Below are 56,986 nucleotides of genomic sequence, written 5' to 3' on the forward strand. Positions count from 1 at the left end.
GGGCAACGCTGTCGGTGATCTTGCGGGTCACGAACTCTTTGCCGCGCAGCGGCGACTCATGGTTGAAGAGGATGCCGCTGGTGCCGAAGATGTCGTACGACTCGCGGTAGTTGATGGTCATCCAGTGCGCGTACAACTTGGCGACACCGTAAGGGCTGCGCGGGTAGAACGGAGTCGACTCGACCTGCGGTGTTTCCTGCACCTTGCCGAACATCTCCGAAGTGGATGCCTGATAGAAGCGAATCTTGGGATTGACGATGCGAATCGCCTCTAGCATGTTCACCGCACCCAGGCCGGTGATTTCTGCGGTGGTCAGCGGTTGCCCGAAGGACACGCCCACGAAGCTCTGTGCCGCAAGGTTGTATACCTCGTCCGGCTCTGCCATCTGCAGCAGTCTGATGCTGGCGCTCAGATCGGTGAGGTCATGCTCGACGAGTTCGAGGCTGGGATGCTCGGCGATGCCCAGCTCTTCGATACGCCAGAAATTCACCGAGCTGGTACGGCGATAAGTGCCGAAAACCCTGTAGCCTTTATCGATAAGAAAGGCAGCCAGATAGGCACCATCTTGCCCAGTGATACCGGTTATAACCGCGGTTCTACTATGCATGCTCATTCCGTTGTTTTCCGCTCGAGGGCACGCGCTTCTTCATTGTTCTGCGCAAGCCATTGGTTGACATTTTCGATGCTGCTCTCGCTCAAGCCACCAGCCCAGCGATTGAGAGACAACAGACCATTGATGAAGTCGTACTGCGACTTTAGAAGGTCCCGACGTGCCTTGTATTCGTTCTGCACGCTGGTGAGCACATCGACGGCATTGACCACACCGAAGCTGAATCCTTTTTCGGCTGCAATGCTCGATTGTTCAGCAGATTCAAGTGCATTGCGCGAGGCTTTGACCTTCTCGACACTTGCCTGAATGCTCAGGTAGGCGCTGGTGGTTTCCTTGAGTACTTGCCTGCGCACCCCTTCGAGTTGCTGTTCGGCGGTAATCTGATCGTTATAGAGCGCGCGCACTCTGGCCGAGGTCGAACCGCCGCTGTAAAGAGGGATCTGTACGCCCAGTGTGGCGACATAGGTGTCGGTTCGAGGCGCGAGGGTGTTGTCATAACCTACATCGCTTCGCTGAGCGCTCAGGCCCAGGCTCAGGCTTGGATAATGGCCACCGCGAGCTTCACGCAACGCAGCGTTGGCAGCTGAAACACCGCTTTGCTGTGCCTGCAGAGCCGGGCTTGCATTCAACGCGCGCTCTGCCCAGGACTCCAGAGAGCCTGACGGCACTTGCAACTCGACATCTTCCCGAATGCGGCTCAGCCGCTCGTTCACGGGGCGTCCTACCAGTTCGGCGAGCGCTTCGCGGCTCAGACGCACCTGGTTACGTGCCTCGACTTCCTGTGCGGCCAGAGCATCGACACGAGCCTTGAGGTCCAGCACGTCGGTGACCATTGCCATCTGGCGCGCATAGAGTGCGTTGACTCGATCAAGGTTCTTCTGGGTCGCTCGGCGCTCAGCCATGATCAGTTCAAGTTCGTCGTCGGACGCCAGGGCAACGAAATAGCGCTGGGCCAGTTCGATAGTTGCCTCTGCCTGCGCATCGGTAGACTCGAATTCGCTCTGTTTGGCGAGGTCCTTGAATTTCTGGTAACGCTCCCAGGCTTCCTTGTTGTAGAGGTGCTGGCTGAGACTCAGGGCGTAGCGATCATTGTTGTACTGCTCGCGAGTTCGCTCGTCATCGCGGCTGGTACGGTTGAAGCTACTGTTGGCGCTCACTTGGGGCAGCAAGGCACCGAATGCTTCGCGCTCGCGCTCGCGCCCTGCCTGGGCACGGGCGAAGGCCATGAGTACGCGCGGGTCCTCCAGCCGAGACTCGCGATACAGTTGCGCCAGGTCGGCGCTGTAGTTATTGGCGCTTACACCGCTGGGGGCGGTTTCGGGCTCGGCGGCGTAAGCTGTGATGCTGGTACCCAGTACCAGCAAGAGAAACAGGCGGTACATCATCAATCCTCGATCAGCGAACGCGCTACCGCATTGGTGATCGGTTGCATGATGTATTGGAGAAGGGTCCGATCGCCCGTATTGATGAGAACCTCGGCAGGCATCCCAGGCTGCAGTTTCAGCGAGCCCAGCGTCCGCGTCCCGTTCTCGGTCAGGCTTACTCGGGCGAGGTAATACGGCATGCCTGTCTGTTCGTTGATCAGCCGGTCGCCAGAGACATGGTTGACCGTACCTTCCATAACCGGAGTCGCACTGCCGAATGCACTGAACCTGATATCTGCAGTTTTGCCAGGCGACACACGGTCGATGTCGACCGGCGAGACCTGTGCTTCCACGACCAGATCGGAAACCGACGGCACGATATCCAGCAGAGGCGTTGCCGGGCTGACCACGCCCCCGATGGTGTGCACCTTCATACCGATGATCATGCCGTCATCAGGGGCGCGGATCACGATCCGTCTCAGTCTTTCCTCAAGGGCCGACATGCGCTCCTGAAGGTCGAACACGCGCGTCTGGACTTCAGCCAACTGGCCGACGACCTCGGAACTGAAATCCTTGTTCAATTGTAAGATCTGCAGCTCCGTCTCGCTGATCTGCAATTTTGTCTTGGTAATTTGCGAGCCGTGATCGGCTATCTCGGCGCGTTCCATGTCGAGCCTGCGCTGCTGATCGAGCAGGCGCTGCTTGTCGACGAAACCTTCTGACAGCAGCTCGGTGAGCTCGCCAATTTCACCCTGATAGGATTTCTCAAGATTTCGTTTGGTCGAGATCATGGACTGCAGGCCGCGAATCTGCTCGTGCAATTGGCCTATGCGCTTCTCCAGCACGGAAACTTCGCCAAGGCGTGAGCCACGGCGCGCATTGAATACCTGGGTCTCGCCCTCACGAGCCTCGCGGGCACGCTCGCTGTCGATTTCCAGCATATTGCTGAAGTCGATTTCCGGCAGTTCGTCGCGCTCGGCACGCAAGCGTGCTTCCATCGCCTGGGCTGCAATCAGTTGACTGCTGATCATTCCGTACTCGGCACGCACTTGCGTGTCATCGAGTACGATCAGCGGGTCTCCGGCCTTCACGACATCACCATCTCGCGCATGCAGCTCCTTGACGATGCCGCCCTCGAGATGTTGAACGGTTTTGCGGTAGGTCTGCACGGTAACGACACCGGGTGCTAGCGCAGCACTACCGAGGGGGGCAAAGACTGCCCAGGTGCCGAACAGGCCAAACGCTACGAACACGATTAGCATGCCTATGGTGCGAGGCTTGCGGTCGGAGGTAGGCAGGTCGGAAAAACTGCTATCGAGGGTTGGCGTGGTACTCATGTCTACCTCGATTCAGCGGTTGATTGCAGCAGGCTTGGCAGCCTGGGCATTTTGTTGCTTGTTCAATTCGGCTACTACCAGCTCGCGCGGGCCATAGAGCGCTATGGCACCGTCACGCAGCACCAGCAGACGTTCCAGTTGGTCCAGGATGCTGGTTCGATGAGTGATCACGAAGACAGTGGCGCCACGCGCTTTGAGTATCTTGAGGGCCGCAGCGAGCGCGCGCTCGCCTACCTCGTCAAGGTTGGAGTTGGGCTCGTCCAGCACGATCAGTCGAGGATCGCCGTAAAGAGCGCGGGCCAGGCCGATGCGCTGCCGCTGCCCGCCAGAGAGGTTGACCCCGTCGGCACCAATTACCGTGTCGTAGCCGTCCGGCAGTTGCAGGATCATTTCATGAACGCCCGCGATGCGCGCTGCCTCTACAACCTTGCCTGCATCGAGATCACCGAATCTCGCGATGTTGTCGCCGATGGAGCCTTCGAACAGCTCGATATCCTGCGGCAGGTAGCCGACATGCGGACCTAGTTCGCGCTTGTCCCAGGCATTGACGTCGGCACCGTCAAGCCGCACTACGCCGTGCTGAGGCGCCCATACGCCGAGAAGGGCGCGAGCCAGCGTGGACTTGCCGGAGGCGCTAGGGCCGATTACGCCCACGATCGAACCAGCCGCGGCAGCAAAGCTCACGTTGCGGATGATTGGGGCCTTGCTTCCCGGGGCACTGATGATGAGGTTTTCAACGCGTACCTCACCTTTTGGCGCAGGCAGGCTCATGCGTTCAGGCTCGGCCAGTTGCTCGTCCAGAATGTCGTTGAGGCGGGCGTATTGCGAGCGGGCACTGGTGAAGCCCTTCCAACTGCCAATGATCATGTCGATGGGGGCGAGGGCACGCCCGAGCAGGATCGACCCTGCGATCATCAGCCCTGGATTCAATTCGTGCTTGACCGCCAGGTAGGCGCCAAGCCCCAGCACCAGAGACTGAACGAACGTGCGGAACGTCTTGGATATGGAGCTGACGGTGCCACCGCTGTCGCTGGCCAGGGACTGGAGCAGCAAAACCTTCTTTTGACGCTGTGCCCATTTGGCCATGAGGGTTTCGAGCATCCCCATGGACTCGATCACTTCGGCGTTGCGAAGATTCTTGGTGGTGTAGAGGCTGGCAGCAATATTCTGCTTGTTGGCCTCGGCCAGCGCCTTGCCGGTCAGTTTTTCGTTCGCAACGGCCAACAGGAGCAAGATGATCGCACTGGCGATGGCCAGCCAGCCGAACCAGGGATGGAAGAGGAACATTACGCCAATGTATATCGGCAGCCATGGGGCATCGAAGAACGCGAACAAGCCATTGCTGGTAAGAAACTGCCGCAGCCCGGTGAGGTCATTGAGAGGCTGAGCAGACGCGTCCATGCCACCGCTGTCCAGGGCGCGTTTGAAGCTTGCGCGATAAACCTGGCGGCTGAGCATGACATCAAGCTTGGTGCTGACGCGTACCATCACTCGTGAACGCGCCCATTCGAGTGACCCCATGGTCATCATCAGTACAGCCATGATGAGGGTGAGCATGACCAGCGTGGAAATGCTCCCACTGGTCACTACTCGGCCATAGACCTGAAGCATGTAGAACGAGGGCACAAGCATCAAGGCATTGACGAAGAAACTGAAAACGCCAACGGAGATAAAGCTGCCCTTGCACGCCTTGAGAGCAACCTTGAGGCTGTTTTCTTTAACCTGTTGCATCGTATCAATACTGCCGAGACTTAAAAGCGGCGGATTCTAGCACTAATGCGCAGGCGCAGGGAGACCGTTGGCCCTCAGTGGTCAGGCTCCCCGTTGAGCCACGTCAATAGCCTCGTTATAGACAGCGAGGGTGTTTCGCCACATGCGGTCGGCGGTGAACAATTGCTCGAAACGCAAGCGAGCCTCAGCACCGAAACGCATGCATTCTACCCTGTCAGTCCAGAGGCGCTGCATTGCTGCTCGAAGGGCCTGCGGCGACGCGGGAGGGACGACCAGTCCGGTGACTTCGTGATGATTGACATAGGTGGTTCCGCTGCCAATTTCACAACTGATCATCGGCTTGCCCAGCATGGAAGCTTCCAGCAGCGAAATGCCGAATGCTTCTGATCGAAGGTGGGATGGGAATACCAGTGCGAGGGAGAGCTGTAGCAGGCAAACCTTGTCCTCATCATCAAGGCGGCCTAGAAAAACGACGTTCTGCAGCTGCAGGCGAGCAGCCTGCTCTTTCAGTGCGCTTTCTTCAGGGCCGTTACCTATGACAACTAACGGGAAGTTGGTGCCTTGCAGCGCATCCAGCAGGCTTGAAAGCCCTTTGTAGTAGCGCAAAACGCCGACAAACAGAAAAAAAGCCTCTCCAACGCGCTTTCGCCAGTAATCCAGACGTTCGGTTGACGCTTGCGGGTAAGCGTTTGCATCCAGCCCATAAGGAACGACCACCGTCTTGTCAGAGAAGTGGCGCAGAACTTCACTGCTTTGCTGGTAATTGGGGGACGCAACCATGATGCGCTGTACGCTGCCTAGAAAACGATTCATCAGCGGGCGATACAGCTTGAGTAAGGATTGTTGACGAACGATGTCCGAATGGTAGCTGACCACGCTGGGGCGGCCATGTCGCGTACAGAAATGTACGAGATCCATCATTGGCCAGGGAAAATGAAAATGGATGACATCCGACTCGCGGGCCATGGCACTGAAGCGCTTGAAAACGTCCAATGAGAAGCCGGTGGAGGCGATCTGGATATTTTGTCTGGCCCGTGTGACCTGATGATGTTCGACGTTGATTGTCTCTGGGGTCGGCTCGGGACTCAGTGTCAGAACTTGCGCTTGGACGTCATTGGCTCGAGCCTGCTCGCACAACTGAAAAATGACCTGTTCGATCCCGCCAGTGGTGTCTGGAAGGTAGGTTTTGAAAAAATGTAGAACGCGCATCGAACGGCCGGGCAAATAACCAAGGGGCGCGCAGTTTCCAGCAAAGGCATCGCAACTTCAATGATGCCCATTGAACAGCATGGTCAGTGTTCTGCTGATTTCGGCAAGCCCAACGCAATAATTGTTGCGCATGAGCAACATAGCTTGCCGCAGACTAGACTTATGCCGCTTGCGGCGCGCTTGACCCTCGTCAGTGACGCCCCGTAGCCTTGCCGATTACCGCCTATTCAAGGATCGACATCCATCATGTTGCGCAGACTTTCCCTGGCAATCGCCGTGGCCGCCGCTTCGGTGGGCCTGGTTCAGGCCGCAGAGGCCCCGCTGTCGAGCAAGACCGACCTGGTCACCGTTTATCAGGAAGCGGCGAACAACAATGCCGATATCGCCGCCGCGCGCGCCGACTATCAGGCCCGCCGGGAAGTCGTGCCGCAGGCACGTGCCGGCTTGTTGCCCAACCTGTCTGCCGGCGCCAACTACGGTGACACGCGCACCGAAGTCGATTCGCCCAACGCTACCCTCTCGCGTAGCGGCCTGGTCTACCAGGCCAACCTCAGCCAGCCGCTTTTTCGCGCCGACCGCTGGTTCCAGCTGCAGGCGGCCGAGGCCACCAGCGAGCAGGCTGCGCTGGAGCTGTCGGCCACCGAGCAGAACCTGATCCTGCAGAGTGCAGAGACTTACTTCGAGGTGCTGCGCGCTCAGGACACCCTGGCCTCGACCAGGGCCGAGGAGGCCGCGTTCAAACGCCAGCTGGACCAGGCCAATGAGCGTTTCGATGTCGGCCTGTCCGACAAAACCGATGTGCTCGAGGCGCAGGCCGGTTTCGACACTGCCCGTGCCAATCGCCTGCTCGCCGACCGCGCGGTGGATGATGCCTTCGAAGCCCTGGTGACGCTGACCAATCGTGATTACGCGGCGGTCGAAGGGATCGTCCACACCCTGCCGGTGCTGGCACCTACGCCGAACGATGCCAAGTCCTGGGTCGATACTGCCGCCGCGCAGAACCTCAACCTGCAGGCCAGTCTGTATGCCGTGACGGCCGCGGAAGAAAACCTGCGCCAGCGCAAGGCCGGCCATGCGCCGACCCTGGACGCGGTAGCCAGCTACCAGAAAGGCGACAATGACAGTTTGGGCTTCAGCAACTCCGGTTCGCCGCTGTCGCCAGGCTATAGTGGCGACGTCTCGCAGCGCTCCATCGGCCTGCAATTGAACATCCCGATCTACAGTGGCGGCCTGACCAGCTCGCAGGTGCGCGAGGCCTACCAGCGCCTCGGCCAGACCGAGCAACTGCGCGAAAGCCTGCGCCGCCAGGTGGTGCAGAACACCCGCAATCTGTTCCGCGCGGTGAATACCGATGTGGAAACCGTGCAGGCGCGTCGCCAGTCGATCATCTCCAACCAGAGTGCGCTGGAGGCCACCGAGATCGGCTATCAGGTCGGCACTCGCAACATCGTCGACGTGCTCGATGCTCAGCGCCAGCTATACAGTGCGGTGCGCAACTACAACAACGCGCGTTACGACTACATCCTCAACAACCTGCGCCTCAAGCAGGCGGCCGGCACCCTCAGCCCAGCCGACCTGGAGGCGCTGGGCAGCTTCCTCAAGCCGGACTACAACCCGGACAAGGATTTCCTGCCGCCGGACCTGGCCTCTGCCGCCGAGGAGCGTCTGCAAGGCAATCCGGATTTTTGAGCCATTTGCTGGGACGAAAAAGCCCGACGCGAGTCGGGCTTTTGCTTTTAAGCGCGGTGGCGTATCTGACAGAGCGTAGGGTGGGCCGGGCGCGATCCGCTTCAGCCTACCAACTGCGGCCAGTCTTGATGTGGTGGGCTGAAACCCACCCTACCGATTGACAGCCGTAACCCGGATTGCATTCGGCTACAGAAGACGTTGCAACCCATCCAGTAGTCGCTCCAGCGCGCCCTGGTTGGCCTTGAGCACGTTCAGGCCGGCCTGGCTCATACGCTGCATCTCGCCAGGCTCGCCCAGCAGCGTCACGATCCTGCCTGCCAGTTGCTCGGCGTTTTCCACCTCGCTCAGGGCGCCGGCTTCACGCAGCTGCGCGGCGATTTCCAGAAAGTTGAACAGATGCGGGCCGCTCAGCACGGGTTTGCCCAGGGCCGCCGGCTCCAGCAGGTTGTGGCCGCCGTTGGCCACCAGGCTGCCGCCGACAAAGGCGATGTCCGCCAGGGCATAGAGAAACAGCAGCTCGCCCATGGTGTCGCCCAGCAGCACCTGATCGCCAGGCTGGACCGCTTCGCCGGTGGAGCGACGGCGAGTCGTCATGCCCTGGCCCAGGCACAAATCATGAACGGCATTGAAGCGCTCCGGGTGACGTGGCACCAGGATCAGCAGTGCGTCCGGTTGGGCCTTCAACAACTGACGGTGGGCGGCGAGGATGATCTCGTCCTCACCTGCGTGGGTGCTGGCAGCGATCCACACCGGGCGCTGCTCGGCCTGCCACTGGCGGCGCAGTTCAGCCGCCCGCTGTGGTAGTTCGGCATCGATCTTCAAGTCGAACTTGATCGAGCCGGTCACTTCCACGCAGCCAGGGCGAGCACCCAGGGCGAGAAAGCGCTGCGCCTCGGTCCGAGTCTGCACGGCGATCAGCGACAGCTCGGCGAGCATCGGCGCGGTGAGTTTGGCAAAGCGGGCATAGCCGCGTGCCGAGCGCTCGGACAGGCGTGCATTGGCCAGCGTTACCGGAATGCCGCGGCTGGCGCACTGGTGGATATGGTTCGGCCACAGCTCGGTTTCCATCACCACGGCCAGGCGTGGTTGTACGCGGTCGAGAAAACGTGCGGCGGCCCAGGGCAGGTCGTAGGGCAGGTAGCAGTGCTGCACACTTTCACCGAACAGCGCCTGGATGCGTTCGGAGCCGGTCGGCGTCATGCAGGTCACTGTGACCGGCAGCTCGGGGTAGCGCGCCTGCAGTGCGCGGATCATTGGCGCGGCGGCGATGCTTTCGCCCACCGATACCGCGTGCACCCAAATGCCGCCTGGTTTCATTGCCGGCAGGCCGAGGGAGAAGCGTTCGTTGATACGCCGAGCGTAGGCCGGTGCCTTGCGTGCGCGCAGCGCGAGGCGCAGGGCGATCAGGGGCAGGGCCAGGTGCAGCAGCAGGGTGTAGAGGAGTCTGTTCATGGGGGCGCAGCTTAGCGTCGCCGGCGATGCGCTGGAAGGGCAGTCATGCCTGCGGACGCAACAGTTCGCGTGCCAGGCAATCGGCCAGCCAGTTGGCCGCGGGGCCGAGCGCGCCGTCGCGGCGGGTGACCAGCTCCACCACCAGCGGCAGTGGCGCCCAGTCGCTGCGCAGTTCTTGCAGGTGGCCCTGGTACGTCGGATATTGCGCTACATGGCGCGGCAGCCAGGCCCAGCCAACGCCGCGAATCACCAGCTCGGCCATGACGTAGAAGCTGTCGGCGCGCCATACCAACGGGCTGATCTGCTCGCCACCGGGGTAGTGGCTGTCCTGCGGCGTCATCAGCAATTGGCGGTATTCGGCGAGGTCGCGGCGTTCCACACTGGCGAGTCCAGCCAGCGGATGGTTCGGGCTGCACACCGTGACCATCTCGATGGTGCCCAGACGCTGGCTCTCCAGCTCCCGTGGCATCTGTTCGTGGTGAAACAGCAGGCCCAGATCCGCCTGGTGTTGCAGTAGCTTGCGCGCCACGTCGCCCTGCGCGCCGCTGGAAAGCTGGACCTCCAGCAAGGGGAAGGCTGCGGCGAGCGCCTCCAGGCTCGCCAGCACCGGCTGGTAGGGCATGGCCTCGTCCTGCGCCAGGCGTAGACGCGCCTCTTCGCCTCGGGCCAGGCCCAGCGCACGGCCGTCGAGCCGTTCGCATTGCTGCAGCACGCTGCGCGCCTGTTCCAACAGGGCCTTGCCGGCTTCGGTCAATTGCGGCTGGCGCCCGCTGCTGCGCTCGAAGAGGGTAACGCCGAGATCGCTTTCCAGCAGGGCGATGGCGGTGCTGACCGCAGACTGCGCACGCCCGGTTTCACGAGCCACGGCAGAAAAGGAGCGGCATTCGGCGGTGCGTACGAACAGGTGCAGCTGATCGAGATTCCAGTTCATGGCGACCTATCTCAAAAACAGATAGGCAATGACTTTATCCCATCATCGAAGAATCTAGAATGGCGACCATTGTTCAGGAGCCGCCATCATGCCCGGATACCTCTATCTCGCCATCGCCATCGCGGCCGAGGTGGTCGCCACCACCTCGATGAAGGCGATCGATGGTTTCAACAAACCCTTGCCGCTGCTGCTGGTGGTTGGCGGGTACGGCATCGCGTTCTGGATGCTGACGCTGGTGGTGCGCACCATTCCGGTGGGCATCGCCTACGCCATCTGGGCGGGCTTGGGCATCGTCTTGGTCAGCGTCGCCGCGATGTTCATTTACCAGCAGAAGCTCGACCTGCCAGCCGTGTTGGGCATGGGGCTGATCGTCAGCGGTGTTCTGGTGATCCAGCTGTTCTCGCAATCGACCGGGCATTGATGGCCGTGGGGCAGGAGGCTGACGCGTTATACTGCGCGCCTGTTTTTCGCCGAGGCCCGTTCATGTCCCAGTCTCTCAGCACCGATGTCCTGATTGTCGGCGGTGGTATCGCCGGCCTCTGGCTCAACGCTCGCCTGCGTCAGCAGGGCTTTGCCAGTATTTTGGTGGAGCGCGGCAGCCTGGGCGGCGGGCAGAGCCTGAAATCGCAAGGCATCATCCATGGCGGTGCCAAGTATGCCCTGCATGGCGCGCTGACCGGTGCCTCCGAGGCCATCGCCGACATGCCGCGACGTTGGCGCGAGGCGCTGGCCGGCACGGGCGAGCTGGATCTGTCCGGCGTGCGTGTTCTCTCCGATGCCCATTACCTGTGGTCGCCAGGCACTCTGGCTGGCAACCTCACCAGTTTCTTCGCCAGCAAGGCGGTGCGCGGCCGGGTCGATCAGGTCAAGGGCGAGCAATTGCCGCCGGCGCTTCAGCATCCGAAGTTCAAGGGCAAGGTCTATCGTCTGGCCGAGCTGGTGCTCGACGTGCCGAGCCTGATCGCCCGTCTGGCCGAACTGGCTGGCGACGGACTGCTGGCTGCCGAGCGTATCGAGCCGCTGCAGGAAAATGGCGAACTGTGCGGGCTGATCGTCGATGGCCGCGAGATTCGCGCACAGCGCGTGGTGCTCAGTGCCGGCGCCGGTAACGCCGAGCTGCTCGCGGCTTTGGGTATCGAGCAGCCGGCGCAGCAGTTGCGTCCCTTGCATATGGTGCTGGCCAAGGGGCCGGCGCTGAAACCGCTGTACGCTCACTGCCTCGGCGGCGGGCCCAAGCCGCGGGTGACCGTGACCACCCATCCGGCGGCAGATGGCCAGTGGGTCTGGTATCTGGGCGGCGATCTGGCCGAAGCCGATGGCGTCGCCCGCGACGAGGCGGCGCAGATCCAGTCCGCGCAAAAGGAAATGGCAGCGTTGCTACCGTGGGTCGACCAGAGCCAGACGCGCTGGGCCACGCTGCGTGTGGATCGCGCCGAACCCGCGCAGTCGGGCCTGGTGCGCCCGGACAACGCCTTTCTCGCCGAACAGCAGCGCCTGTTGGTAGGTTGGCCAACCAAGCTGGCGCTGGCGCCGGACTTCGCCGATCGCGTGCTGGCCACGCTGCAGCGCGAGCATGTGCAGCCGGCGGCTCATGCACCACTGCCCGAACTGCCACGCCCATCGCTGGGCCAGCCGGTATGGGAGGCGCTGCTGCCATGAGCACGTTGCACGATCTGCATCGCCCGCTGGGCTCCACCGGATTGCGGGTTTCGCCGCTGGGCCTGGGCACGGTCAAGCTCGGCCGCGACCAGGGTGTGAAGTACCCCAACGGCTTCACCATTCCCGACGACGCCCAGGCCCGTGCCCTGCTGAATCAGGCGCGCGAGCTGGGCATCAATCTGATCGATACCGCGCCGGCCTATGGCGTCAGCGAACAGCGCCTTGGCCCGCTGCTGCGTGGCCAGCGCGATGAATGGGTGATCGTCAGCAAGACGGGCGAAGAGTTCGAGCAAGGCCAGTCGCACTTCGATTTCTCCCCGGCGCACACCCGTCTTTCGGTCGAGCGCAGCCTCAAGCGTCTGCACACCGACCGCATCGATCTGCTGCTGGTGCATTCCGACGGCAATGACCTGAGGGTGCTGCAAGATACCGGCGTCTACGAGACGCTGGCCGAGCTCAAGCGCGAAGGCAAGATTCTCGCCTACGGCATTTCCGGCAAGACCGTCGAAGGCGGGTTGCTGGCGCTGGAGCAGGGCGACTGTGCCATGGTCACCTACAACCTCGGCGAGCAGGGCGAAAAACCGGTTTTGGACTACGCTGCCAGTCACGCCAAGGGCATTCTGATCAAGAAGGCGCTGGCCAGCGGCCACGCCTGCCTGGCCGACGGTGTCGACCCGGTGCGCGCCAGCTTCGAGCTGATCTTCGCGCACCCGGGCGTCAGCAGCGCCATCGTCGGCACCATCACGCCTGCCCACCTGGCGGCCAATGTGGCGACCGTGGCGGATGTCCTGCAGGGCCTTGGCTGAGGCTGCGGTCACGTCCTCTTACAGCCTTGGGTTGTGTTGGGTGGCCGGCTTGGGGCAGCCTTGAACGGTTTTCGCTCAACCTGACCTCGCGTGAGCGCCGGCCGCCGAGCCGGTTCACGCCCAGACGGAACAAGGAGTCGAGATGGCGCGTACGCTGATCCGCAAGGACCCGAGTAACTTCAAGACCCTGCCGCTGTTCGTCGAAGCCAGCCCGGACGGGCTGAGCTACCGGAGCCTGGGACAGCCGCTGAACTTCCAGCAGATGCTCGAACGGCGCAGGCCGCTCGAAGTGGCCGACAGCTCGCGCTTTTCCGTGGAACTGGCCAACCTCGGCGTGTCGGTGCGCCTGACCCTGCGCCTGCAGGGACGTGATTACTGGTTGCTGGTGCGCCAGCGCCGCCCTGATCGCGGCGATACCGTACTCAAACTGATTTCCGGCTACGTGCCGGCGCATGAACTCAATCTACCGCTGCTCACCGCCATTCAGGAGGTGGCCGAGGAATGTCTGCTGGAAAGCGCCGATGGCTGGCTGGCCGGGCGCTTCGGCGATACCTGGCTGCCGACGCCCTATCAGGGTGCCCTGCGTTACCGGCAAGCCAGCCATTTTCGCCTCAGCCCGCTGTCCGGCGCGGCGCGCCCGGTGCAATGCGGCAACCTGACCTTGCTGGAGCGCCCGCGCGCCTACGTGCATGTGCCGACAGCGTCCCTGCAACTGGTCTACGACCTGAGCCTGGAGCTGCCGCGTGATGCCCGACAGTTGAGCCTGTTCCATGTCGATGAGTGCCTGGAGGATGGCCGCCTGGTGGCGCGCCTGGAGCGTCGTCGGCCGGATATCTACCTGCTGGCGCTGCACCGGGGCGCGCCCAGTGGCGGCTTGTTCACCTTGCGTAAGGGGATGCTGCAGGCGGCCAGCACTCGCGGGGTGTGGCTATCGGAAAGCTTCGCCGAGCAGGATGGCTGGCTGGTGCGTGACGAGCGGGTTCGCTGGAAGGACTGGCTGCTGCGTTACGGCGTCAAGATGCCGCAGCGGCGGGCGCTGGCCAGCGCCTAATCGATGAATCCGGGCGTCAATGCGCCCGGCTGTCGTGCATGCGCGTCAGCTGCCGTTCCAGCAGCGCCGGATAAGGGTCGAGCAGGCGCTCCACGCAGCTGGCACCTTCCGGGCTGGCGATCGGGCGGATGCGGGCGCGCTGGCGCGCCAGGGCATCCTGCGCGACGCGTTGCTCCACCAGCAGCAGGTTGCGGCTGTGCTGTGACAATGCGAGCGCGTCCAGGGCGCTGTCGCTGAGCAGCAGTTCGGCCTGGCCCAGTTCTTCCAGGTCACTACCCAGGGTCAAACCCAGTTGCAGTTGCAGGGTGATGCCGCTGTCGGCGACTTCGATCTGCAGGGCGTGGCCCAGGGCGCGCATCAGCTCGCCGCAGCAGATGGCGTGAGTCAGGTAGTCCTCGCCGCACTCGCGCTCGTGGAACAGCATCAGGCTGCTGCCGTCCTTGAGGGTATGCAGCTGCCCCTGATACAGCGCTGCGGCCTGCTCCAGGCAACCCCGGTAACGATCCAGTAGATCCAGCAGGCGCGTGCGCGGCAGGCGGCGCAGTTGCTCCTGAGCCCCCAACTGGATTGCCAGCACGGCGCTGGCCTGCGATTGTCGTGGGGCCTTGACCGCCGGTGCTGGCGCTGCGGATTCGGATTCATCGCGCAGGTCAGCGAAGGGATCGTCGGGCTCTATCGAGTCTGGCCAGGGCTTGAGCTGTTCATCATCGTCTTCATGCAGGTCGGTCTCATCGAACTCATGCTCGGTGCTGCGTTTCTGCGGCACGTCGACGCGTTCGTCATCCTCTTCCGCAAGGTAGTCCTCGACGTCATCGAGCAGCGGCTCGTCATCCAGCTCCGGCTCGGGTTCGGGCTTCTCCGGCACCAGGCGTGCCTGCAGCTGGCGCGCCAGGTCGCCGATCTCGTCGTTGCGCCCTGCGCCGGGTGCAGGATCGTCCGGGTCGCGCAACCACAGGCGCATTTGCAGCAATGGCGTGGAAATATGCCGGCCCAGGCGCATGCTCAGCGACAGCGTCAGCGCCAGCAGGATCAGGCTGAGAATGCCCATGCTCTGCAGGCTGATGGTCATCGGCTGCTGGAACTGGCTCATGTCCAGGCTGATGCGCAGCTGCCCGGCCATCACTTCCTGAAAGGTGATGGAGGTGGAATACAGGCCCTCGGTCTCGCCCAGCACGCTGCGTGTCGGGCGCGGGCCGGCTTCGGCGAGGATGCGACTGTCCACGCTGTAGATGGCGGCATGGGCCACCAGCGGGTTCTTCGCCAGGTTACTGAGCAGGACGTTGAGACTGAGGATGTCGTTGGACACCAGCAGTTCGGTGGCCGAGGCCGCCGTCTGGGTGATCAGCGCCTGGCCCAGCGCATCGGCCTGCTGCTGCATGGCCTGCTTGAACTGCATGCCCATGACCCAGGCATAGATGACCATCGCCAGCGCCACCAGCAACAGGCTGTGGCTGGCGATGCGCAGCACCAGGGGCACCCGCCGCTGACGCAGCGCGTGGAAGATCATGATGAAAAAGTTGTCGGGTTTGACGGGCGCGGGCCGGTTCACAGAGCACGGCTCTTGTCGACTGAAGTTGCCGCGCAGTATAGCGAGCGGCCTGGAGCGGGCAAAGCGCATGGCTGCCCGGATCGACGGGAAACTGGGTAGAATGTGCGCCTTTTCGTCGGTCGGTGGTCAATTCGCCGCCTGCCTGCCTCAATCGTTTGCCCTGGAGAGTGCGTCTTGCGCGAAATCGTCCTGATCAACATCACCGGCGAAGACCGCCCCGGACTCACCGCAGCCATCACCGGTGTGCTGGCCCAGGGCGGGGTGAACATCCTCGATATCGGTCAGGCGGTGATCCACGACACCCTGTCGTTCGGCATCCTCATCGAGATTCCGGATAACGGCCGCTCCCAGTCCGTGCTCAAGGACCTGCTGTTCACCGCCTATGAGCTGGATCAGCAGGTGCGCTTCACCCCGGTTTCCGAAGACGACTACCGGCAGTGGGTTGGCGGCCAGGGCAAGGCCCGCCATATCGTTACCCTGCTGACGCGCAAGGTCAGTGCTGAGCAGTTGCAGCGGGTCAGCGCCATCACCGCCAAGTACGGCCTGAATATCGATCATATCGACCGGCTTTCCGGGCGCATGCCGCTGGACATGCCGGCCGAGCAGGGCAAGGGATGCATCGAATTCTCCGTGCGCGGCGAGCCGGCCGACCCTGTTGCGCTGCGCGCCGAGTTCCTCAGCGTGGCGCAGGAACTCAACGTCGACATCGCCTTCCAACGCGACTCGGTGTTCCGCCGCAATCGCCGTCTGGCGGTGTTCGACATGGACTCGACGCTGATCGAGGCCGAGGTGATCGACGAGCTGGCCAAGGCCGCCGGTGTTGGTGAACAGGTAATCGAAATCACCGAGCGGGCCATGCGCGGCGAGCTGGACTTCCGCGCCAGCTTCAAGGAACGCCTGGGCTTGCTGCAGGGCCTGTCGGAGGATGTGCTGGAAGAGATCGGTGCGTCCCTGCGCCTGACCGAAGGTGCCGAGGTACTGTTTGCCGAGCTCAAGCGCCTGGGCTACAAGACCGCCATCCTTTCCGGTGGCTTCAGCTATTTCGCCAAGCAGCTACAGGCCAAGCTGGGTATCGACTACGTGTTCGCCAACGAACTGCAGATCGAGAACGGCAAGGTCACCGGGGTGGCCGTCGAGCCCATCGTCGATGCGCAGCGCAAGGCCGATCTGCTGCGTGAGCTGGCGCAGAAGGAGGGCCTGCAGCTGGAGCAGACCATCGCGGTCGGCGATGGCGCCAACGACCTGCCGATGCTTGGCCTGGCCGGCCTCGGTGTGGCGTTCCGCGCCAAGCCGCTGGTCAAGCAATCCGCCAAGCAGGCGATTTCCACCCTGGGCTTGGACGGCATTCTCTATCTGCTGGGCTATCGTGATCGCGAGGGGCAGGAATAAGCGTCGCGTTCTTTCGGAAATAAAAAAGCCGCCTGTTCAGGCGGCTTTTTCGTTGTTGCGATCTTATTCGTCGCCGGCCGAGAAGTCGTAGTCCATCGACTGGCTCGGGCCCTGCAGGTAGTAGCCCTGGATGAAGTTGACTCCGGCCTGCCACAGCGTGGCCAGGACGCTGGCGCTTTCGACGAAGGGCACGATGGTCAGCTTGGCCTGGGCATGCAGGCTGCTGAGCAGCGTTTTCAGCGCTTCCTGATTGTCGGCGTTGCTCAGGTCCTGGGTGAACGAGCCGTCGACTTTGACGAAGTCCACCTGCAGGTGCTTGAGCGTGTTGAACGGATTCAGGGCGCAGCCGAACTGGCTCAGGGCGACCTTGCAGTGCAGTTCAGCCAGGCCCTGGGTCAGTACCTTGGCCTGCTTCAGGTAGGTAATGGCATCGGGCTCGCTGAACTGGAATACCAGTGAATCGGACGGCAGGCGCGCGGCCTTGAGCGCCACGCTGAGCCAGGGCAGCAGGGTCTGATCCTGCAGACTGGCGCTGGACAGGTGCACGAACAGGCGGGTGTTGTGGCCTTTGGAGCGATGATCGGCCAGCAGCTTGATCGAGTTGAGGATCACCCAGCGGTCGATCTTCTCGCCCAGCCCGGCATCCTTGGCTGCGGCGAGGAACTGTGCAGGCGGCACTTCCTCACCCTGCGGGCTGAGCAGGCGCAGCAGCACTTCGTAGTGTTCGTGGGCGTCGCCACGCAGGCTGATGATCGGCTGGAACAGCAGGCGGAAGCTGTTGTTCTCCAGCGCCTGCTGCACCATCGCCAGCAGGTTGCCACGGTTGGCGGCGGCGGCCAGCTCGTCGGCCGGGTTGAACAGCTTGATGGCGTTGCCGTCGCTGAGCTCGTCGGCACAGCGGTGCGCGCGATCAATGACTTCCTGCGCCTTGGCGGTTTTCTCGCTGAGCCCCGCCACGCCGATCGACAGAGTGGTCTGCACGGTGCGACCGCTGACATCGAACAGGTGGCCCTCGACCTTCTTCAGCAGGGCCGCCAGGCTGGCCTGGCACTGCTCGGGCGCCTGCCCCGGCAGCAGGACGGCGAACACATCGTCACCGAAACGGGCCAGTTGGGTCTCCGCCGGGAAATGCGCGCGCAGCAGGCCGGCCAGGTCGGTCAGCAGCAGGTCGATACCGGCCAGGCCGATCTCTCCCTGCATGCCGGCGTAGCGGTCGACGCGGATATACGCCAGGGTCGAGGGTTGGCCGGTGCTGACGGCGCGCTCGGCGGCGTTGTCCATCAGCTCGAGGAAGTGGTTGCGGTTGAACAGGCCGGTGACCAGGTCTTGGCTGCTGATTTCGCGCAGTTTTTCTTCCAGCTCGGCATTGGAGGTTTCTGCGCGGATCACCACCTGGATGCACGGCTCGCCATCGTAGCTGGCCGGAGAGAAACTCATCTGCGCGGCGAAGCTGCTGCCGTCGGCGCGCACGCCCTGGCAACTGAGCTCGGCATGACCTTCGGCGTTCTGGTAGTTCTTCAGGAAGTCTTTGAACGAGCCGTGATCCTCGCAGGCGATCAGGTCGATCATCGGCATGCCTTCGAGCTCTTCGCCATCCTCGTAGCGGAACAGCTCAAGGTACGCGCGGTTGGCATAGATATGCATGCCGTCGTGGACGTAGGTGATCGCGTCCACAGAGCTATCAAGCAGCAACTGGCAGCGCTTTTCCGCCTCGCGCAGTGCCACTTCGGCAGCGCGACGGGCGCGACGTTCTTCCAGGTTGGCCAGCTCGCGCTTGGCCACCAGTACCAGGCGCTCGTCCTCGCCTTGCGGGAGGGCGTCCTGCGCACCGAACAGCAGTGCTTCGGTAATGATCTCGGAGTCGTTGTCTTCGACCAGCTGGATGACGGGGATGTCCTTGGCCTGGCGGCGGATGGCGGTGATCGCTTCGCTGGGATCGAGATGCTCGCTGCTCGGCGCGCAGATCAGCAAATCCCAGGTCTGTTGCAGGGTTTCAGCCAGGTCGTCGCTGGAGGTCAGGCGATGCACGCGCGTAGCGTGCCCGGCATTGCGAAACAGACTGACCAGGCGCTCTGCTTCGTTCTGTGAGTCTTCGAGAATCAGCAGGCGGATGGTTTTTTTTTCGATGGCCATAGAGAAGGTCATTACCGCGCCGAACGGGCGCGAAAAGGCGACAAATGGTGAGTCCGCCGGAGCCTACAGCGACTTCCAGAGCGAGTCAAAATCTTCCTCCCCGGCAGGCTTCTGGCTTTGCGAGGCTGTGACCGGTGTCCCGGCTGCGCCTTCTTCAACGCCCACGCGGTGATATTCGAACTGACTGAAGCTGCCGGTGCTGACCTGTCTACGCGTAAGCACCGCGCGGTGCTCTTCGCCGTGGTCGTTGATCAGCACCTTGCTGCCTTCCTGGAACGGCAGGCGCGGCGTGATCAGGCTGGCAGGACGGGAAATCGCGCTGATTTCCGGTAGCAGCAGGGCGCGCAGAAACTGGCTGCTCTGCTCGCCCTTGCGCAGCAGTTGCAGGCCGCAGGGGCGTGCATGCGGCGCGATCAGCTCGATGCCCATCTGCGTGCCGCCGCCGCGCACCTGACGAATCCAGCGCACGATGGCCACGCTCCAACCCTGGCTGGGGCTGTCCTGCACACCCAGCAGCTCGCCGGCCTGCAGTTGGCTGGGAACCTCCTTGGGCCAGGACAGGCAATAGCCGCCAGGACTGTGATTGACGATGGCCAGGGGGAAGGTCGGGTAATTCTCGCCGCTGCTCTCAGGCGGCGCCTGTTCGCCAGGGGTGACCTTGGTGTACTGAATCTCTTCGAAGTGGATCTCGTCAGCGGCGCTGCGCTGGGCATCGAAGGCATTCGACCAGACGTCAGGCTCGCCGGTGGACGGCTTGAACACGGCTGCGCCGATTTCCACAGGGCGCTTGAGCACCTCAGCGAAGGAGCGACGGCCGGAGAGGAAGAAATGCAGCGCGGTCATGCCGATGCACAGGGTCAGGTTGCCCTGACCGGGCGTGCGCTGAAAGGTGCGCTCGGCTATGTCGCCCCAGGCTGCGGCAACGTGTTGCAGCAGGTCGAGGCTGATGCCTTCCGGAATCATCAGGCGCGACTTGCTGCGCTCGCCCTCGGGCAGCTCCAGGTATTCCTTGATCGCGTCGACCAGCGGCTGCGTGTCGATGCCCAGCAGGTTATGCAGTTCGCTGCTCTGATACAGCGACTTGTAGCGCGGCGGGCCATCGACTTGCGGTGCCAGCACGAACAGGCTGTGCGGATGGTCGCCGGGCTGCAGCTTGATCAGCGCGCTCCACGGCTCCAGCGCTTCGGCCAGACGCGCGATGCCGTTCTGGCGCATCTGGTTGGTGCGCGCGCAGCCCAGCAGCAATGCGGTGATGTAGGTCTGCTCGGTGCTTAGGCCCTGGGTGTGGCGAGCCAGCGGGTCACGGATGACCTGACGCTGCAGGCGCTGCTCACAGGCGATCTGATACAGCTGGTGCAGCTCCAGCCAGAGCCCCTCGGGCACCGGGCAGTACAGCTGGCTGGCGCGGACCAGCGGGCTGCAAAGGCTGTGACTGGCGCGTTGCAGGGCGATGGCGAGGAGTTGGTCGCGGTCCTTGCCGCTGCGTGCGATGACGCGGGAGATGATCAGCTTGTAGCCGACCGCCAGGTGGTTCTGCAGCGCCTGGCACAGGTTGGCGACCTTGCGCGGGCGCTCGTCGAGAACGATGGCCTGGTTGAGAAAGTGGCGCTCGAGGTGCAGGCAGACGAAGCTCACTTCAGGGCGTAGCAGCTCCAGCAGTTGCAGGCGGTTTTCCGAGGGGGTGAGGAGTTGGTTGAGTTCCACCAGGCTCTGATACAACTGCCGCGCGGTTTCACCGATGTTCGCCTTGGGCAGGCCTGCGATCCAGCGTTTGAGGTCACGGGGGCTGCCGTCGCAGAAGCTGAGGCTTTGCTTGCTCGGTGTGGGAACGCGCAACAGTTGAAGGTGGGTACTCTGTTTGTCCATCAAACTCGGATACTCCGGCCACGCAATAACGAGCGGCTCTAGTAATAGTCTTTCGAACTCTAGCAGTATCTGCCTGTGCTGGCAGCACGTCCGCCTGGACAGGCTGCCTCGCCAGAGTACGGATCTATGACCGAACGGTCGAGATGCGGGTTCCTTTCCCGGACGCTCAGCCCTGAGCGTTGCCCAGCAACTGGCCCATGCGCACGGCGCTGCCAGCGCAGAGTTCTTCGGCCCACTGCACCTGGTTCGGACCGAACAGGACGATGGCCGTGGAGCCCAGCTTGAAGCGACCCATTTCCGCACCTTTGGCCAGTTCGATCGGCCCGCGCGCTGGCGCGTCGTAACGCGTGCTCTTCAGTTCGCGCTTGGGCGGGGTGACCAGGCCGGCCCATACCGTCTCGATGCTGGCGACGATCATCGCGCCCACCAGTACCACGGCCATCGGCCCGCGCTCGGTGTCGAACAGGCAGACCACGCGCTCGTTGCGGGCGAACAGTTCCGGCACGTTCTCTGCGGTGGTCTGGTTGACCGAGAACAGACGGCCCGGAACGTAGACCATCTCCTTCAGCGTGCCGCCCAGCGGCATATGGACGCGGTGGTAATCCTTCGGCGAGAGGTACACGGTGGCGAACTGGCCACCCATGAACGGCGCCGCGCGCTCGGCATCGCCACCAAGCAATTCGACCGTGCTGAAGCTGTGGCCCTTGGCCTGGAAGATACGCCCGTGCTCGATGGTGCCGAGCTGGCTGATCGCACCGTCGGCCGGGCTGAGAATGGCGCCGGGGGTTTCATCCAGCGGGCGCGCGCCTGCCTTCAGGGCGCGGGTGAAGAAAGCGTTGAAGTGCTCGAAGGCCCGCAGGTCTTCGTTCTGCGCTTCGCTCATGTTGACCTCGTACTGCTTGGCGAACCACGAGATCAGCGGATTCTTGAGCCATCCGATGCGGCACTCGGCAACGCAGCCGATCAGGCGCGACAGCAGGTGATGAGGCAGCAGGTACTGGCTGAGGATAAAGAGACGTTGTTTCATCGTGTTTCCTTGAGGTTCCTGCCTACGCTGTGGCCGGCGCAGGGTGCAATTGAAGGTTTGCGGGCTCAGCGTTCGATGGGCGTATCGGGCAGGTTGCCCCATTCGGACCAGGAGCCAGCGTAGGCTTTCACGCGCGGGTATCCGAGCGCCTTAGCCACCACGTAACTGAAGCCGGAGCGGCGATGAGTCTGGCAGTGAGTGATCACTTCCTTGTCCGGTGTGATGCCCAGGCCCTGCAGAACTTCGGCGATGTCCGTGCGAATGCGCATGCCGCGCTGTGGGTCCATGCCTGCAGTCCATTCGAAATGGGTGGCGCCGGGGATGTGCCCGCCACGTGCCGAACTCAGCTTCTCGCCGCGATATTCGTCCGCGCCGCGCACGTCCCAGATGGCCAGGTCGGCCGAATTCAGGCGTGATTGCAGGTAGTCGCGGGTGGCGGTAGGGACGTCGCTCAGGGTCAGCGTCACTTCGCTGCGGGCCACGGCGGGCACGTCCTGGCTCAGCTCGAGTCCGTCGCCGATCCAGGCCTGCAGGCCGCCGTTGAGGAAGTGGTAATGCTGATGGCCGATCACATCGAGCAGCCAGATGAAGCGGCCGGCCCAGGGGCCGCCCTCGTCGTCGTAGACCACGTAGGTGGCCTCTGCCCGGTGGCCGATATCGGCGAACAGCGCTTCGAGCTGCGCGCGTGCGGGTAGCAGGCCGGGAGCGGGCGGCTGGCCCAACTGCGTACGCTTGGCATCCACCCAGCGCGCGCCCGGAATGTGGCCGGCGGCGTAACGCGCTGCACTGCTGAGGTCGAGCAGGATCAGGTCGGCCGCGTCCAGGCGCTCGGCCAGCTCGGCCGGTTCGATCACCAGAGGTAGATTGTCGAAGGCGGACATCACGGCCTCCTCGTATGAAAAGAGGTCGATTGTAGCGGACTCTTCAGCGTCCGCGTCTGGAAAAGCAGCCCAGCGCGCGCTCGATGCACTGCACGGTCTTGGCGAAGGCTTGCAGGCTGACCTCATTGAGCGGCTGGCCGCCCTGGTCGGCCACGACCAGCATTACCACTCGACCATTGCTGGCGAGAGAGCGCAGCAGCAGATGTTCGCTGGGGAACAGGGCCTTGAGGTTGCCGGGCAGCAGGGCAGAAAACTGCGCGATGTTGCTAGGAGTCATACGCAGCTGGCCCGGCTCGCTGAGCAGGCGTTTCAGGACCTGGCTTTGTGCCGGATCAAGGCTGAGGCTCGCCGCGCTGGCATCGAGGCCCGCGTGTTGCTGGGTCTGCAGGCGAGTGTGATGACGATCGGCGAGCATCAGCAGAACGCGCTTCAGACCGCAGGCTTGCAACGCGTCGCGGGCGCATGCAGTCAACTGCGGCACATTGGCGAAGCTGCTGGGCTCGGCCAGCAGGCGCGCGCAATGCTGCCGCCAGGCGGCAAGGTCGTCACGCTTGGGCGGTGGCGCGGCGGCGACCGCAGGCTTCAGGCGATGGGCGTCCCACGGCCAGATCAATGCCTGTGCCGGATGCCAGAGCGCGGCGTCATGGATCAGGCGGGCGCTGCTGACGGCATGTTGATGCACTTCCTGCTGCAGCTCGCACAAGGGAATCTGCAGGTACAGCCCGGTAAGACGCTGCCAGCGCAGGCTGTGCGCGGTATCCCAGGCGTGGTGGGCCGACAAGGCCAGGCCGTTGGCCAGCAGCACGCAATTGCTCGGTTGAGTGAGCCAGTGACGCAGGGAAGTATCTTCGTCGAGCATCTGTTGCTGATGCAGCGGATGCTCGTTATCGCGGGCGATATGCAGCGCCTTGACCAACTGGCGGCGGTCACGCTCCAGCAGGCGATAGCCGCGCACTATCCACTCCGGTAGGCGCCAGCGCTCGGCCAGCTTGAGGCATAGCTGGATCAGGCTGACGCCCAGCAGGTCCTTCTCCACAGCAGCCGGTCGTTCGCCTTTGAGCAGCACCCGCTGTTCCCAGGCTTCGAGCAATTGCGGGTGGGCGCACAGCAGCGGCCAGATCGGTGCGAGAAACAGCAGGCTGCAGCCATGCAGTTCGTTCCACAGCCGTGCCAAACGAGCGCCGAACAGCCCGCGGGCCTGCTGGCTGGCGTGCTGGCTGATCAGCAGGATTTGGCGAAACGCCTGGGGAATCTCGCCCTCGGGCAGCGCTGGCGCCTGGTTGAGTAGCGCCTCGCAGCGGCTCAGGCCCAGGCGTGACAGGGCCGTTTCGACGCTTTCGGCCGGATCGCTGAGGCTGTTGCCCGACTGGTTGGCTTCGCGCAGGACCTGCAGGGCGAAGGATGGGCTCAGCTCGATGGTCTCGGCGATTTCGCGCCAGGTTTTGCGGCTGTCACCCAGGATGCGACGCAGGCGCAAGTGCTGCTGCTGCTCGATTGGCAGCGGCAACTTGCCCAGATGCTGTACCCAGGCGTCTAGAGTGCGTGGCAGGGACTTTGGCGTCGACATATTGGCTCGAGTCGAACTGGCTTTTGACCATAACTGGCTATAGTCTGGCGTATAAGTTCCGATAATTAGAAGGGCTGTTTTTAATAGCCCATCCTCTAGGCTCTGCAAGCGTTTCTTTCATGGCAAAAATCATAGGCATCATTGTCGTTTTCGGCTGCGTATTCGGCGGTTTCGTGCTCTCGGGCGGTAAGCTGATGGCGCTGGTTCACCCCTTCGAGGTTCTGATCATTGGCGGCGCGGCGCTGGGGGCATTCCTGCAGGCCAACCCGGGCAGCATGTTCATGACCGTGTTCAAGAAGTCGCTGAGCATGTTCGGCAGCCGCTTCACCCATGCCTACTATCTGGAAGTGCTCAAGCTGCTGTACGAGATCCTCAACAAGAGTCGTCGCGAGGGCATGATGGCCATCGAGGCCGACGTCGAGGACCCCAACGCCAGCCCGATCTTCAGCAAGTACCCCGGAGTGCTCAAGGATGCGCGCATGACGGCGTTCATCTGCGACTACCTGCGCATCATGTCGTCCGGCAACATGGCCCCGCACGAACTCGAAGGGTTGTTCGACATGGAGCTGGCCAGTCTCAAGGAGGAAGTGGAGCACCCGGCGCACGCGGTAGCCAAAGTTGCCGACGGCATGCCGGCCATGGGTATCGTCGCCGCGGTACTGGGCATCGTGATCACCATGTCGATTCTGGCTGAGGCGGACAACGCGCAGATCGGTGAGAAGGTCGGTACGGCGCTGGTCGGTACCTTCCTCGGCATTCTTGCGTCATATGGCTTCTTCGGCCCGCTGTCCAACGCCTTGGAACATGACGCCAAGGAAGAGCTGAACCTCTACGAAGCCATCAAGGCAACCCTGGTCGCGTCCGCTTCCGGCATGCCGCCGACGCTGGCTGTCGAGTTCGGGCGCAAGGTGCTGTTCCCGGCGCATCGCCCGAGCTTCAGCGAGCTCGAACAGGCCATGCGCGGCAGCTAAGCCATGGAAAATAACCAACCCATCATCGTCAAGCGGGTCAAGAAGACCGCAGGCGGGCACCATGGCGGCGCCTGGAAGATCGCCTTCGCCGACTTCGCCACCGCCATGATGGCGTTCTTCCTGGTGATGTGGCTGATGTCGTCGGCCACGCCGGAGCAGAAGCGCGCGATCTCCGGTTACTTCCAGGACCCCATCGGCTTTACCGAAAGCGCCAGCCCCTACGCCATCGACCTCGGCGGTACGCCCACGCCGGCGCCGGAGCGCACGCTCAACCCGGATGTAACCGATACGCCGGAGAGCCAGCCGGACGAGACGGGCATCAGCACCGATCAGATCGAAACCCTGGCCGAGAAGATGGAGCAGGAGCGCCTGGAGCTGCTGTTGCAGGAGCTGCAGAACAAGGTCGAGGAAAACCCTGAACTGCAGCGCTTCAAGGATCAGATTCTGTTCGAGATCACCCAGGATGGCCTGCGCATCCAGATCATGGATGCCGAGAACCGGCCGATGTTCGCCCTCGGCAGTGCCAACCTTCAGCCTTATTTCGAAGACATTCTGCTGGCCATGGCCGACACCATCCGCGCCGTGCCGAACAAAATCAGCATCAGCGGCCATACCGATGCCAAGCCTTTCGCTGGGCGCGGCGATTTCGGCAACTGGGAGTTGTCATCCAATCGCGCCAACGCTGCAAGGCGGGCGCTGGTGGCCGGCGGGTATTCCGATGATCAAGTGGCGCGCGTTGTCGGCTATGCATCGTCGGCGCTGTTCGATCGTGAAGACCCCTTCAATCCGGTCAATCGACGCATCGATATCGTTGTGCTGACCAAGAAGGCGCAGCGCGCCATCGAAGGCGAGCAGGGTGTCGAGTCCAGCGAGAGTGAAACGCCTGCCCCCGCAGGGGCGACTAGCGAGCCGCTAGCGCCGGAGCAGCTGCGCGAGCGCCTGAATATTTTCGAGGAAGGCGCGCTGCAGTTCGATCAACTGAACAATCAGTAATCGTCCTGCGGCAGGCTGGCGAGGATGTGCCGGTAGCTGGCCATGCGCTGCGGCTGTACGCGACCGTCTTCCAGAGCCTGCAACAATGCGCAGCCCGGCTCGCGGTCGTGCTTGCAGTCACGAAAACGGCAGCGGCCGAGCAGGTCGTGGAACTCGATGAAGCCGGCCTCCACGTCGTCGCGACTGACATGGCCGAGGCCGAATTCGCGAATACCGGGGGAGTCGATCAGTTGACCGCCACCGGGAAAGTGGAACAGCCGTGCGGTGGTGGTGGTGTGGGTGCCCTTGCCGGTCAGCTCCGACAGGGCGCCGACGCGGGTGTCGACGCCGGGCAGTAGGCCGTTGACCAGCGATGACTTGCCCACCCCCGACTGGCCAACGAAAACGCTGACGTGGCCGTCCAGGCGCTTTTTCAGTTGTTCCATGCCGTCGCCCTGATGGGCCGAGACTTCCAGCAGCGGATACTCCAGCTGACGATAGACCTTGAGCAGGGCGTCCAGCGCCACCTGATTCTGTTCATCGATCAGGTCGGCCTTGTTCAGCAGCAGCAATGGGCGGATGCCGGCATGCTCGGCGGCCACCAGATAGCGGTCGATCAGGTTGGCGTGGGGTTCGGGCAAGGGGGCGAAGACGATGACGATCTGGTCGACGTTGGCCGCCACCGGCTTGAGTTGGCCACGCATATCGGGGCGGCATAGTTCGCTGTTTCTCGGCAGTTGCGCGACGATCACGCCGTCGCCTTGGTTGCCGGGGCGCCAGACCACCTGATCGCCGGTGACCAGTGCCGGCAGGTTGGCGCGCAGGTGGCAGCGAAACACCTGGCCGGCCAGTTCGCCCTGTAAACCCTCGATTTCCACCTGTACGCCAAAGTGAGCGATCACCAGGCCGGTCTGCTCCGGGCCCAGGTCGCCGCCTTCCAGCGCCTCCACGGCTCGCGATTCACGCTTGGCCGCGCGGGCGGCGCGCTCGCCTTGAATCTTTTCGATGCGCCAGCTCTGGCGGCGGTTGAGTTGGCGTTTGGCCATGAATCATCCGGGGTGTGGTGGAGTGTTGATCGCGGCGAGTTTAGCATGAGCGCTCGGTGGTCATTCGGCTGCCGAAGCGGGGGGGGGCAGGGAATGACGACTGGCGGGAAAAGAACGGTGCTGCGGCTGCCTGTGTTGCGCGCGCTCCTGGCGCAAAGCCTGGCCGTGGCGCTGGTGGTGGTGCTGGTGTATCTGCTGGCGCTGCTGCCCTGGCGCATGTCGCTGTTTTCCGTCGCTCTGCTGCAGGGCGTGCTGGCCGCTGCCATAGGCTGGCGCCTGGGATTGTCGCGCTGGTGGTTGTGGATCAACCTGGCGTTCCTGCCGACACTGTTACTGGTGCAGCGCGCCGACTTGCCAGCCTGGCTTTTCCTGCTGGGCTTCGTGCTGTTACTGCTGGTCAACTGGAACAGCCTGCGTGAGCAGGTGCCGCTCTACTTGAGTGGGCGCAAGGCGCAGCAACGTCTGCAGCAGTGCTTGAGCGAGCTGGAGCCGACGCTGCGTTTCGTCGACCTTGGTTGTGGTACGGCAGGGACGTTGCTGCAGTTGGCCCGGCAGTTTCCCCGTGGGCACTTCGTTGGCGTCGAAACGGCGCCGCTGCTCTTCCTTCTTGCCTGGCTGCGTTGCCTGTTTCAGGAGAATTGCCATGTCCACTATCGCAGTCTGTGGCAAACCACGCTGGGTGATTTCGACGTGGTCTACTGTTTTTTGTCGCCAGCGCCAATGCCTCGCCTGTGGGCCAAGGCGCAAGCCGAAATGCGCGCCGGTAGCTGGCTGATCAGCAATACCTTCGAGATTCCCGGCGTGCCGGCTGAACGGCTGCTGGCGATCAACGAGGGGCGACAGACCGCGCTGCTGGTCTGGCAGATCAAGGACGCGCCGATATCCGCTAGAATTGGCACCTGAGCCAAGGAGCCTAACCATGCAAAACCCCGATAACCTGATCTGGATCGATCTGGAAATGACCGGCCTGGAGCCGGAGCGCGACGTGATCATCGAGATGGCCACCATCGTCACCGACAGCGAGCTGAACGTGCTGGCCGAAGGGCCGGTGATCGCCATTCACCAGAGTGACGAGGCTCTGGCCGGCATGGACGAATGGAACACCCGCACCCATGGCCAGAGCGGCCTGACCCAGCGCGTACGCGAGAGCCAGATCGATACGGCGGCGGCCGAGGCGCAGACCATCGCCTTTCTCGAACAGTGGGTGCCGAAGGGCAAGTCGCCGATCTGCGGCAACAGCATCGGCCAGGATCGCCGCTTCCTCTACAAGTACATGCCGGCGCTGGAAGCCTACTTCCACTACCGCTATCTGGACGTCTCGACCCTGAAGATCCTCGCCGGCATGTGGGCGCCGGAGGTCAAGGACAGCTTCCAGAAGACCGCCACGCACCAGGCGCTGGACGATATCCGCGAGTCCATCGCCGAACTGCGCCACTACCGCGAACATTTCCTCAAGGTGTAAATCAGCCACCCCGGTGAGCCGCGCGTGCCGTGCGAGAACTTTAGCCCGGATGCAATTCGGGGAAACGGGCGGCGCTACTCCCGGATTTCATCCGGGCTACAGGGCGCCGTGTCGCTGCAATGCCCACTGCACATGTTCGCGTACCAGATCCGATGGGTGGTCGCGGCGCGCCTGCAGGGCCTCCAGCACCGGGATGGTCGAGGGCGCATTGCCCAGGCCGACTGCCAGGTTGCGCAGCCAGCGCTCGTAGCCGGCGCGGCGTAGCGGCGAGCCCTCGGTGCTGCTGAGAAATTCTTCTTCCGTCCACATAAACAGCTCGGCCAGGGCACTGTTGTCCAGGCCGTGGCGCGGCTGAAAGTCGCCCTGCTCGGTGGGGCGAGCAAAGCGATTCCAGGGGCAGACGATCTGGCAGTCGTCGCAGCCGAACACCCGGTTGCCGATGGGTGCGCGCAGTTCCACCGGGATCGAGCCCTTCAGTTCTATGGTCAGGTAGGAGATGCAGCGCCGTGCATCCAACTGGTAAGGGCCGGCGAAGGCTGCGGTGGGGCAGATGTCCATGCAGGCGCTGCAGCGCCCGCAGTGCTCGCTGCCATGCGCCGCATCGACCGGCAGCGGCAGTTCGACGAACAGCTCGCCGAGAAAGAAATAGCTGCCGGCCTTGCGGTTGAGCACCAGGGTGTTCTTGCCGATCCAGCCCAGGCCGGCCTTCTCGGCAATGGCCTTTTCCAGCACCGGCGCGCTGTCGACGAAGGCGCGATAACCGAACGGGCCGATTTGCTGCTGGATGCGTTCGGCCAGTTGTTGCAGGCGTTTGCGGATCAGCTTGTGGTAATCGCGGCCCAGGGCATAGCGCGACACGTAGGCCTGTTCCGGCTCGCTCAGGCGTTGGGCCATCTGCGTATCGCCAGGCAGATAATCCATGCGCAGCGACACCACACGCAGTGTGCCGGGCACCAGTTCCTGCGGTCGCGAGCGCTTGTCGCCGTGGGCAGCCATGTAGTCCATCTCGCCCTGGTAGCCTGCCGCCAGCCAGCGCTTGAGATGCGCCTCGTGCTCGCCCAACTCGACATCGGTGATGCCGACCTGCTGGAAACCCAGCTCGCGCCCCCAGTCCTTGATGGACAGGGCCAGCGCATCGAGATCGAGAGTTTGGTCGGACATGGGGCGGGCGCAGGCGGTGGAGGTGCGTATAATTCTGCCAGACATCCGTCGCGAGCGAGCCATGCATTCACTTTCCGCCTCTTTGCCTTTGAGCCTGCATAGCGCCGAACAGGTGCGTGCACTCGATGCGCAGCTGATCGCCGCCGGTACGCCGGGTTTCGAGCTGATGCAGCGCGCCGCGCATGGCGCCTGGCGTGCTTTGCGTCGTCGCTGGCCGGATGCGGGCGAAATCACCGTCCTCGCCGGGCGCGGCAACAATGCCGGTGATGGCTATCTGCTCGCTGCCCTGGCGCAACGCTCCGGTTGGGGTGTGCGGGTCTTGGCCGTCGGCGATCCTGCTGCGCTGGTTGGCGACGCCGCCCAGGCCTGTGCGGATGCCAGGCAGGCAGGTGTGGATATTTTGCCTTGGAGCGAGTGCGCGCCTTTGGCCGGTGTCGTGGTCGATGCGCTGCTCGGCACGGGGCTTACCGGCGCGGTGCGTGAGCCTTACGCTCAGGCGATCCGCCTGCTCAATCAGAGCGGCCTGCCGGTGCTCGCAGTGGATATTCCCTCCGGTTTGCACGCCGATAGCGGCGCCCCCCTGGGCGTGGCGGTGCGCGCCGACCTGACCGTGACCTTTATCGCGCTCAAGCTGGGTCTTTTCACGGGGCTAGGCCCCGAGCTGTGTGGCGAGCTGCAGTTCGATGACCTGCAGGGCGATGCGCAGCTGCTGGCAGCGGCTCCCTGTGCTGCACAATTGCTCGATCCCGCTAACCTGCCGCGGCTTGCGGCGCGCTCGCCGGTGGCGCACAAGGGGCAGTTCGGCCACCTGCTGGTGATCGGTGGCGATCTGGGCATGGGCGGCGCCGCGTTGCTCAGTGCCGACAGCGCCCTACGAGCCGGCGCCGGCCTGGTGTCGCTGGCGACGCGTGCCGAGCACGTTGCCGCGGCCCTGGTGCGCCGACCTGAAATCATGTGCGCGGCGGTGACTTCGGCCAATCAATTGCGGGCGCTGGTCGAGCGCGCCGATGTTTGCGTGGTTGGGCCGGGGTTGGGTCAGGCCGCCTGGGGGCGCAGCCTGCTGTCTGGCGTATCGGGCCACGAGCAGCCGCAGGTATGGGATGCCGACGCGCTGAATTTGCTCGCCGCTGGTCAGGTCGCTGCACCGCGTCAGGGTGTGCTGACGCCGCATCCGGGTGAGGCGGCGCGCTTGCTGGGTATCGATACGGCGGCGTTGCAGGCCGACCGGCCCGCCGCTGCACGGGCTCTGGCGCAGCGTTTTGGTCTGGTGGTCGTGCTCAAGGGCGCTGGTAGCCTGGTCGCGTCGCCGGACGGGCGTCTGGCGTTGTGCGATCGCGGCCATCCGGCGATGGCCGGGGCGGGTTTGGGCGACGTTCTGGCCGGGTTGATCGGCGCGCTGCTGGCGCAGGGCATGGCGCCCTTTGAAGCCGCCTGCCTGGCGGTCTGGTTGCACGCGCGGGCCGGCGAAACGCTGGCCGTGCTGGGGCGTGGGCTGGCTGCCGGTGATCTGTCCGGCGCCATTCGTCAGTTACTGGAGGAGTTGTGTCCGTGTGTGAAGTGAAGCTCGAAGCAGCCGACGAGGCCGCGATGCTGACATTGGGTGTGTCGATTGCCGAGGTCAGCGGCGGTGTGGGCACCATCTATCTGCACGGAGACCTGGGCGCCGGCAAGACCACCCTGTCACGCGGCATTCTGCGCGGTCTGGGCCATGCCGGTGCGGTCAAGAGTCCGACCTTCACCCTGGTCGAGCCTTATGAAATCGGTGAGGTGCGCGCCTTTCATTTCGACCTCTACCGCCTGGTCGATCCGGAGGAACTGGAGTTTCTCGGCATCCGCGACTACTTCGAAGGGAATGCCTTGTGCCTGATCGAATGGCCGCAGCGTGGCGCGGGCGTTTTGCCAAAGCCTGACCTGGACATTACCATTACCCCTCAAGCGAGCGGCCGCTTGCTGTTGCTGCAGGGGCATGGGGCTCGAGGGGAGGCCTGGTGCAAAGCCCTGAGCGGCAAGGAGTGAACAAGAATCGATGGGGTTGGTTATGCGCATAGGCGCGCTGGTTACCGCTGTGGGGATATTGTTGGCGGCTCTGGCTGCCGAGGCGTTGGCTGCCTCCGATGTACGGAGCGTGCGCCTGTGGCGTGCCCCGGACAATACCCGCCTGGTCTTCGATCTGTCCGGCCCGGTGCAGCACAACGTGTTCACCCTGTCGGCCCCCAACCGCATCGTCATCGACGTCAGTGGCGCCAAGTTGGCCACCGGTTTCGATCAGCTTTCTCTGGGCAACACGCCGATTACCGGTGTGCGCTCGGCTCAGCGCAGCGCCGAGGAACTGCGCGTGGTCATCGACCTGTCGGCACCGGTGTCGCCCAAGAGCTTCACCCTGGCGCCCAACCAGCAGTATGGCCATCGCCTTGTCGTTGACCTGTTCGATCAGGGCAGTGCGCCGCCCGCGACGCAGGCGCCCAGCGTCGCTGCCAGCGCGCCGCCCGTGCCGGTCACCCCGACTCAGCCTCCGCCCAAGCTGACGCCCGTACCCAATGGCAAGCGCGACATCGTCGTCGCCATCGATGCCGGCCACGGTGGCGAGGATCCGGGCGCGCTGTCGCCGGTCAAGGGGCAATACGAAAAACACGTGACCCTGGCCATCGCCAAGGAATTGCAGCGGCAGATCAATGCCGAGAAGGGCTTCCGTGGTGAGCTGGTACGTACCGGTGACTATTTCATCCCGTTGCGCAAGCGCACCGAGATCGCGCGCAAGAAGGGCGCCGATCTGTTCGTCTCGATTCATGCCGATGCCGCGCCGCGCTCCTCGGCCTTCGGTGCCTCGGTCTATGCGCTGTCCGAGCGCGGCGCGACCTCCGAGACCGCGCGCTGGCTGGCCGATGCCGAGAACCAGTCGGACCTGATCGGTGGCGCCGGCAACGTCAGCCTCGACGACAAGGACAAGATGCTCGCCGGTGTGCTGCTGGATCTGTCGATGACCGCATCGCTGTCCTCCAGCCTCAACGTAGGTCAGAAAGTGCTGTCGAACATGGGCGGCATCACGCCGCTGCACAAGCGTCGTGTGGAACAGGCGGGCTTTATGGTGTTGAAGTCGCCTGACATCCCCTCGATCCTCGTGGAAACCGGGTTCATTTCCAATCCCAACGAGGCGAAGAAGCTGCACACCGCCAGCCACCAGCAGGCCCTGGCGCGCTCGATCACCTCCGGCGTCAAGCAGTTCTTCCACGAAAACCCGCCACCCGGCACCTATGTCGCCTGGCTGCGTGACGAAGGCAAGATCGCCGCAGGCCCGCGCGAGCACGTAGTTGCCCGTGGCGAAAGCCTGGCGCTGATCGCCCAGCGCTACCAGATCAGCCTGGCTGCCCTGCGCAGTGCCAACAAGCTCAATGGCGACGTGATCAAGGTCGGCCAGACATTGCAGATACCCGCCACGTCCCTGGCCGCCCAGTAGTGAGTGTCATGTCCCGTATTCATTTGCTCAGCCCGCGCCTGGCTAACCAGATCGCCGCGGGCGAGGTAGTCGAGCGCCCGGCTTCGGTCGCCAAGGAGCTGCTGGAAAACAGCTTGGACTCCGGGGCCCGGCGCATTGATGTCGAGGTCGAGCAGGGCGGCATCAAGCTGCTCAAGGTGCGTGATGATGGCCGTGGCATTGCCGCCGACGACCTGCCGCTGGCCCTGGCGCGTCACGCCACCAGCAAGATTCGCGAGCTCGAAGATCTGGAGGCCGTGCTCAGCATGGGCTTTCGCGGCGAGGCGCTGGCGTCGATCAGCTCGGTATCGCGCCTGACCCTGACCTCGCGCACGGCCGACGCCGATCAGGCCTGGCAGGTGGAAACCGAAGGGCGCGACATGGAGCCGCGCGTGCAGCCCGCCGCGCATCCGGTGGGCACTTCGGTGGAAGTGCGTGACCTGTTCTTCAATACCCCGGCGCGGCGCAAGTTCCTGCGCGCCGAGAAAACCGAATTCGATCACCTGCAGGAAGTGATCAAGCGCCTGGCGCTGGCGCGCTTCGATATTGGCTTCCACTTGCGGCACAACGGCAAGACCGTGCTCAGCCTGCACGAGGCGGGTGACGAGATCAGCCGTGCGCGCCGTGTCGCCTCGGTCTGCGGCCCGGCCTTCCTGGAACAGGCGCTGCCGATCGAGATCGAGCGCGGCGGCCTGCGCTTGTGGGGCTGGGTTGGCTTGCCGACCTTCTCGCGCAGCCAGGCGGATCTGCAGTACTTCTACGTCAATGGACGCATGGTGCGTGACAAGCTGGTGGCCCACGCGGTGCGCCAGGCTTACCGCGACGTGCTGTTCAATGGCCGGCATCCGACTTTCGTGCTGTTTCTGGAGATCGATCCGACGACGGTGGACGTCAACGTCCACCCGACCAAGCATGAAGTGCGCTTCCGTGACAGTCGCATGGTTCATGACTTCCTCTACGGTACGCTGCATCGTGCGCTGGCCGATGTGCGTCCGGAAGATCAGGTCGCGGCGCCGGCAGCCGTATCGCCCATGCTGCGCCCGACGGGCCTCGCCGCGGGCGAGTTCGGCCCGCAGGGCGAAATGGGCCTGGCCGCCAGCGTGCTGGAAACGCCCGTGGCCAATCCGCAGCCGGCCTGGCGTGGCGCCGGGGCTGGCTATCAGCAACCGGTCAGCAATCCCGGCGTGCCAGCCGGCGAAGCTCAGGCAGCCTACCGTGAGTACTTTTCGCCGCTGCCGACCGCTCAGCTTCAGTCCATGCCGCAGGAGCAGGGCGACATTCCGCCGCTCGGTTACGCCGTAGCGCAGCTCAAGGGCGTTTATATCCTCGCCGAGAATGCCCAGGGCATGGTGGTGGTGGATATGCATGCGGCCCATGAGCGCATCACCTATGAGCGCCTGAAGCAGGCCATGGCCAGCGAGGGGCTGCGCGGTCAGCCGCTGCTGGTGCCGGAATCCATCGCCCTCAGTCAACGCGAGGCGGACTGCGCCGAGGAGCATGGCGAGTGGTTCCAGCGCCTGGGCTTCGAGCTGCAGCGTCTGGGCGAGGAAAGCGTGGCGATCCGGCAGATTCCGGCCCTGCTCAAACAGGCCGAGGCCACTCAACTGGTGCGCGACGTATTGGCCGATCTGCTGGAGTACGGCACCAGTGATCGTATCCAGGCGCACCTCAACGAGCTATTGGCGACCATGGCCTGTCACGGCGCAGTGCGCGCCAACCGGCGCCTGACCATTCCCGAAATGAACGGCCTGCTGCGCGACATGGAACAGACCGAGCGCAGCGGCCAGTGCAACCATGGTCGACCGACCTGGACGCAACTGAGCATGGATCAGCTCGACAAGCTGTTCATGCGTGGCCAGTAATTGAGCGAGGCCCTGCGTTAGGGTCTCCGTGTTTTCGTGTTTCGAGTCATGCCCATGTCTTCGCTTCCTCCTGCAATCTTCCTGATGGGGCCGACCGCCGCCGGCAAGACCGACCTGGCCCTGGAGCTGGCGCGAGTGTTGCCGTGCGACCTGATCAGCGTGGATTCGGCATTGATCTACCGCGGCATGGATATCGGCACGGCCAAGCCCGAGCGCGCCATTCTCGATGAGTTTCCCCACGCCCTGATCGATATCCGTGATCCGGCCGAGAGCTATTCGGCGGCCGAGTTTCGCACCGACGCGCTGGCGGCCATGGCCGAGAGTGCGGCGCGTGGCCGTATTCCGCTGCTGGTCGGCGGTACCATGCTCTATTACAAGGCGCTGCTGGAAGGGCTCGCCGATATGCCCAGTGCCGATCCTGCAATACGTGCCGAGCTGGAGGCGCGTGCGCTGGCCGAAGGTTGGGAGACGCTGCATCGTGAGCTGGCGGCGGTCGATCCGGAGTCCGCAGCGCGCATCCATCCCAACGATCCGCAGCGCCTGACCCGGGCGCTGGAGGTCTATCGAGTCAGTGGCCTGAGTATGACCGAGCATCGCCGGCGCCAGGCTGCAGGAAATCCCGATACGGGCACATCGGGCACCGGACAATTACCCTATACTGTTGCTCAGCTTGCTATCGCACCGGCGCAGCGTCAGATTTTGCACGACCGCATCGCTCAACGATTTCGGGCGATGCTGGAACAGGGTTTCGTAGAAGAGGTCGAAGCCCTGCGTATCCGAAGTGACTTGCACGCGGGATTGCCGTCTATTAGGGCGGTAGGCTATCGCCAGGTATGGGAATACCTCGATGGTGAGCTTTCCCGGGACGAAATGGTCGAGCGCGGCATCATCGCCACTCGCCAGTTGGCCAAGCGGCAGTTCACCTGGCTACGAGGTTGGGACGGTTTGCACTGGCTCGATAGTCTGGCCTGCGACAATCTGTCTCGCGCCTTGAAATACCTGGAAAGCGTCTCCATATTGAAATGAGACCTTGCCGCTGGCCGTCTATCCTTGGGGGTGAGGCGGTCTGAAGCTATTGTTTACTTACTAAAATTATTGAAAATTGATCCTCGAAAGGAGTGCGGCACATGTCAAAAGGGCATTCGCTACAAGACCCTTACCTGAATACCCTGCGTAAGGAACGCGTCCCTGTTTCCATTTATCTGGTCAACGGCATCAAGCTGCAGGGCCAGATCGAGTCCTTCGACCAGTTCGTCATCCTGCTGAAGAACACTGTCAGCCAGATGGTCTACAAACACGCCATTTCTACCGTCGTCCCCAGCCGTCCGGTGCGTCTGCCGAGCGCTGGCGATTCCGAGCAGGCCGATGGCGAGTCGGGTAACGCCTAAGTAGGGGGTTGCATTGTTCTTCGAGCGTCATGAGGGCGGTGAGCGGGCCATCCTGGTTCATCTGGAAGGCCAAGACTCCGAGGCGAGCGAAGATCCCCAGGAGTTCCAGGAGCTGGCCATGTCGGCAGGTGCCGATATGGCCGCTTTCTTTTGCGTGCCCAGCAGCCGCCTGACTGCCAAGTTCCTGATCGGCAGTGGCAAGGTCGAGGAGCTGCGCGACCAGGTCAAGGCCGTTGAGGCCGATCTGGTCATCTTCAATCACACCCTGACGCCCAGCCAGGAGCGCAACCTCGAGCGCGCCTTCGAGTGTCGTGTGCTCGATCGCACCGGCTTGATCCTCGATATCTTCGCCCAGCGCGCCCGCACTCACGAAGGCAAGCTGCAGGTGGAGCTGGCTCAGCTCGACCATATGAGCACGCGTCTGGTGCGCGGCTGGACTCACCTCGAGCGGCAGAAGGGTGGTATCGGCCTGCGCGGCCCTGGCGAAACCCAGCTGGAAACCGACCGCCGCCTGTTGCGCGTGCGCATTCGGCAGATCAAGCAGAAGCTGGAAAAGGTGCGCAGCCAGCGGGAGCAGGCGCGTCGCGGGCGCAAGCGCGCGGATATCCCGTCGGTTTCCCTGGTGGGTTACACCAACGCCGGCAAGTCCACCCTGTTCAATGCCCTGACCACTTCCGAGGTGTATGCGGCCGACCAGCTGTTCGCCACCCTTGACCCGACCTTGCGCCGCCTGGAGCTCGATGACCTCGGTCCGATCGTCCTGGCCGATACCGTGGGCTTCATTCGCCACCTGCCGCACAAGCTGGTCGAGGCCTTCCGCGCTACGCTGGAAGAGTCGAGCAACTCCGACTTGCTGCTGCACGTGATCGATGCCCATGAGCCCGAGCGCATGGCGCAGATCGAGCAGGTGCAGGAAGTGCTCAAGGAGATCGGCGCGAACGAGCTGCCGATGCTCGAGGTATACAACAAGCTGGATTTGTTGGAAGGTGTCGAGCCGCAGATCCAGCGCGATGGTGACGGCAAGCCGGTTCGTGTCTGGCTGTCGGCGCGTGAAGGGCGTGGCCTGGAGTTGTTGCGACAGGCCGTGGCAGAGCTGTTGGGCGAGGATTTGTTCGTCGCCACGCTGCAGTTGCCGCAACGTCTGGGAAGGCTGCGCGCGCAGTTCTTCGCCTTGGGTGCGGTGCAGAGTGAAGAGCACGATGAGCGGGGTCATAGCTTGCTGTCGGTACGTTTGCCGCGAGTCGAGCTCAATCGTTTGGTGAGTCGCGAGGGGTTGGAGCCTCAAGCCTTTATCGAGCAACATACTTTGCAATAAAGCCTGCAGTGGCGGCTTTGCCGTCACCCTTGGGCTTTGGGTAGCATTGGCCGGCGCGCCGTGGGCGCGCCTTCGCTTTATCAGTACGGAGAACGCTATGGCTTGGAATGAGCCGGGTGGCAACTCGAACAATCAAGACCCTTGGGGCGGCCGCAAAGGCGGTGGCCGGCAGGGCCCGCCGGATCTCGACGAAGCGTTCCGCAAGTTGCAAGAAAGCCTGAACGGGCTTTTCGGTGGCAAGAAACGTGGTGGCGACGATTCCGGCCGCAGCGGTGGTGGCGGTGGCTTCGGTCTGCTGTTCGTAGGCCTCGGCCTGTTGGCGGTGGTCTGGCTGTACAGCGCGATCTATGTGGTGGATGAGCAGGAGCAGGCCGTGGTGCTGCGCTTCGGCAAATACCACGAGACCGTCGGTCCGGGCCTGAACATCTACTTCCCGCCGATCGATCGCAAGTTCCAGGAAAACGTCACGCGTGAGCGCGCCTACAGCAAGCAGGGCGCCATGCTGACCGAGGACGAGAACATCATCGAAGTGCCGCTGACCGTGCAGTACCGCGTGAGCAACCTGCAGGACTTCGTGCTCAACGTCGACCAGCCGGAAGTCAGCCTGCAGCACGCCACCGACAGCGCCGTGCGCCATGTCGTGGGCTCTACCGAGATGGACCAGGTGCTGACCGAAGGTCGTGAGCTGATGGCCAGCGAAGTGCGCGAGCGTCTGCAGCGTTTCCTGGATAACTACCGCACCGGTATCACCATCACCCAGGTGAACATCCAGAGCGCTGCTGCGCCGCGTGAAGTTCAGGAGGCCTTCGATGACGTGATCCGTGCCCGTGAAGACGAGCAGCGCGAGAAGAATCAGGCCGAGTCCTATGCCAATGGCGTGATTCCGGAAGCCCGTGGCCAGGCCCAGCGTCTGCTGGAGGAAGCCAACGGTTACCGTGATGAAGTCATCGCTCGCGCCCAGGGTGAGGCTGACCGCTTCACCAAGTTGGTCGCCGAGTATCGCAAGGCGCCGGAAGTCACTCGTGAACGTCTGTATCTGGACACCATGCAGGAAATGATGAGCAACACCAGCAAGGTTCTGGTCACTGGCGACAAGGGGCAGAACAACCTGCTCTATCTGCCGCTGGACAAGATGATCGACAGCCGTGGTGGTTCCTCTTCCTCCGGTTCGGCCAACAGCAGCAATACGACAACGCGTGATCCGGCCGTGCCGGTTAGCGGCGATCTGTCGCAGCGTAACCTGCGTACCCGGGAGGGCCGTTGATGAGCAACAAGTCCCTGATCGGCCTGATCGTGGCCGTGGTTCTGGCCCTGGTGGCATGGAATAGCTTCTACATCGTGGCGCAAACCGAGCGTGCGGTATTGCTGCAGTTCGGTCGTGTGGTCAATCCGGATGTGCAGCCTGGTCTGCATGTGAAGATTCCTTACGTCAATCAGGTGCGCATCTTCGATGGTCGCCTGCTGACCCTGGATTCGACTTCCTCGCGCTTCCTGACCCTGGAGAAGAAGGCGCTGATGGTCGACGCCTATGCCAAGTGGCGGGTGAAGGATGCCGAGCGCTTCTATCAGTCCACCTCCGGCATGAAGCAGGTCGCCGACGAGCGCCTGGCGCGTCGTCTGGAAGCTTCGCTGCGTGACCAGTTCGGTAAGCGCACCCTGCACGAGTCGGTATCCGGCGAACGTGATGCGCTGATGGCTGACGTGACCGCTACCTTGAATCGTGCTGCCGAGCGCGAGCTGGGTATCGAGGTGGTCGACGTGCGGGTCAAGGCCATCGATCTGCCGCGTGAGGTCAACCGCAGCGTGTTCGAGCGGATGAGCACCGAGCGTGAGCGTGAGGCCCGCGAGCACCGCGCCAAGGGCCGTGAGCTGGCCGAAGGTATTCGCGCCGATGCCGACCGTCAGCGCCGTGTGCTGCTGGCTGAAGCCTATCGTGAAGCCGAAGAGCTGCGCGGTGATGGTGATGCCAGGGCTGCTTCCATCTACTCCCAGGCGTATGGGCAGGATCAGGAGTTCTACTCCTTCTACCGCAGCCTGCAGGCGTATCGCGAAAGCTTCGCTGACAAGCGTGATGTGCTGGTGCTGGACCCAAGTAGCGATTTCTTCCGCTACCTGGAAAAAGCCAAGCCTTGATCGGCAACCCTGGCGGCGCGATGCGTCGCCAGGGTGACCTCAGGGGAAAACGTGGTATGATGCGGCAGCCGGGAAAATCCCGGCTTTTTTGCGTCTGTGGGAATCATGTGGCAGGAACTCGGCATCGCACTGTGTCTGGTATTGGTGCTGGAAGGCATCCTGCCCTTCCTCTATCCGCGCCATTGGCGCGGGGCGGTATTGCAGGCAGCGCGTCTGCCCGACCGTCGACTGCGTCTTATGGGGCTGGCCAGCATGCTGCTGGGTACTGCTCTTCTATATCTGCTTCACTGAAGGCTTGTGCCGCCCGGATCGAGAGGGGAATGGCGAAATGGCAACGGTAGACCGCTGGCTGCTGCCAGATGGCATCGAAGAAGTACTGCCGCCGGAAGCGGCGCGCATCGAGGCGGCACGCCGCCAGGTGCTGGATCTGTTCCAGCGTTGGGGTTACGAATTCGTCGTCACCCCGCATATCGAGTACCTGGAATCCCTGTTGACTGGCGCTGGCCAGGATCTCGACCTGCGCACCTTCAAGGTCACCGATCCGCTGTCTGGTCGGCAAATGGGCTTTCGTGCCGACATCACCCCGCAGGTGGCGCGTATCGATGCCCACACCCTGCGCCGTGAAGGTCCGAGCCGTCTGTGCTACGCCGGCAGCGTGCTGCACGCTCAGCCGCGCGCGCTGACCACGTCGCGCAGTCCCATCCAGCTGGGCGCCGAGCTCTATGGCGACGCCAGCCCGGCCAGCGATATCGAGGTGATCAGCCTGCTGGTCGAGACCCTCGAACTCGCTGCGGTGCCGGATGTGCACATGGACCTCGGTCATGTCGGCATCTATCGCGGCCTGGCGCGCGCCGCTGGTTTGTCCGGCGAAGCCGAGCAGCAGTTGTTCGATGCGCTGCAGCGCAAGGCCATGGATGAGATCGAGTCCCTGACCGCGGCCTTGCCGGCAGGTCTGGGCAACATGCTGCGTTCGCTGGCCGAGCTGTGCGGCGGGCGCGAGGTGCTGGACCTGGCCCAGGCGGCACTGGTCGAGGCGCCGGATGCGGTGCATGCTGCGCTCGATGAACTGGTGGCCATCGCCGATGCGCTGGAGCTGCGTTATCCCGAGCTGCCGCTGTATTTCGACCTGGGCGAGCTGCGCGGCTACAACTATCACACCGGCGTGGTGTTCGCGGCGTTCGTGCCGGGCGAGGGCGGTGCCATCGCTCAGGGCGGCCGTTACGACGATACCGGCGCGGTGTTCGGTCGGGCTCGTCCGGCGACCGGCTTCTCCACTGACCTGAAGACCCTGGTGACCCTGGGGGATATGCGTCTGGATGAAACGATCAGCGGCGTCTGGGCGCCGGATAATCATGACCTCTATCTGTGGCAGGCCGTTCGTCGTCTGCGTGGTGAGGGTGAGCGCGTGGTACAGGCGCTACCCGGACAGAGCGAGGCGGATGCGCGCGAAGCAGGCTGTGACCGTCTGCTGACGCTGCGCGATGGACGTTGGCAGGTGGCGCCCCTGGCGTCCTGATTTCATTTTCGCCGGCCTGTGGTCGGCATCCAAGCTTGCGCGAAGAGGACCAGTATCATGGGTAAGAATGTCGTCGTCCTGGGCACCCAGTGGGGTGATGAGGGCAAGGGCAAGATCGTTGACCTGCTCACCGAGCAGGCCGCTGCAGTCGTGCGTTATCAGGGTGGCCACAACGCCGGCCACACCCTGGTGATCGACGGTGAGAAGACCGTCCTGCACCTGATTCCGTCCGGCATCCTGCGCGAAGGCGTCGAGTGCCTGATCGGTAACGGCGTGGTCGTCGCTCCCGATGCGCTTCTGCGCGAAATCACCAAGCTGGAAGACAAGGGCGTGCCGGTGCGCGAGCGCCTGCGTATCAGCCCGGCCTGCCCGCTGATCCTGTCCTACCACGTGGCGCTGGACCAGGCGCGCGAGAAAGCCCGTGGCGATGCCAAGATCGGCACCACTGGTCGTGGTATCGGCCCGGCCTACGAAGACAAGGTCGCGCGTCGTGGGTTGCGTGTTGGCGACCTGTTCCACCGCGAGCGTTTCGCCGCCAAGCTGGGCGAGCTGCTGGACTACCACAACTTCCAGCTGGTCAACTTCTACAAGGAGCCGGCCATCGACTTCCAGAAGACTCTGGATGAGTGCATGGAGTACGCCGAGCTGCTCAGGCCGATGATGACCGACGTCACTGCCGTGCTGCACGACTTGCGCCGCAGCGGCCGCGACATCATGTTCGAGGGTGCCCAGGGCTCGCTGCTGGATATCGACCACGGTACCTACCCCTACGTCACCAGCTCCAACACCACGGCCGGCGGTATCGCCACCGGCTCCGGTTTCGGCCCGCTGTACCTGGACTACATCCTGGGTATCACCAAGGCCTACACCACCCGCGTCGGTTCCGGTCCGTTCCCGACCGAGCTGTTCGACGATGTCGGCGCGACCCTGGCCAAGCGTGGCCATGAGTTCGGCTCCACTACTGGCCGTGCCCGTCGTTGCGGCTGGTTCGATGCCGTGATCCTGCGTCGTGCCATCGACGTCAACAGCATCTCCGGCATCTGCCTGACCAAGCTGGACGTGCTCGACGGCCTGGAAACCATCCGCATCTGCACCGGTTACAAGGATGCCAATGGCCAGGTACTGGTCGATGCGCCGACCGACGCCGACAGCTACATTGGCCTGCAACCGGTGTACGAGGAAATGCCGGGCTGGAGCGAGTCCACCCTGGGCGCCAAGACCCTGGAAGACCTGCCGGCTGCTGCCCGTGCCTACATCAAGCGCGTGGAAGAGCTGGTCGGAGCGCCGATCGACATCATCTCCACCGGCCCGGACCGCAACGAGACCATCGTGCTGCGTCATCCGTTCGCCTGATCGCTGTTGTCGAGCTGAAAGAGCCGCCTTCGGGCGGCTTTTTTGTGGCTGGCTGTTATCGCAGGTCGCTGGCATTGTTGTGTGAATCTGCAGCCATAATGCAGGCTCTCGTTGGTTTACTGCTGTTTGCTCCGTGGGTCGTGGGCACGTAGCTTGCTTGCACTCAATAAATCCCGGAAGTCGCCGTTATAGCTGTTACGGTCGTTGAGGAGTGTCCCCAGTGTTTGCCATCGTTTCCATGTTGCGCAGCCGCCTGCTGCGCCCGGTGTTCGTCGCGCTTGGCCTGGCCATGTTGGTGCAGGTGGGGCTGGCGGTGTGGCTGATGCGTGCATCGGTTGATGGCATGGTCGAGGACCTGGCGCAGCGCCTGGGCGGTGAAAGTCGCCGCCTGGGCGAGGAGTTGGGCATGGCCGAGCGCGAGATGAGCCAGGGGCTTGCGACGCTCGCGAGCAGTACGCGTACGCGCCTGGGTGAAGGCCTTTCCGGCCAATTGAAGGACGAGCAGGCGCAACTGCGCGTGGTGCTGGAGGGTAATCTCAAGCAATCCGGTCAGGCGCTGGCGCAATTGTTGGCCGGTGTGGCGCCCAAGTCCATCTGGGACCTGGACATCCCGGCGCTTACCTCGCTTACCCGCATCGCCCAGCAGGACCCGGCGGTGCTGTTCGCCATCATCTACGACGCCGAAGGCAAGCGTTTGACGCGCAACTTCAACCGCAGCAATGCGCAGGTGCGCGAGTTGGTCGCGGCGGGGCAGGGCGACTCGCCGCTGGACAGATTGGTGGATGCCGCCTCGCGTGATTCGCGCGTCTATGTGGTCGAGGCCGACATCAATCCTATGGGTGCGTCGATCGGCAAGGTGCAGATGGGGTTGTCGCTGGATGTCGTCGAGCGTGAGCTGACCGCGCTGGATGGCCGCTTTGCGGCGCTGGTCAGTGGTGCGGGAGAGTTGGTCGACAGCAGCCTGGCGGGCGCTTCCGAGGAGGCGACCCGGGCGCTGCGCGCGCGTTTGCAATCTGCCGAGCGCTACACCCAGGAAATGGCACGCAACGGTGGTGAGTCGGTGCGTATCGCGGCGGATTCCCTGCGCTGGAACATTGCGCTGGGGCTGCTGGTGGTCGGTGCTCTGGCGATGCTGGTAGTGGCGTTGGTGCTGGGGTGGCGGGTGCTGAGCCGCTTGCGTCTGCTCAGTGCAGCGCTCAATGACCTGGCGGCGGGCGAGGGGGATCTGACGCGGCGCGTGAGTATCGACAGCCAGGACGAGGTCGGCGAGATGGCCGATGCCGTCAATCGCTTTATCGCCAAGCTGCAGCCCATCGTGCGTGAGTCGGGTGAAGTGGCCCTGCGTACCGGTGAGCAGATTCGCAGTCTGACCCAGCGCGGCGTGGCGGCTGAAGCAGCTGCCGGGCGGCAGCGCGACGAGGTGGCGGGCAGTCTGCAGGCGCTGGAGCAGATGGCTGACGAGGCGCAGTCGGAGAGCCAGTCGATGCAGGAAGCGTTGCAGCGCGTCGATAGCATTCGTCAGGCAGCGCACGAGAACGCTGCTATTGCGCAGCGCCTGTCGACCCTGATCGAAGGCCTGGTCGCGCGCGTGGCGGATGGCTCGGCGGTGATCGAGCGCCTGGCCAAGCAGAGCGAGCAGATCGAGGTGGTGCTGACGGTGATTCAGTCCATCGCCGAGCAGACCAATTTGCTGGCGCTCAATGCCGCTATCGAGGCGGCGCGCGCTGGCGAGAGCGGGCGAGGTTTCGCTGTGGTGGCTGACGAGGTGCGCGCGCTGGCGAGCAAGACCCAGCAGTCCACCGGCGATATCCAGACCCACATCGCAGCCCTGCAGCGTGGCGCGCAGGAGGCCGTAGCCGCTATCGCTCAGGCGGGCGCGCAAGGTGGCGAAGGCCTGCAGGTGCTGCGCGACAGTGCGCGCCTGCAACAGTCGGTGCAGCAGTCGGTCGACGAGGTGCATGGCGCCATCAATGCGGCGACGCAGGCGGCTGCCCATCAGGCCGAGGGCGCCGGCGCGGTACGTGGGCGCGTCGAGATCATCCACGCCGAGGCGCAGCGTGCGGCCGAGGCGGTGACGGCAATCGCTGGCAATGCGCGTGCACTGGACGAGCTGGCGGCGCAGCTCAAGGCCAGTCTGGGGCAGTTCAGGGTCTAGAGAGGATTGCTGTGGGAGCGAGCTCTGCTCGCGAAGCTTTTGCCTGGCAAGAGTTCGCGAGCAGAACTCGCGCCTGCGGTTTTTTCCAGGCAATAAAAAACCGAGCCATACGACTCGGTTTTTTGAAATTTGGTGCCCAGGAGAAGACTCGAACTTCCACGGCCGTTAAGCCACTGATACCTGAAACCAGCGCGTCTACCAATTCCGCCACCTGGGCACTGCAGCAATGTTCGTCGTTACCGACACGGAGCGTTGCATCCGTATTTGCAAAGTGGGTTATCAAACCACTTCACGAAATTTGGTGCCCAGGAGAAGACTCGAACTTCCACGGCCGTTAAGCCACTGATACCTGAAACCAGCGCGTCTACCAATTCCGCCACCTGGGCACTGAAACCGATGATTCCTCATCTGCTTCGTGTTACAACGTCTGCTTGACGCTGTGGGCGCGAACTATACGGGCGGGCATTTACCTTGTAAACCCCTGACCGTAAAAAAATTATTGTCGCCGGAAAAGCTGCCGTGAATGCCGTTTTCGCGCTTCAATAGGCAGATGGCATACACCTTTATACATAAGCATAGGTAATCCTTCCTACATGGCCGATTGGCAATCCCTCGATCCCGAGGCCGCCCGCGAGGCGGAAAAATACGACAACCCCATCCCCAGCCGTGAACTGATCCTGGCCCATCTGGCCGAGCGTGGTTCGCCTGCCAGCCGTGAGCAACTGGTCGAAGAGTTCGGTCTCGACACCGACGACCAGCTCGAAGCACTGCGCCGCCGACTGCGCGCCATGGAGCGCGACGGTCAGCTCATCTATACCCGTCGTGGCACTTACGCCCCGGTGGACAAGCTCGACCTGATCTGCGGGCGCATCAGCGGTCACCGCGACGGTTTCGGCTTCCTCGTGCCGGACGACGGCAGTGACGACCTGTTCCTCAGCCCGGCGCAGATGCGCCTGGTGTTCGATCGTGACCGCGCATTGGTGCGGGTGGCGGGTTTCGATCGCCGTGGTCGCCGTGAAGGCGGCATCGTCGAGGTGATCGAACGCGCTCATGAGAGCATCGTCGGTCGTTACTACGAAGAGAACGGCATTGGCTTCGTCGTCGCCGACAACCCCAAGATCCAGCAGGAAGTGCTGGTCACGCCGGGCCGCACCGCTGGTGCGCGCATCGGTCAGTTCGTCGAGATCAAGATCACCCACTGGCCGACCCAGCGCTTCCAGCCGCAGGGCGATATCGTCGAGGTGATCGGCAACTACATGGCGCCGGGCATGGAGATCGACGTGGCGCTGCGCAGCTACGACATCCCGCACGTCTGGCCCGAAGGCGTGATCAAGGAAGCGCGCAAGCTCAAGCCTGAAGTGGAAGAGAAGGACAAGGAGAAGCGCGTCGATCTGCGTCATCTGCCCTTCGTCACCATCGACGGCGAAGACGCCCGCGATTTCGACGACGCCGTGTACTGCGAGAAGAACAGCAGCCGCTGGAAGCTGTTCTCCGGCGGCTGGAAGCTCTATGTGGCCATCGCCGACGTATCGCACTACGTCAAGGTCGGTTCGGCGCTGGACGCCGAGGCGGTCGAGCGTGGCAACTCGGTGTATTTCCCCGAGCGCGTCGTGCCGATGCTGCCGGAGGAACTGTCCAACGGTCTGTGCTCGCTCAACCCGCATGTCGATCGCCTGGCCATGGTCTGCGAAATGACCATGTCCAAGAGCGGCCAGATGGTCGACTACAAGTTCTACGAGGCGGTGATCCACTCCCATGCGCGCCTGACCTACAACAAGGTCAGCCTGATGCTGGAGGATCCCAAGAGCAGCGAGGGCAAATCCCTGCGCAGCGAGTACAAGGAGGTCCTGCCGCACCTCAACCAGCTCTATGCGCTGTATCAGGTGCTGGTCGCGGCCCGTCACGAGCGTGGCGCCATCGATTTCGAGACGCAGGAGACGCGCATCGTCTTCGGCACCGATCGCAAAATCGACGAGATCCGCCCGACTCAGCGCAACGATGCGCACAAGCTGATCGAGGAGTGCATGCTGGCCGCCAACGTGGCCACCGCGCGTTTCATGCAGGATCACGAGATTCCTTCGTTGTACCGCGTGCACGACGGCCCGCCGCTGGAGCGCCTGGAGAAGCTCAAGGCCTTCCTCGGCGAGCTGGGTCTGTCGCTGCAGCGTGGCAAGTCCAAGGACGGCCCGTCGCCCAAGGACTATCAGCGTCTGCTGGAAAGCATCCGCGAGCGTCCGGACTATCACCTGATCCAGACCGTGATGCTGCGGTCGTTGAGCCAGGCGGTGTACAGCGCGCAGAACGAAGGGCATTTCGGCCTGAACTACGAGGCCTATACCCACTTCACCTCGCCGATCCGTCGCTACCCCGACCTGCTGGTGCACCGCGCCATTCGCAGCGTGATCCGTTCCAAGCGTGAAACCAAGCATGTGGAGCGTGCCGGTGCGGCGACCATGCCCAAGGCGCGCATCTATCCCTACGACGAGGCGACCCTGGAAAAACTCGGCGAGCAGTGCTCGATGACCGAGCGCCGTGCCGACGAGGCGACCCGTGACGTGGTCAACTGGCTCAAGTGCGAGTTCATGCAGGATCGCGTCGGCGAGACCTTCGAGGGCGTGATCACTGCGGTGACCGGCTTCGGCATCTTTGTCGAGCTGCGTGACATCTACGTCGAGGGCCTGGTGCACGTGACCGCGCTGCCGGCCGACTACTATCACTTCGATCCGGTTCACCACCGCCTGTCCGGCGAGCGCAGCGGCCGCAGCTTCCGCCTTGGCGATAGCGTCGAGGTCAATGTGATGCGCGTCGATCTGGACGAGCGCAAGATCGATTTCGAACTGAGCCAGGGCAAGACCGGCAAGGACGATGATGCGCGCCGTAGCGGTAAGTCTCGCGGCATGGGCAATACCGATGTGCAGAAAAGCCGCGAAGTGAAGAAGGCCCTGCTCGACAGCGCCAAGAAAGGTGGCGGCAAGGCGCCGGCGAAGAAACCCTCCGGCCATCGCAAGGGTGCGCCGGCGCCCAAGGGTAAGGCCGAGGCGAGTGGCAGCAAGCCGAGCAAGCGTAAGGCGAAACGATGAGTCAGCTGGAAAAGGTTTACGGCGTGCATGCCGTGGAGGCGCTGTTGCGCCACCACCCCAAGCGGGTCAAGCAACTCTGGCTGGCCGAGAGCCGTCAGGCGCCACGCATCCAGCCGATGCTGGAGCAGGCGGCGCAGCACCGCGTGCCGGTCGGGCACAAGGAGCGCCAGGAGCTGGACGAGTGGGCCGAAGGCGTGCACCAGGGCGTGGTCGCCGAGGTCAGCCCGAGCCAGGTCTGGGGCGAGAACATGCTCGACGAACTGCTCGAGCGTAGTGAGGGCGTACCGCTGCTGCTGGTGCTCGACGGCGTGACCGACCCGCACAACCTGGGCGCCTGCCTGCGTACCGCCGATGCGGCGGGTGCGCTGGCGGTGATCGTGCCCAAGGACAAGTCCGCCACCCTCAATGCCACCGTGCGCAAGGTGGCCTGCGGCGCGGCGGAGGTGATTCCGCTGGTCGCCGTGACCAACCTGGCGCGCACCCTGGAAAAACTGCAGAAGAAGGGCCTTTGGGTGGTCGGCACCGCCGGCGAGGCCGAGCAGGAGTTGTACCAGCTCGACATGACCGGCCCGACGGTGCTGGTCATGGGCGCCGAGGGCAAGGGCATGCGCCGCCTGACCCGCGAGCACTGCGATTATCTGGTCAAGCTGCCCATGGGTGGCAGCGTCAGCAGTCTCAACGTCTCTGTTGCGACCGGCGTCTGCCTGTTCGAGGCGGTACGGCAGAGGAAAGGTAAGTAAGCGACCTGTAGGCGCGAATTTATTCGCAATGAGTCGATGTCGGTCCATGATCGCGAATAAATTCGCTCCTACAGGAAAGGGCCGGTCGCTGTTGTTCAAATAATCGCCAATTCGCCTTGCGCGCGGCGGGGGGCTTCTCTAGAATGGCGCCCCTTGCTGTGACGGCAGGCCTTTTTGCGCCTACCGCCTGGCAAGCTCATCACGAGAAAAACCCACTCCTTGCCTGACCACTTTAGTTGGCAGGCTACAACCCGTAAGGAGCATTTATGCGTCATTACGAAATCATCTTTCTGGTTCACCCGGACCAGAGCGAGCAAGTCGGCGGCATGGTCGAGCGTTACACCAAGCTGATCGAAGAGGACGGTGGCAAGATTCACCGCCTGGAAGACTGGGGTCGTCGTCAGCTGGCTTACGCCATCAACAACGTCCACAAAGCCCACTACGTGATGCTCAACGTAGAGTGCACCGGCAAGGCCCTGGCCGAGCTGGAAGACAACTTCCGCTACAACGACGCCGTGATCCGTAACCTGGTCATCCGTCGCGACGAGGCCGTCACTGGCCAGTCCGAGATGCTGAAGGCCGAAGAAAACCGCAGTGAGCGCCGCGAGCGTCGTGAACGTCCTGAAAACGCCGAGTCCAACGACGGCGATGACAGCGACAACAACGACAGCGACAACGCTGACGAGTAATCCACGGATCTATTGAGGAGCCAATCACATGGCACGTTTCTTCCGTCGTCGTAAATTCTGCCGCTTCACCGCTGAAGACGTGAAAGAGATCGATTTCAAAGATCTCAACACCCTGAAAGCCTACATCTCGGAAACCGGCAAGATCGTTCCCAGCCGTATCACCGGTACCAAGGCTCGTTATCAGCGTCAGCTGGCCACCGCTATCAAGCGCGCCCGCTTTCTGGCCCTGCTGCCCTACACCGACAGCCACGGCCGCTGAGATCGGATAGTCGACAAGCGTTAAGGAATAGATCGCATGCGCGCCCTGGCTGAATACATCATGCGCGGCCGTATGCAGGCCACCCTCGTGGTGGTGGGATCGGCAGCGATGCCGCTGTTGTTCTGGTTGAGTGCCGCCGCAGGCAGCCTGGTGCTGTTGCGGCGCGGAGCCAGCGATGCCATGGGCATCCTGGCCTGGGCCATGCTGCCGGCGATTGCCTGGTGGTATTTCGGCGAGCCGCGCACCTTGCTGGTGCTGGTCGGTGCGCTGAGCCTGGCGTTGTTGTTGCGCGCCAGTTGGACCTGGAACCGCATACTGCTGAGCAGTGTGGCGCTGGGTCTGGTGTATGGAGTGGTCCTCGGGGCGGTGTTCCGCGAACCCATCGAGGCCATGGCCGGTGAGCTGCAGAAGCTGCTGCCGACCATGTTCGACGGGGCTCACCAGCAATTGGCGGTGAGCGAACGCGAGCGTCTCGAGGCGCTGATTGCACCGGTGCTGACCGGATTGCTGGCAGCCTTGCTGCAGATCCTGAGCTTGCTGAGCCTGATTCTTGGGCGCTACTGGCAGGCCGTGTTGTACAACCCAGGCGGTTTCGGTCGCGAGTTCCGCGCGTTGAGACTGTCGCTGCCGCAGGCGCTGTTGCTGCTGGCGGGCATGATGCTAGGCCCCAACCTGGGGCCGCAGTTGGCCATGCTCACGCCGCTATGCAGCGTGCCGTTGCTGTTCGCCGGGATCGCCCTGGTGCATGGCTTGGTGGAGAAGGGTGGGCTCGCTCGCTTCTGGCTGGTGGGCATGTACATCACGCTCTTGCTGTTCATGCAGCTGATCTATCCGCTACTGGTGGTTCTGGCCATCGTCGACAGTCTGTTTGATTTTCGCGGTCGCCTCGCTCGCAAGAGTGGGCCCGCGGACGGTGAAGGTTAAAAGTTAAGAGGTAAGACCCAAATGGAAGTCATCCTGCTGGAAAAAATCGCCAACCTGGGCAACCTGGGCGACAAAGTGAATGTTAAAGCCGGTTACGGCCGTAACTTCCTGCTGCCGCAAGGCAAGGCCACCGCTGCTACCGCTGAAAACGTAGCTGCGTTCGAAGCCCGCCGCGCCGAGCTGGAAAAAGCCGCTGCCGAGAAGAAAGCTTCCGCTGAAGCTCGCGCTGCTCAACTGGCTGAGCTGGAAGTCACCATCACCGCCGTTGCTGGCGATGAAGGCAAGCTGTTCGGTTCGATCGGTACCCACGACATCGCTGACGCCCTGACCGCCTCCGGCGTTGAAGTGGCCAAGGCCGAAGTTCGTCTGCCCAACGGTACTATCCGTCAGGTCGGCGAATACGACGTAGCTGTGCACCTGCACACCGACGTCGAAGCCACCGTTAAGGTGATCGTGGTTGCTGCTTAATTAAGCAGCCGCCAGGCGGACTTGCACTCAGGTGCCGGTCTGCTGACAATCGGGCACGGCATCGCTTCGGCGATCCGTGCCCTTTGTTTTTCTATCGCAGCATTTTCCTCTCGAGCCTATGAACGACATCAGCATTCCCGAGCAATACGACCTGCAAACCGCAGCCCTGAAAGTGCCTCCGCACTCCATCGAGGCGGAGCAGTCGGTACTGGGTGGCCTGATGCTCGACAACAATGCCTGGGAGCGTGTGCTCGATGGCGTTTCCGATGTCGATTTCTATCGCCATGATCACCGCCTGATCTTCCGCGCGATCTTCAAGCTGGCCGAGCGTAACGAACCCTTCGACGTGGTGACCCTGTCCGAACAGCTGGACAAGGAAGGGCAGCTGTCGCAGGTCGGCGGTCTGGCCTATCTCGCCGAGCTGGCCAAGAACACGCCATCGGTGGCCAACATCAAGGCCTATGCGCAGATCATTCGTGAGCGCGCCACCCTGCGCAAACTGATCAGCATCAGCAACGAGATTGCCGACAGTGCCTACGCCCCAGAGGGGCGCACCGGCGAGGAAATTCTCGACGAAGCGGAGCGACTGATCTTCCAGATTGCCGAAGACCGTCCCAAGACCGGCGGCCCGGTGGGCATCAACGACATTCTGGTCAAGGCCATCGACCGCATCGACACGCTGTTCAACAACGGCGATGCGATCACCGGTCTGTCGACCGGTTTCGACGATCTGGACGGGCTGACCAGCGGCCTGCAGCCAGCCGACATGATCATCGTCGCCGGTCGTCCTTCGATGGGTAAGACCACCTTCGCCATGAACCTGGTGGAGAACGCGCTGATGCGCAGCGACAAGGCGATTCTGGTGTACTCGCTGGAGATGCCGTCGGAATCCATCGTCATTCGTATGCTCGCCTCCCTGGGACGAATCGACCAGACCAAGGTGCGTGCCGGTCAGCTCGACGACGATGACTGGCCACGCCTGACCAGTGCGGTCAACCTGCTCAACGACCGTAAGCTGTTCATCGACGATACGGCGGGCATTTCTCCCAGCGAGATGCGTGCGCGTACGCGGCGCCTGGCTCGCGAGCACGGCGAGATCGGTCTGATCATGGTCGACTACCTGCAGCTGATGCAGATTCCGGGCTCCAGCGGCGACAGCCGGGTCAACGAGATTTCCGAGATTTCGCGCTCGCTCAAGGGCCTGGCCAAGGAATTCAACTGCCCGGTGATCGCCCTGTCGCAGCTCAACCGTGGCCTGGAACAGCGCCCCAACAAGCGCCCGATCAACTCCGACTTGCGTGAATCCGGTGCGATCGAGCAGGACGCCGACATCATCCTGTTCGTCTATCGCGACGAGGTGTACCACCCGGAGACCGAGTACAAGGGCGTGGCCGAGATCATCATCGGCAAGCAGCGTAACGGTCCGCTCGGCACCGCGCGCCTGGCCTTCCTCGGCAAGTATTCGCGCTTCGAGAACCTGGCGCCGGGCAGCTATCAGTTCGAGGATGAATGACAGTCGTAGCCTGGGCGTCATAGGAGCGAGTTCTGTAGCCCGGATGAAATCCGGGGCTCTCGGTGCAGAAGCTCCCGGATTGCATCCGGGCTACGCTCTAGATCAATGAAAACGGGCGCCCAGCAGTTAAGATGGGCGCCCGTTTTTCGTTCAGGCCTTCTGCCATGCGCCCGCTAGCCGCCATCGTCGACCTCTCCGCCATTGCTCACAACTACACGCTTGCCAAGCGCTGCGCGCCGGGGCGTCAGGCTTTTGCGGTGGTCAAGGCCAATGCCTATGGGCACGGCGTGCGTGAAGTGGTAACGGCGCTGCACGATGTTGCCGACGGATTCGCCGTGGCCTGCCTGGAAGAGGCGGCGGAAGTGCGCGCCATGCATGGCGAGGCGCGCATCCTGCTGCTCGAAGGCTGCTTCGAGGCCAGCGAATATGCCATCGCAGCGCAGCTGGGACTGGATCTGGTGGTGCAGAGTGCAGCGCAGGCCGAGGCGCTGCTGTCCAGTGAGCTGGTGCGGCCACTGAATGTCTGGCTCAAGCTGGACTCCGGCATGCATCGCCTCGGCTTCGATGCCGCCAGCCTGCGCCAGTGGCATGCGCAGCTTGAAGACGCCGAACAGGTCGCCGAGCTCAACCTGCTCAGCCATTTCGCCTGTGCCGACGAGCGTGGGCATCCGCTCACCGAGCAGCAGGTCGAGCGTTTTCTCGATCTGCTGGACCTGGACTTCAATCATCGCTCGCTGGCCAACTCAGCGGCGGTGCTGACCATTCCCGCCACGCATATGGATTGGCTGCGTCCCGGCATCATGCTCTACGGGGCGACGCCGTTCGCCGAGCTGAGTGCGCGCGAGCTTGGGCTGAGGCCCGCCATGACTCTGGCTGCGCGGGTAATTGCCGTGCGTGAAGTGGCGGCTGGTGAAAGTGTCGGTTATGGCGCGAGCTGGGTGGCGCAGCGGCCCTCGCGGATTGCCACGGTCAGCTGCGGTTATGCCGACGGTTACCCGCGCCATGCGCCGAGCGGCACGCCGGTACTGGTCGACGGGCAACGCGCGACACTGGCGGGCCGGGTGTCGATGGACATGCTGGCGGTGGATATCACCGACCTGCCCGAGGCCGATGTCGATTCGCCAGTGGAGCTATGGGGCGCCAATCTGCCGCTGGATGAGGTGGCGGCAGCCTGCGGCACCATCGGCTATGAGCTGCTGAGCAAAGTCACAGCACGAGTACCGCGTCGCTATATCGGCTAGGCCAGGCCGCTGGGTACTTTGAGAATGTCCAGCTGCAGGCAGGCCTGCTCGGTCAGCTCGCCATCATCACCGTGCACGCGCGCGCCTGAGCGTCCCAGTTCCTTGACGCGGTAGAGCGCTTGGTCGGCGATCTTGTACAGCCCGGTGAAACTCTGCGCATGGAGTGGATAGAGCGCCACGCCGATGCTGATGGTCACACGCAGGCGCTCGGCACCGTAGTGCACCGGCTCGGACAGCTCCGCCAGCAGGCGCTCGGCGATTTCGCGGGCCTGGCTTTCGGCGTCGCTGCCACAGATCAGCACGGCGAACTCGTCACCGCCCAGGCGCGCCACCGTGTCACCCAGGCGCACGTGTTCGCGCAGGCGCCTGGCAATCACCTGCAGCATCAGGTCGCCGGCGGCATGGCCGAAGCGATCGTTGATCGGCTTGAAGTGATCCAGGTCGATCAGCAGCAGCGCCACGCTTTCCTTGTGTCGCTCGGCATGCGCCAGGGCCGACTCGCAGCGCTCGACCAGGTAGCGGCGGTTGGGCAACTCGGTCAGCAGGTCGTGGAAGGCAGCATGCTGCAGCTCGCACTCGCGTTCACGCAGTTGTTCGTTGGTCGCGGCCAGTTCGGCGGTGCGTGCGGTCACCGCAGCCTGCAGCTCATCGGCGCTGGCCTGGAGTTGGGCCAGGCGTGCGGTCTTCTCGCGATCCGCTTGCTGCAGGGCCACGGCGCGCTCCTGCTTGAGTATCTGGATGCGATACGCCAGGGCAAAAGAGAACAGGATGGATTCCGCGGCCACCGCGAGTGGAAATACATAGGCATTCCATTCGGCCGGTTGTAATAAGCCGGTGGTGCGTAGCAGCAGGATGGCCACGCTGCCCAGCACCAGGCCGTAGCCATAAAGGTACAGTTGCGCAGGAAAAAAGCCCTGGCGCCAGCGCACCACTGCACTGCCCAGCGCGGCAGGGATGCTGGTCAGCGACAGCAGCGCGATGGCCCAGGCTGCCAGATAGCGTTGATCGAGCAGGGTCAAGACAATGGCGAAGAGATAGATCACGCAGGCCATGTTCAACAGGTGGTGGGCCCAGCGCACATACTGCTTGGTCTGCAGCAGGGTCTGGGTGAATCGGCTGGCGAACAGGCCCCACAGCGACGGCAGGGTGATGCGGTCGAGCCACGCCGGCACGGGATGATGCGGCCACAGGTACTGCGCACCATGCCCGGTCATGCTCATGATGAATAGCAGGGCGAAGGCGGTGGTCAGCACATACCAGAAGTAGGCTTTGTCGCGCAGCGAGATAAGGATGAACAGGTTGTACAGCAGCAGCGCGAAGACCACGCCGTAGATGGCGCCGAGCGCCAGGTTCTCGCGTGCGGCCAGTTGCGTGAGTTCATCAAGCTGCCAGATGCGCAGCGGGAAGGAATTGCCGGCAGGATCAAAGGTGCGCAGGTAGAAGGTCGTCGGCTGTTCAGTGAGCGGCTGCAGGTCGAACACCATGCGTCGGTAGGGATGGTCGCGACTCTCGCTGAAGGGCACGCGCTCGCCGGACTGGCGCAGCTGCCAGACGCCCTGGCCATTGGGCTGGTAGAGCTGCAGGTCGAGCTGTGTCACCGAGCCGACTTCCAGCACCCAGCGAGCCGGTGCGCGCATATCGCGCTGCAGGGTCAGTTTTATCCACCACGGGTTCAGGCTCTGGCCGACGCTGGCACGACCATTGGCCGGGCGAAAGCGCGACTGCAGCTCAGGGGCCGCGATGTCGTCGATACTCAGGCTGCCTTCCGTGTCTTCCAGCAGCTCGATATGGGCGTTGAGCGGCATGCCGCTGCTGGCGTCGGTGAGCGTCACGGATGCCATGGCCAGGCCCGTGGTCGACAGTCCGAGTAGAAGAACTAGCAGGAAGGCGAAGCGCAGTAGCATAGGTGTCCTGAAGGCGACTGGCCGAATGTTTGAGTATATGCACAGGATTATTATCGGAAGAAAACAATATGGCGTCTGGCTATCGCCGGAAAATGCCTGAATTATCTGCTCTTTCGAGCCCATAACTGGTGGCCGAGACGCCGCATGATGAATTCCAGCCGGGGCGCTTGAGCGCTTGTCATCGAGGCTGCTCACGGCATTAAACCCAGTGGAATAGTCTGGTTTGGTCAAAATTTGTGCTATTATCCGCGCCCCTCGTGATAGCCCATTGATCAAAAAATATGCAAGCTGCCAAGCCGCTGTTCGACTATCCCAAGTATTGGGCCGAGTGTTTCGGGCCTGCGCCCTTCCTGCCAATGAGCCGGGAAGAGATGGACCTGCTCGGCTGGGACAGCTGCGACATCATCATCGTCACCGGCGATGCCTACGTCGATCATCCTTCGTTCGGCATGGCGATCATCGGTCGTCTGCTTGAGGCCCAGGGGTTCCGCGTAGGGATCATTGCCCAGCCGGACTGGCGCAGCAAAGACGACTTCATGAAGCTCGGCGAGCCGAACCTGTTCTTCGGCGTGGCGGCGGGCAACATGGACTCGATGATCAACCGCTATACCGCGGACAAGAAGATCCGCTCCGACGACGCCTACACCCCCGGCGGCATTGCCGGTAAGCGCCCCGATCGCGCCAGCCTGGTCTACAGCCAGCGCTGCAAGGAGGCTTACACCCATGTGCCGGTGATTCTTGGCGGAATCGAGGCGTCGCTGCGTCGTATCGCCCATTACGATTACTGGCAGGACAAGGTGCGTCGCTCGATCCTGATGGACGCCACCGCCGATATCCTGCTCTACGGCAACGCCGAACGCGCCGTGGTCGAGATCGCCCAGCGCCTGTCGCGAGGCGAGCAGGTCGAGGCCATCACCGATGTGCGCGGCACCGCGTTCATTCGTCGTGATACGCCGGATGGCTGGTTCGAGGTCGACTCGACCCGCATCGATCGCCCCGGTCGCGTCGACAAGATCATCAACCCCTACGTCAACACGCAGGACACCGAAGCCTGTGCCATCGAACAGGCTAAAGGCGAGGTTGAAGACCCCAACGAAGCCAAGGTGGTACA

General features: G+C 63.2%; 48 protein-coding genes, 2 tRNA genes and 1 pseudogene (2 of these 51 only partly in view). 33 read left to right on the forward strand and 18 right to left on the reverse strand.

Going from position 1 to position 56,986, the window contains the following annotated elements:
- From gmd to B2U07_RS18170, 5 genes are all read right to left on the reverse strand, one after another.
- Positions 1–613 carry the 5' portion of a GDP-mannose 4,6-dehydratase gene (gene gmd, locus B2U07_RS18150; protein WP_275545422.1) on the reverse strand. It extends 434 nt beyond the left edge of the window, so the window shows 613 of its 1,047 coding nt (coding positions 1–613); it begins with the start codon at positions 611–613; the stop codon falls past the left edge of the window.
- On the reverse strand, positions 610–1,995 hold the full coding sequence (locus tag B2U07_RS18155; RefSeq protein ID WP_275545421.1) for a TolC family outer membrane protein: 1,386 nt from the start codon (positions 1,993–1,995) through the stop codon (positions 610–612). Before B2U07_RS18155 ends, gmd begins: the two co-directional genes overlap by 4 nt.
- Positions 1,995–3,311: an HlyD family type I secretion periplasmic adaptor subunit gene (locus B2U07_RS18160; protein WP_275545420.1), complete on the reverse strand. Its 1,317-nt coding sequence runs from the start codon at positions 3,309–3,311 to the stop codon at positions 1,995–1,997. Before B2U07_RS18160 ends, B2U07_RS18155 begins: the two co-directional genes overlap by 1 nt.
- Positions 3,312–3,323: 12 nt before the next feature.
- Positions 3,324–5,042: a type I secretion system permease/ATPase gene (locus B2U07_RS18165; RefSeq protein ID WP_296277426.1), complete on the reverse strand. Its 1,719-nt coding sequence runs from the start codon at positions 5,040–5,042 to the stop codon at positions 3,324–3,326.
- An 81-nt stretch (positions 5,043–5,123) separates the two neighbouring features.
- Positions 5,124–6,251: a glycosyltransferase family 4 protein gene (locus tag B2U07_RS18170; protein ID WP_296277427.1), complete on the reverse strand. Its 1,128-nt coding sequence runs from the start codon at positions 6,249–6,251 to the stop codon at positions 5,124–5,126.
- Between the two features lie 246 nt (positions 6,252–6,497).
- Between B2U07_RS18170 and B2U07_RS18175 the strand changes: the two genes are divergently transcribed.
- Entirely contained in the window at positions 6,498–7,940 is a 1,443-nt protein-coding gene (locus B2U07_RS18175) for a TolC family outer membrane protein (protein ID WP_296277428.1), read from the forward strand.
- A 186-nt stretch (positions 7,941–8,126) separates the two neighbouring features.
- Here the strand turns inward: B2U07_RS18175 and waaA are convergent, their stop codons facing one another.
- Positions 8,127–9,392, reverse strand: a complete 1,266-nt coding sequence (gene waaA, locus B2U07_RS18180; protein ID WP_296277429.1) for a lipid IV(A) 3-deoxy-D-manno-octulosonic acid transferase — start codon at positions 9,390–9,392, stop codon at positions 8,127–8,129.
- A gap of 43 nt (positions 9,393–9,435) precedes the next feature.
- On the reverse strand, positions 9,436–10,323 hold the full coding sequence (locus tag B2U07_RS18185) for a LysR family transcriptional regulator (RefSeq protein WP_296277430.1): 888 nt from the start codon (positions 10,321–10,323) through the stop codon (positions 9,436–9,438).
- 88 nt (positions 10,324–10,411) lie between these two features.
- Between B2U07_RS18185 and B2U07_RS18190 the strand changes: the two genes are divergently transcribed.
- The 4 genes from B2U07_RS18190 (at position 10,412) to B2U07_RS18205 (ending at position 13,839) form a co-directional block, all read left to right on the forward strand.
- Positions 10,412–10,744: a DMT family transporter gene (locus tag B2U07_RS18190; protein WP_296270351.1), complete on the forward strand. Its 333-nt coding sequence runs from the start codon at positions 10,412–10,414 to the stop codon at positions 10,742–10,744.
- A 62-nt stretch (positions 10,745–10,806) separates the two neighbouring features.
- On the forward strand, positions 10,807–11,982 hold the full coding sequence (locus tag B2U07_RS18195; RefSeq protein WP_296277431.1) for an NAD(P)/FAD-dependent oxidoreductase: 1,176 nt from the start codon (positions 10,807–10,809) through the stop codon (positions 11,980–11,982).
- Positions 11,979–12,788: an aldo/keto reductase gene (locus tag B2U07_RS18200; protein ID WP_296277432.1), complete on the forward strand. Its 810-nt coding sequence runs from the start codon at positions 11,979–11,981 to the stop codon at positions 12,786–12,788. Before B2U07_RS18195 ends, B2U07_RS18200 begins: the two co-directional genes overlap by 4 nt.
- A gap of 142 nt (positions 12,789–12,930) precedes the next feature.
- Entirely contained in the window at positions 12,931–13,839 is a 909-nt protein-coding gene (locus tag B2U07_RS18205) for a metal ABC transporter ATPase (protein ID WP_296277433.1), read from the forward strand.
- A gap of 16 nt (positions 13,840–13,855) precedes the next feature.
- Here the strand turns inward: B2U07_RS18205 and B2U07_RS18210 are convergent, their stop codons facing one another.
- Complete coding sequence (locus B2U07_RS18210; protein ID WP_296277434.1) at positions 13,856–15,388, reverse strand: AhpA/YtjB family protein; 1,533 nt, start codon at positions 15,386–15,388, stop codon at positions 13,856–13,858.
- A 174-nt stretch (positions 15,389–15,562) separates the two neighbouring features.
- Here B2U07_RS18210 and serB point away from each other — a divergent pair, with 174 nt between their 5' ends.
- Positions 15,563–16,777, forward strand: a complete 1,215-nt coding sequence (serB, locus tag B2U07_RS18215) for a phosphoserine phosphatase SerB (protein WP_296270355.1) — start codon at positions 15,563–15,565, stop codon at positions 16,775–16,777.
- A gap of 63 nt (positions 16,778–16,840) precedes the next feature.
- On the opposite strand, the gene B2U07_RS18220 is transcribed toward serB, so the two are convergent.
- The 5 genes from B2U07_RS18220 to B2U07_RS18240 all read right to left on the reverse strand — a co-directional run bounded on the left by B2U07_RS18220 (position 16,841) and on the right by B2U07_RS18240 (position 24,251).
- Positions 16,841–18,910, reverse strand: coding sequence for an EAL domain-containing protein (locus tag B2U07_RS18220; RefSeq protein ID WP_296277435.1), 2,070 nt, complete (start codon positions 18,908–18,910; stop codon positions 16,841–16,843).
- A gap of 63 nt (positions 18,911–18,973) precedes the next feature.
- On the reverse strand, positions 18,974–20,776 hold the full coding sequence (locus B2U07_RS18225) for a molecular chaperone (RefSeq protein ID WP_296277436.1): 1,803 nt from the start codon (positions 20,774–20,776) through the stop codon (positions 18,974–18,976).
- Positions 20,777–20,942: 166 nt separating this feature from the next.
- Positions 20,943–21,803, reverse strand: a complete 861-nt coding sequence (gene asd / locus B2U07_RS18230) for an archaetidylserine decarboxylase (RefSeq protein WP_296277437.1) — start codon at positions 21,801–21,803, stop codon at positions 20,943–20,945.
- A gap of 65 nt (positions 21,804–21,868) precedes the next feature.
- Positions 21,869–22,684 (reverse strand): rhodanese-like domain-containing protein, encoded by an 816-nt coding sequence (locus B2U07_RS18235; RefSeq protein WP_296277438.1) that lies wholly within the window; start codon positions 22,682–22,684, stop codon positions 21,869–21,871.
- 43 nt (positions 22,685–22,727) lie between these two features.
- Positions 22,728–24,251 (reverse strand): HDOD domain-containing protein, encoded by a 1,524-nt coding sequence (locus B2U07_RS18240; RefSeq protein WP_296277439.1) that lies wholly within the window; start codon positions 24,249–24,251, stop codon positions 22,728–22,730.
- Between the two features lie 119 nt (positions 24,252–24,370).
- Here B2U07_RS18240 and motA point away from each other — a divergent pair, with 119 nt between their 5' ends.
- Positions 24,371–25,222: a flagellar motor stator protein MotA gene (gene motA, locus B2U07_RS18245; protein ID WP_275545408.1), complete on the forward strand. Its 852-nt coding sequence runs from the start codon at positions 24,371–24,373 to the stop codon at positions 25,220–25,222.
- Positions 25,223–25,225: 3 nt separating this feature from the next.
- Positions 25,226–26,215: a flagellar motor protein MotB gene (motB, locus tag B2U07_RS18250; RefSeq protein WP_197857039.1), complete on the forward strand. Its 990-nt coding sequence runs from the start codon at positions 25,226–25,228 to the stop codon at positions 26,213–26,215.
- On the opposite strand, the gene rsgA is transcribed toward motB, so the two are convergent.
- Positions 26,209–27,240, reverse strand: coding sequence for a small ribosomal subunit biogenesis GTPase RsgA (gene rsgA, locus B2U07_RS18255; protein ID WP_197857040.1), 1,032 nt, complete (start codon positions 27,238–27,240; stop codon positions 26,209–26,211). The two genes, motB and rsgA, sit on opposite strands and share 7 nt — an antisense overlap.
- Before the next feature lie 93 nt (positions 27,241–27,333).
- Here rsgA and B2U07_RS18260 point away from each other — a divergent pair, with 93 nt between their 5' ends.
- Both B2U07_RS18260 and orn read left to right on the forward strand, forming a co-directional pair.
- Positions 27,334–28,143: a class I SAM-dependent methyltransferase gene (locus B2U07_RS18260; protein WP_197857041.1), complete on the forward strand. Its 810-nt coding sequence runs from the start codon at positions 27,334–27,336 to the stop codon at positions 28,141–28,143.
- 16 nt (positions 28,144–28,159) lie between these two features.
- Positions 28,160–28,702, forward strand: coding sequence for an oligoribonuclease (gene orn / locus B2U07_RS18265; protein WP_197857042.1), 543 nt, complete (start codon positions 28,160–28,162; stop codon positions 28,700–28,702).
- A 96-nt stretch (positions 28,703–28,798) separates the two neighbouring features.
- Here the strand turns inward: orn and queG are convergent, their stop codons facing one another.
- Positions 28,799–29,863 (reverse strand): tRNA epoxyqueuosine(34) reductase QueG, encoded by a 1,065-nt coding sequence (gene queG / locus B2U07_RS18270; protein WP_296277440.1) that lies wholly within the window; start codon positions 29,861–29,863, stop codon positions 28,799–28,801.
- Between the two features lie 61 nt (positions 29,864–29,924).
- On the opposite strand from queG, the gene B2U07_RS18275 reads away from it, so the two are divergent.
- The 14 genes and pseudogenes from B2U07_RS18275 to B2U07_RS23155 all read left to right on the forward strand — a co-directional run bounded on the left by B2U07_RS18275 (position 29,925) and on the right by B2U07_RS23155 (position 45,057).
- Positions 29,925–31,424: an NAD(P)H-hydrate dehydratase gene (locus B2U07_RS18275; protein ID WP_296277441.1), complete on the forward strand. Its 1,500-nt coding sequence runs from the start codon at positions 29,925–29,927 to the stop codon at positions 31,422–31,424.
- Complete coding sequence (gene tsaE / locus B2U07_RS18280) at positions 31,412–31,879, forward strand: tRNA (adenosine(37)-N6)-threonylcarbamoyltransferase complex ATPase subunit type 1 TsaE (protein ID WP_296277442.1); 468 nt, start codon at positions 31,412–31,414, stop codon at positions 31,877–31,879. Before B2U07_RS18275 ends, tsaE begins: the two co-directional genes overlap by 13 nt.
- A gap of 10 nt (positions 31,880–31,889) precedes the next feature.
- Complete coding sequence (locus B2U07_RS18285; protein WP_296277443.1) at positions 31,890–33,317, forward strand: N-acetylmuramoyl-L-alanine amidase; 1,428 nt, start codon at positions 31,890–31,892, stop codon at positions 33,315–33,317.
- Positions 33,317–35,197: a DNA mismatch repair endonuclease MutL gene (mutL, locus tag B2U07_RS18290; protein ID WP_197857047.1), complete on the forward strand. Its 1,881-nt coding sequence runs from the start codon at positions 33,317–33,319 to the stop codon at positions 35,195–35,197. Before B2U07_RS18285 ends, mutL begins: the two co-directional genes overlap by 1 nt.
- Before the next feature lie 54 nt (positions 35,198–35,251).
- Positions 35,252–36,223, forward strand: coding sequence for a tRNA (adenosine(37)-N6)-dimethylallyltransferase MiaA (miaA, locus tag B2U07_RS18295; protein WP_275545402.1), 972 nt, complete (start codon positions 35,252–35,254; stop codon positions 36,221–36,223).
- A gap of 101 nt (positions 36,224–36,324) precedes the next feature.
- Positions 36,325–36,585, forward strand: coding sequence for an RNA chaperone Hfq (gene hfq / locus B2U07_RS18300; protein WP_275545401.1), 261 nt, complete (start codon positions 36,325–36,327; stop codon positions 36,583–36,585).
- 13 nt (positions 36,586–36,598) lie between these two features.
- On the forward strand, positions 36,599–37,900 hold the full coding sequence (gene hflX / locus B2U07_RS18305; protein ID WP_296277444.1) for a ribosome rescue GTPase HflX: 1,302 nt from the start codon (positions 36,599–36,601) through the stop codon (positions 37,898–37,900).
- 97 nt (positions 37,901–37,997) lie between these two features.
- Positions 37,998–39,164 carry an FtsH protease activity modulator HflK gene (gene hflK / locus B2U07_RS18310; RefSeq protein WP_197857051.1) on the forward strand — a complete coding sequence of 389 codons (1,167 nt, stop codon included), beginning with the start codon at positions 37,998–38,000 and terminating at the stop codon, positions 39,162–39,164.
- Positions 39,164–40,033: a protease modulator HflC gene (gene hflC, locus B2U07_RS18315; RefSeq protein WP_197857052.1), complete on the forward strand. Its 870-nt coding sequence runs from the start codon at positions 39,164–39,166 to the stop codon at positions 40,031–40,033. The genes hflK and hflC overlap by 1 nt, the downstream gene beginning before the upstream one ends.
- 105 nt (positions 40,034–40,138) lie before the next feature.
- Complete coding sequence (locus B2U07_RS18320; protein ID WP_013713860.1) at positions 40,139–40,324, forward strand: DUF2065 domain-containing protein; 186 nt, start codon at positions 40,139–40,141, stop codon at positions 40,322–40,324.
- A 37-nt stretch (positions 40,325–40,361) separates the two neighbouring features.
- Positions 40,362–41,549: an ATP phosphoribosyltransferase regulatory subunit gene (locus B2U07_RS18325; protein WP_275545400.1), complete on the forward strand. Its 1,188-nt coding sequence runs from the start codon at positions 40,362–40,364 to the stop codon at positions 41,547–41,549.
- Positions 41,550–41,606: 57 nt separating this feature from the next.
- Positions 41,607–42,902 (forward strand): adenylosuccinate synthase, encoded by a 1,296-nt coding sequence (locus tag B2U07_RS18330; RefSeq protein ID WP_275545399.1) that lies wholly within the window; start codon positions 41,607–41,609, stop codon positions 42,900–42,902.
- A gap of 1,129 nt (positions 42,903–44,031) precedes the next feature.
- Positions 44,032–44,199, forward strand: a pseudogene (locus tag B2U07_RS23150) (HAMP domain-containing protein); the annotation flags it as partial.
- The gene (locus B2U07_RS23155; protein ID WP_419096365.1) at positions 44,173–45,057 is read left to right on the forward strand and encodes a methyl-accepting chemotaxis protein; all 885 of its coding nucleotides are present in this window, start codon (positions 44,173–44,175) and stop codon (positions 45,055–45,057) included. The pseudogene B2U07_RS23150 and the gene B2U07_RS23155, both read left to right, overlap by 27 nt.
- Positions 45,058–45,187: 130 nt before the next feature.
- Here B2U07_RS23155 and B2U07_RS18340 read toward each other — a convergent pair.
- Together B2U07_RS18340 and B2U07_RS18345 are read right to left on the reverse strand one after the other, a co-directional pair.
- Positions 45,188–45,274: transfer RNA gene (locus B2U07_RS18340), tRNA-Leu, on the reverse strand.
- Positions 45,275–45,356: 82 nt separating this feature from the next.
- Positions 45,357–45,443, reverse strand: a tRNA-Leu gene (locus B2U07_RS18345).
- A gap of 207 nt (positions 45,444–45,650) precedes the next feature.
- Here B2U07_RS18345 and rnr point away from each other — a divergent pair.
- The 8 genes from rnr to alr all read left to right on the forward strand — a co-directional run bounded on the left by rnr (position 45,651) and on the right by alr (position 53,971).
- On the forward strand, positions 45,651–48,137 hold the full coding sequence (gene rnr, locus B2U07_RS18350; RefSeq protein WP_275545397.1) for a ribonuclease R: 2,487 nt from the start codon (positions 45,651–45,653) through the stop codon (positions 48,135–48,137).
- On the forward strand, positions 48,134–48,877 hold the full coding sequence (gene rlmB, locus B2U07_RS18355; RefSeq protein WP_275545396.1) for a 23S rRNA (guanosine(2251)-2'-O)-methyltransferase RlmB: 744 nt from the start codon (positions 48,134–48,136) through the stop codon (positions 48,875–48,877). The genes rnr and rlmB overlap by 4 nt, the downstream gene beginning before the upstream one ends.
- A 266-nt stretch (positions 48,878–49,143) precedes the next feature.
- Positions 49,144–49,566, forward strand: a complete 423-nt coding sequence (rpsF, locus tag B2U07_RS18360) for a 30S ribosomal protein S6 (RefSeq protein WP_061237453.1) — start codon at positions 49,144–49,146, stop codon at positions 49,564–49,566.
- Between the two features lie 28 nt (positions 49,567–49,594).
- On the forward strand, positions 49,595–49,825 hold the full coding sequence (gene rpsR / locus B2U07_RS18365) for a 30S ribosomal protein S18 (RefSeq protein ID WP_003246847.1): 231 nt from the start codon (positions 49,595–49,597) through the stop codon (positions 49,823–49,825).
- A 36-nt stretch (positions 49,826–49,861) separates the two neighbouring features.
- Positions 49,862–50,749 carry a hypothetical protein gene (locus tag B2U07_RS18370; RefSeq protein ID WP_275545395.1) on the forward strand — a complete coding sequence of 296 codons (888 nt, stop codon included), beginning with the start codon at positions 49,862–49,864 and terminating at the stop codon, positions 50,747–50,749.
- 21 nt (positions 50,750–50,770) lie between these two features.
- Entirely contained in the window at positions 50,771–51,217 is a 447-nt protein-coding gene (rplI, locus tag B2U07_RS18375; protein ID WP_197857059.1) for a 50S ribosomal protein L9, read from the forward strand.
- Positions 51,218–51,335: 118 nt separating this feature from the next.
- Positions 51,336–52,730: a replicative DNA helicase gene (dnaB, locus tag B2U07_RS18380; RefSeq protein ID WP_275545394.1), complete on the forward strand. Its 1,395-nt coding sequence runs from the start codon at positions 51,336–51,338 to the stop codon at positions 52,728–52,730.
- A gap of 164 nt (positions 52,731–52,894) precedes the next feature.
- Positions 52,895–53,971 carry an alanine racemase gene (gene alr, locus B2U07_RS18385; RefSeq protein ID WP_275545393.1) on the forward strand — a complete coding sequence of 359 codons (1,077 nt, stop codon included), beginning with the start codon at positions 52,895–52,897 and terminating at the stop codon, positions 53,969–53,971.
- Here alr and B2U07_RS18390 read toward each other — a convergent pair.
- A complete protein-coding gene (locus tag B2U07_RS18390) occupies positions 53,968–55,875 on the reverse strand; it encodes a GGDEF domain-containing protein (protein ID WP_296277445.1) in 1,908 nt (635 codons plus the stop codon). The two genes, alr and B2U07_RS18390, sit on opposite strands and share 4 nt — an antisense overlap.
- Positions 55,876–56,156: 281 nt before the next feature.
- Between B2U07_RS18390 and B2U07_RS18395 the strand changes: the two genes are divergently transcribed.
- A protein-coding gene (locus B2U07_RS18395) for a YgiQ family radical SAM protein (RefSeq protein ID WP_296277446.1) crosses the window boundary here: on the forward strand, positions 56,157–56,986 show its 5' portion. The gene runs 1,468 nt beyond the window's last position; the window shows 830 of its 2,298 coding nt (coding positions 1–830); its start codon is at positions 56,157–56,159; the stop codon falls past the right edge of the window.

The organism is Pseudomonas sp. UBA7530, assembly GCF_002479365.1.
Lineage (GTDB): Bacteria > Pseudomonadota > Gammaproteobacteria > Pseudomonadales > Pseudomonadaceae > Aquipseudomonas.

Excerpts from the sequence above, each read along its gene's own strand:
- B2U07_RS18155 (WP_275545421.1), bottom strand. The coding sequence starts at position 1,995 with ATGATGTACCGCCTGTTTCTCTTGCTGGTACTGGGTACCAGCATCACA.
- rlmB (WP_275545396.1), top strand. The coding sequence starts at position 48,134 with ATGAGTCAGCTGGAAAAGGTTTACGGCGTGCATGCCGTGGAGGCGCTG.
- B2U07_RS18225 (WP_296277436.1), bottom strand. The coding sequence starts at position 20,776 with ATGGACAAACAGAGTACCCACCTTCAACTGTTGCGCGTTCCCACACCG.
- B2U07_RS18205 (WP_296277433.1), top strand. The coding sequence starts at position 12,931 with ATGGCGCGTACGCTGATCCGCAAGGACCCGAGTAACTTCAAGACCCTG.
- orn (WP_197857042.1), top strand. The coding sequence starts at position 28,160 with ATGCAAAACCCCGATAACCTGATCTGGATCGATCTGGAAATGACCGGC.
- B2U07_RS18200 (WP_296277432.1), top strand. The coding sequence starts at position 11,979 with ATGAGCACGTTGCACGATCTGCATCGCCCGCTGGGCTCCACCGGATTG.
- hfq (WP_275545401.1), top strand. The coding sequence starts at position 36,325 with ATGTCAAAAGGGCATTCGCTACAAGACCCTTACCTGAATACCCTGCGT.
- miaA (WP_275545402.1), top strand. The coding sequence starts at position 35,252 with ATGTCTTCGCTTCCTCCTGCAATCTTCCTGATGGGGCCGACCGCCGCC.
- B2U07_RS23155 (WP_419096365.1), top strand. The coding sequence starts at position 44,173 with ATGGCCGATGCCGTCAATCGCTTTATCGCCAAGCTGCAGCCCATCGTG.
- alr (WP_275545393.1), top strand. The coding sequence starts at position 52,895 with ATGCGCCCGCTAGCCGCCATCGTCGACCTCTCCGCCATTGCTCACAAC.
- dnaB (WP_275545394.1), top strand. The coding sequence starts at position 51,336 with ATGAACGACATCAGCATTCCCGAGCAATACGACCTGCAAACCGCAGCC.
- rpsR (WP_003246847.1), top strand. The coding sequence starts at position 49,595 with ATGGCACGTTTCTTCCGTCGTCGTAAATTCTGCCGCTTCACCGCTGAA.
- hflK (WP_197857051.1), top strand. The coding sequence starts at position 37,998 with ATGGCTTGGAATGAGCCGGGTGGCAACTCGAACAATCAAGACCCTTGG.
- B2U07_RS18330 (WP_275545399.1), top strand. The coding sequence starts at position 41,607 with ATGGGTAAGAATGTCGTCGTCCTGGGCACCCAGTGGGGTGATGAGGGC.
- queG (WP_296277440.1), bottom strand. The coding sequence starts at position 29,863 with ATGTCCGACCAAACTCTCGATCTCGATGCGCTGGCCCTGTCCATCAAG.
- B2U07_RS18195 (WP_296277431.1), top strand. The coding sequence starts at position 10,807 with ATGTCCCAGTCTCTCAGCACCGATGTCCTGATTGTCGGCGGTGGTATC.
- rpsF (WP_061237453.1), top strand. The coding sequence starts at position 49,144 with ATGCGTCATTACGAAATCATCTTTCTGGTTCACCCGGACCAGAGCGAG.
- B2U07_RS18235 (WP_296277438.1), bottom strand. The coding sequence starts at position 22,684 with ATGTCCGCCTTCGACAATCTACCTCTGGTGATCGAACCGGCCGAGCTG.
- rsgA (WP_197857040.1), bottom strand. The coding sequence starts at position 27,240 with ATGGCCAAACGCCAACTCAACCGCCGCCAGAGCTGGCGCATCGAAAAG.
- B2U07_RS18325 (WP_275545400.1), top strand. The coding sequence starts at position 40,362 with ATGGCAACGGTAGACCGCTGGCTGCTGCCAGATGGCATCGAAGAAGTA.
- motB (WP_197857039.1), top strand. The coding sequence starts at position 25,226 with ATGGAAAATAACCAACCCATCATCGTCAAGCGGGTCAAGAAGACCGCA.
- rnr (WP_275545397.1), top strand. The coding sequence starts at position 45,651 with ATGGCCGATTGGCAATCCCTCGATCCCGAGGCCGCCCGCGAGGCGGAA.
- motA (WP_275545408.1), top strand. The coding sequence starts at position 24,371 with ATGGCAAAAATCATAGGCATCATTGTCGTTTTCGGCTGCGTATTCGGC.
- B2U07_RS18260 (WP_197857041.1), top strand. The coding sequence starts at position 27,334 with ATGACGACTGGCGGGAAAAGAACGGTGCTGCGGCTGCCTGTGTTGCGC.
- rplI (WP_197857059.1), top strand. The coding sequence starts at position 50,771 with ATGGAAGTCATCCTGCTGGAAAAAATCGCCAACCTGGGCAACCTGGGC.
- B2U07_RS18220 (WP_296277435.1), bottom strand. The coding sequence starts at position 18,910 with ATGGCCATCGAAAAAAAAACCATCCGCCTGCTGATTCTCGAAGACTCA.
- B2U07_RS18275 (WP_296277441.1), top strand. The coding sequence starts at position 29,925 with ATGCATTCACTTTCCGCCTCTTTGCCTTTGAGCCTGCATAGCGCCGAA.
- waaA (WP_296277429.1), bottom strand. The coding sequence starts at position 9,392 with ATGAACAGACTCCTCTACACCCTGCTGCTGCACCTGGCCCTGCCCCTG.
- B2U07_RS18320 (WP_013713860.1), top strand. The coding sequence starts at position 40,139 with ATGTGGCAGGAACTCGGCATCGCACTGTGTCTGGTATTGGTGCTGGAA.
- B2U07_RS18185 (WP_296277430.1), bottom strand. The coding sequence starts at position 10,323 with ATGAACTGGAATCTCGATCAGCTGCACCTGTTCGTACGCACCGCCGAA.
- hflC (WP_197857052.1), top strand. The coding sequence starts at position 39,164 with ATGAGCAACAAGTCCCTGATCGGCCTGATCGTGGCCGTGGTTCTGGCC.
- B2U07_RS18240 (WP_296277439.1), bottom strand. The coding sequence starts at position 24,251 with ATGTCGACGCCAAAGTCCCTGCCACGCACTCTAGACGCCTGGGTACAG.
- B2U07_RS18160 (WP_275545420.1), bottom strand. The coding sequence starts at position 3,311 with ATGAGTACCACGCCAACCCTCGATAGCAGTTTTTCCGACCTGCCTACC.
- B2U07_RS18370 (WP_275545395.1), top strand. The coding sequence starts at position 49,862 with ATGCGCGCCCTGGCTGAATACATCATGCGCGGCCGTATGCAGGCCACC.
- B2U07_RS18175 (WP_296277428.1), top strand. The coding sequence starts at position 6,498 with ATGTTGCGCAGACTTTCCCTGGCAATCGCCGTGGCCGCCGCTTCGGTG.
- B2U07_RS18190 (WP_296270351.1), top strand. The coding sequence starts at position 10,412 with ATGCCCGGATACCTCTATCTCGCCATCGCCATCGCGGCCGAGGTGGTC.
- B2U07_RS18165 (WP_296277426.1), bottom strand. The coding sequence starts at position 5,042 with ATGCAACAGGTTAAAGAAAACAGCCTCAAGGTTGCTCTCAAGGCGTGC.
- B2U07_RS18170 (WP_296277427.1), bottom strand. The coding sequence starts at position 6,251 with ATGCGCGTTCTACATTTTTTCAAAACCTACCTTCCAGACACCACTGGC.
- B2U07_RS18285 (WP_296277443.1), top strand. The coding sequence starts at position 31,890 with ATGGGGTTGGTTATGCGCATAGGCGCGCTGGTTACCGCTGTGGGGATA.
- B2U07_RS18390 (WP_296277445.1), bottom strand. The coding sequence starts at position 55,875 with ATGCTACTGCGCTTCGCCTTCCTGCTAGTTCTTCTACTCGGACTGTCG.
- asd (WP_296277437.1), bottom strand. The coding sequence starts at position 21,803 with ATGAAACAACGTCTCTTTATCCTCAGCCAGTACCTGCTGCCTCATCAC.